We start from the raw sequence: 57185 nt of genomic DNA, 5'->3' as shown, positions 1-57185 counted from the left end.
GGGCCTGGCTGGGGTGCAGGCCCGCTGCCGGGGCCTTCCTGCCGGGCCGCAGCGGCCGCGCCCTGCGGCTGCGTGCGGCGCCGCGCCACCCACAGGTACAGGCCGCTGCCCAGCACGATGATGGTGGCGATGTCGAGCACGGCCCAGAGGATCTGCATGGGCATGCCCGCGTAGTCGCCAAAGTGCAGCGGCTGCGACACCAGCAGGGCCGTCAGGTACCACGGTAGCTCCGGCGCGGCGGTGACCTTGGCGGTGCGCGCGTCGACCAGCACGGGCTCCAGCAAGCGCGAGGTGAGCGGCGCATCACCGCGCAGGAAGAAGGTGTTGTGGTGCGGGCTGGAGAAGGCCGTGCCCGGGAACGCAATGAACGACAGCCGCGTGCCCGGCGCCTGGGCCAGCGCTGCGTCCAGTGACTGCTGCAGGGAGCCGCGCTCGGCGACGGGCGTCAGCGGCTGGCCTTGGTAGGGCGCCAGCAGCGCGGTCAGCTCGTCGTGCTGCCAGTACTTGACGATCAGGTCGGCCCAGGTGTTGACCACCCCCGTGGCGCCGACCACGCAGGCCCACACCAGCGTCACGATGCCCAGCAGGTTGTGCAGGTCCAGCCATTTCACGCGCGTGGAGCGGTCGCGGCGCACCTCGCCGAACTGCAGCTTGCGCATGAAGGGCGCGTAGAGCACCACGCCGCTGATGATGGCGACCACCAGCAGCAGGCCCATGAACCCGAGGAACAGCTTGCCCGGCAGGCCCGCGAACAGGTCTACGTGGAGCTTGAGCATGACCCACATGAAGCCCTGGTCGAAGCGCGGCTGGGCCAGCACTTCGGCCGTGCGCGCGTCCACGGCGACGGAGCGGAAGTCGTCCGTGGGAGCCGGCGTGGGCGTGAGCGTCACAAACCACAGGTCGGTGCTGTCATCGGGCTGCGAGGCGTACTGCACCACGCGGTCCGGGTGCTGCGCCTGGGCCACCGCCAGGATGCGGTCCAGGCTGGCGCGGGGCGTGTCCGCCGGCATGGCGGGGGCCTCCACCTCGGTGCCGAGCAGGTGCCCGATCTCGTGGTGAAAGATCAGCGGCAGGCCGGTCAGGCACAGCAGCAGCATGAAGACCGTGCAGACGAGGCTGCTCCACTTGTGCAGCCAGGTCCAGGTCTTGAGGGTGTTGGGTGTCAGCATGGCGTTGGTGCGTCCGTAGGGGGTCAGAAATCCACGCTGGCGCTCAGCGTGAAGGTGCGCGGTGCGCCTACCACCAGATAGCCTGATCCGGGGTAGCCGCCCGCAGAGGCCCAGTAGTTGCGGTTGGTGGCGTTGTCCACGCGGGCGCGCAGTGTCAGCAGCCGGCCGCCGACCTCGGTCAGATAGCGCACGCCCAGGTCCAGGCGCGTCCAGGCGGGCAGGCGCAGGGTGTTGGCATCGTCGGCGTAGCTCGCGCCGGTGTGGACCACGCGCGTGTCCAGGGCGAGGCCCCGCACGCCCGGCACATCCCATTCCACTCCGGCATTGGCCTGCAGGCGCGGTACGCCGATCACGCGGTTGCCATCCAGCGCGGCGGTGCCCGTGGCGCGCTGCTTGGCCTGCAGCCAGGTGGCGCCACCCAGCAGGCGCAGGCCGCGTGCGGCTTCGCCATAGACGTTGAACTCCATACCCTGGTGGCGGTCTTCGCCGGCGGCGGTGAAGACGTTGTCGGCATTCACCAGCGCGCGCGGGCGCGTGGTGCTGAAGAGCGCCACCGAGCCGCCGATGCGGCCGGCGTCGTACTTGACGCCGATTTCCTTCTGTTTGGAAACGTAGGGCGCGAGCTGCTGCCCGTGGTTGACGACCGGAACGCCGTTGGCCGTGGCCGGGGCCGTTTCGCCCTGGCTCAGGCTCTCGATGTAGTTGGCGTACAGCGACAGGCGGGAGCTGGCCTTGAACACCACCCCGGCCGCGGGGCTGATGCGGCTCTTGTCGTAGCTGCCCAGCGGTGCCGAGGTTCCGTAGGCGTAGTCCTGGACCTTGATGCTCTGGTGGCGCGCGCCCACGGTGAGCAGCAGCGTGTCGTCCATGAAGGCCAGCGTATCGCCCAGGGCAAAGCTGGCCAGGCGCGTGCGCCCCGTGAGGTTGGGGTGTGCCAGGTCGCCGCCATGCAGCGCGCCGGCGCTGAATGCGGGAGCGGCATAAGGGGTGTAGCCATACAGGTTGGCGGGCAGCGTGTTGCCGTAATCCATCACATAGGCGTTGTCCTTCTCGAAGTCGAAATACGAGGCGGAAGCCACCCATTCGTGTCCCACGCTGCCGGTGCGCAGCTTGCCGCGCACGCCCAGCTCGCCCGTGTTCACGCGGTCTTTGCGTGTGTTGTCGAAGCGGTAGACGCTGCCCGCGCCGGTGTCGGAGTTGGTTACCCTCAGGTTCGCCAGCGAATTGGCCTCCTTGCTGCGGCGCATGCCCCAGGCACCCCAGGCGGTGATGTCGGGAGTGAGGTCGACTTCGCCGCGCAGCGTACCGAAGAGGTCGCGCTCGTTGGAATACGACCAGGGCTGGGAGAAGTTGGCCTGGGCATCGGGCGCGGCGGGGATGCTGGTGGCCAGGGGGCCTAGTGTCACGTTGCTGCGCGTACCCTTGAGCTTGTTGTCCTGCCAGCCGATGTCCCCCGACAGGCGTACGTTACGGCTGCGCCAGTCCAGCCCCACCGAAAGCAGGCCCAGGCGGCTTTCCTCGTGATCAATGGCGGTATCGCCATCGCGCAGCGCGGCATTCACGCGGATGCCGGTGCTGCCCTCGGGGCCGAAGCGGCGCGCCAGGTCGAGCGCAGCGTGTCCGTAACCTCCCGACCCGGTGCCCAGCGTCACGCGGGACAAGGGCTCGTTCGGCGCGCGCTTGGGCAGCAGGTTGATGGAGCCCCCCGCGCCGCCCCCAAAGGGCGCCGCCCCCGTGAGGAAGGTGGCTGCGCCCCGCAGGACCTCGACGCGCTCGAACAGTTCGGTGGCGATGTACTGGCGCGGCAGCAGGCTGTACAGGCCGTTGTAGGCCACGTCGTCGGAGCCGACCACGAAGCCGCGAATGAAATACGCCTCCTGGAAGTTGCCGAAGCCCCGCGCCATGCGCACGCCAGAGTCGTTTTGCAGCACTTCGCCCACGCTGCGGGCCTGCTTGTCCTGGATGAGTTCGTTGGTGTACGCGGTGATGCTGAAGGGCGTCTCCTGCGGGTCGCGCGTCCCCAGGATGCCGACGCGCCCGCCGCGCGCCACCTGGCCGCCCGCATAGGCCGGCGACAGGCCCTGGGCCGACGCGTCGGCGCTGGCGTTGACCTCAACGGTGGGGAGTTCAGGCGCGGATGGCGTGCCCTGCGCATGCGCCATGGACTGCAGCGCGACAAAGATGGCCAGGGCTAGAGGGGTGGGGCGGTTCATGGTTGTGGTGGGTGGGAGGAAACAGAGTCAAGGGCGGCGGAGGGCTTGGCGCGCGGGACCAGCGCGCACCAGGTCATCACGGCAACGGGCAGGCCAAGCGCGAACCATGACCATCGGTCGCCCCAGTGGTCGGACACCAGTGCGCTCAGCAAGCCGCTGGCGGTGAGCACGCCCAGCACGCAAGGCCAGAGCCAGAGGGAGGGCCGCGATGGCGTGGGAGGCCGCGGGGTGGACGGGGAAAGGCGGGTGTCGTTCATGGTTGGGCCGGTCAACAGCGGTGGGCGTTAAGGGCGTGCAGAAGCTGTGCGCTGACAGTAAAAGGCATAAGAACGAGAGTGATTGGCGTTTATGTTTATTGACGCACCGCTGCCTCGTTCAACGCCCTAGACAGAGTGCGCCGGGTACCGCCGCGCAAGCGCAGCGCGGCCAGCGCCCGGGGGACGGCCGCCCCCGGGACCTCCCCACCAGAGAGCACGCTTGCACAGGCGCGGAGTATAGCTCTATGTTGAGAATGGTTCTTATTAATTTGCAATGCGCGTCGAACGCCGGCGTTACCATCCGACCATGCCCCTGCATACCGACGCCTCGCCCTTGCCGCTGGATGCGCAGGGCATCCTGGAACTGGCTGCGCGCTCCATGTTCCAGCTCTTTTCCACCATGAGCCAGGGCATGTTCCTCGTGGACCTGAGCGGGCGCATCGTGTGGGTCAACGAGGGCTACCGCCGCTTCCTGCCCGACCTGGGCGTGCATTCGGTCCATGACTTCGTGGGCCGCATGGTGGAGGAGGTGATTCCCAACACCCAGATGCGCCAGGTGCTGGAGACGGGCCAGCCCGTCCTGGTGGACCTGCTGACCAACAAGGCCGGCACGTTCGTGGTCAGCCGCATTCCCCTGCATGGGGATGATGGGCGCGTGATCGGCGCCATTGGCATCGTGTTGTTCGACCATCCGGAAACCACGCTGCAGCCGCTGATTGCCAAGTTTGCACAACTCCAGCGCGAGCTGGACGATGCGCGGCGCGAGCTGGCCGCGCAGCGCAGCCGGCTGCCCGTGGCTGGCCCGGGGGTGCGCCGTGCCAAGCACACGTTCGCCAGCTTCGTGGGTGCCAGCCCCGCAGCCACCGAGGTGAAGCGCCAGGCGCGCCGCGCGGCCCAGTCCCAGAGTCCGGTGTTGCTGTTGGGCGAAACCGGCACGGGCAAGGAGCTGCTGGCCCATGCCATCCACGCGGCTTCCACGCGGGCACAAGGTCCCTTCGTGAGCGTCAATATCGCCGCCGTGCCCGACACATTGCTGGAGGCAGAGTTCTTCGGTGTAGCCCCCGGTGCCTACACCGGTGCCAGCGTGCGGGGCCGGGAGGGCAAATTCAAGCTGGCCGACGGGGGCACGTTGTTCCTCGACGAGATCGGTGACATGCCCTCCAATCTGCAGGCCAAGCTGCTGCGCGCCCTGCAGGAAGGTGAAATCGAGCCCCTGGGTTCCAATCAGCTCGTACCGTTCGACGTGCGCGTGGTAGCCGCCACTTCGCGCGACTTGGCCGCGCTGGTGCGCGACGGCCTGTTCCGCGAAGACCTCTTCTATCGCCTGCATGTGCTGCCCATCCGCGTGCCACCGCTGCGGGAGCGGCGTGCCGACATCCCGGCCCTGGTGGAGGCCCTGGCCGACGACCTGGCTCTGCGCAATGGCATCGCCCCGCCCGAGCTGCTGCCCGATGCACTGGCCCTGCTGGGCGCGCAGGCATGGCGCGGAAACATCCGCGAACTGCGCAACGTACTGGAGCAGGCTGCCATGCGCAGCGAAACGCTGACCGTCGATGCGGAGCAATTGCGTCAGGTGCTGCGCGAAAGCGGCGTCGAACCCGCAGCGCCCACACCCGATGCGGGCGGGGTTTCTAGCGGCGACGATGGCGCGGCGCTGCTGCGCCCATTGGCCGTGCAGGTGGCAGAGCTGGAGCGCCGCGCCATAGCTGCAGCGCTGTCATTGCATGGAGGCAACAAGCTCGCCACGGCGCGGCACCTGGGCATCTCCCGTGCCACGCTCTACGAACGGATGGGGCAGCCCTTGGCTAACCCTGATAAATAAATAGACAAATGCCTGAAATTAAGGCATTCAATTTGTCTGTAAATTAGTCAAAAAAACCGCAGCGGCTGGAAATTCGCAGAAAATGTCGCCGAAGTGACGTCTGGTGATCTGTCCGGCGACCATGTCGGGCCACTTGCGCCCTGGCATGGTGCGTGCAATGTGTTTGTCATACTCAAAAGAGGAGACACGCATGCACCATCGCAGCCTCGCGGCGCGGGCCGGCGGCCTGGCCGCAGCCCTGGCGGCCGCTCTGACCGCGCCGTTGGCACTGGCTCAGTCCGAGATTCGCATCGCCCATGTCTATAGCAAGACCGGGCCGCTCGAAGCCTATGGCAAGCAGACGCAGGCAGGGTTGATGATGGGGCTGGATTACGCCACTGGTGGGACCATGGCGGTGGCGGGCAAGAAGCTCGTGGTGATCGAGAAGGATGACCAGGGCAAGCCAGACCTGGGCAAGAGCCAGCTGGCAACGGCGTATTCCGACGATAAGGCGGACCTGGCGGTGGGCCCCAGCGCCTCGGGTGTGGCGTTGGCCATGCTGCCGGTGGCGGAGGAATACAAGAAGATCCTGCTGGTCGAGCCCGCGGTGGCGGACTCGATCACCGGTGACAAGTGGAACAAGTACATCTTCCGCACGGGCCGCAATTCCAGCCAGGACGCGATCGGCAACGCCGTCGCCATCGACAAGCCCGGCACCCTCATCGCCACCCTGGCGCAGGACAACGCCTTTGGCCGCGACGGTGTCAACGCCTTCAAGGATGCCATCAAGACAGCCAAGCTGGTGCATGAGGAATACCTGCCCGCGGCCACCACCGACTTCACCGCGGGCGCGCAGCGCCTGATAGACCGGCTCAAAGACCAGCCGGGCAAGAAGGTGATCTGGGTGCTGTGGGCCGGGGCTGGCAACCCGTTCAAGATCAACGACATGGATCTCAAGCGCTACGGCATCGAGATTGCCACGGGCGGCAACATCCTGCCCGCGATGGCGGCGTTCAAGGGCATGCCGGGCATGGAAGGCGCCACGTATTACTACTTCGGCATCCCGAAGAACCCGGTGAACGAGGCATTGGTGTCCATGCACTACAAGCAGTTCAAGACGCCGCCAGACTTCTTCACGGCCGGTGGTTTCTCGGCCGCCATGGCGATCGTGACGGCGCTGAAGAAAACCGGCGGCGACACGAAGACCAATACGCTCATCAAGGCGATGGAGGGCATGAGCTTCGATACACCGAAGGGCACCATGACCTTCCGCAAGGAAGACCACCAAGCCATGCAGAGCATGTACCACTTCCGCATCAAGAACGACCCGGCGTTTGCGTGGGGCGTACCCGAGCTGGTGCGCGAGATCAATCCGCAAGAGATGCAGGTACCGATCCGCAATAAGCGCTGATCGCCCCCCGTGCAAGGCGCGCCGGCGAAGCCTCGCCCGGCCGCCCACACGTCGTTTGTATTCCTCGATGAACCCCGGGCCACACGGGGCGGACTTGCGCACACCGCGCCCCTTTGACAGGAGACCAAAGCATGCCATTCCATCGTTTTCTGCTCGCTGCTGCGTTGGCATCCGCCGGCATGGCGCAGGCGGCGGCGCCGCTGGGCCAGTACAACATCGACACGGGCAAGATCAGCGTTTCAGGGCTGTCCTCAGGCGGCTTCATGGCCAACCAGCTTGGCAATGCGTACTCGTCCACCTTCATGGGCGTGGGCGTCTTTGCCGCGGGGCCGTACATGTGCGCGGGCCACAACAACTACACGGCCTGCATGTACAACGCCAGCATCAGCGCCAGCCAGCAGAGCGCGATGCAGGGCAGCATCGACAGCTACAGCGCCAACGGCACCATCGATGGCAAGTCCGGCATTGCCGCTCAGAAGATCTACATCTTCACGGGCACCAGCGACTACACCGTGGGGCCCAACCTGACCGATGCGCTGCAGACCCAGTACCTCAACAATGGGGTGCCTGCGGGCAACATCACGTACGTCAAGCGCAGCGGGACCGCGCATGTGCTGCCCACCGACTTTGACAGCACGAGCAACAACGCTTGCAGCAGCAGCACCTCGCCCTTCATCAGCAACTGCGGTTATGACGGCGCGGGAGCGGTGCTCTCACATTTCTATGGCGCGCTGAATGCGCGCAACAACGCCCCTGCGGCAGCCAACTACATCGAGTTCGATCAAAGCGCCTATACCGCCGGCAACCCGGGCATGGCCGCCAACGCCTGGCTGTACGTGCCCGCAAGCTGCGCCAGCGGCGCGCAGTGCAAGCTGCACGTCGTGCTGCACGGCTGCCAGCAGAGCACCGACAAGATCGGCGACAAGTTCGTTAAGAACACCGGCTATAGCCGCTGGGCCGATACCAACCAGATCATCCTGCTGTTCCCGCAGACCCGGATCGACAACACCAGCCGCAGCACCGCCAAGAGCGGGTCGCTGGCCAACCCCAACGCCTGCTGGGACTGGATCGGCTGGTACGGCGGCAATTTCGCGCACAAGAGCGGCGCGCAGATGGCCGCGATCAAGGCCATGGTGGATCGCATCGCTTCCGGTGCAGGTTCGGGCGACGGCGGCGGCACCACGCCACCTAACGATCCGGTCCTGCCGGCGCCCACCGGCCTCAGCCTGTCGGGCGCCACCGCCACAAGCATGAACCTGGCCTGGAATGCCGTGGCTGGCGCCAGCGGCTACAACGTCTACCGCAACGGCAACAAAGCCAACGCCCTTACCGTCTACGCCACCAGCTATACCGACTCGGCGCTGACCGCTTCCACCACCTACAGCTGGGCGGTGCGTGCGGTGGACGCCAACGGCGCAGAGGGTGATGCGTCGAACGCCGTGAGCGGCACCACGCTCGCGCCCACGCAGTCCCCTGGGACCTGCACCACAGCCAGCAACTATGCGCACACACAAGCGGGGCGCGCCTACCAGCAGGGCGGCTACACCTACGCTAATGGCTCCGGCCAGAGCATGGGGCTGTGGAACGTGTTCGTGACCACCACGCTCAAGCAGACGGCCACCAATTACTACGTGATCGGCACCTGCCCCTGACGCGCACCGACCGCGGCATCGGCACACAAGTACGCACCCATGAGCGCCTTGGCCACCCAGGACCTGACCATCCGCTTCGGCGGGCATGTGGCGGTGAACGCCGTGACCTGTGCCTTCGCGCAGGGCACGCTCACGGCCATCGTGGGGCCCAATGGCGCGGGCAAGACCACGTACTTCAACCTGATCTCGGGCCAGCTCAAGGCGACGGCAGGTCGCGTGTCGCTCCATGGCCAGGACCTCACGGGCCTGCCGCCTTCTGCGCGCACGCGCGCCGGCCTGGGCAGGGCGTTCCAGCTCACCAATCTGTTTCCGCACCTGTCGGTGCTGGAGAACGTGCGCCTGGCCGTGCAGGCCGCGCAGCCGGGGCGGCACCGGCGCGGCCTCAACCTGTGGAGCATCTGGAGCGACCACGCCGCACTCACCGCCCGTGCGCAGGGCATCCTGCATGCCGTGGCCTTGGCCGACCGCCAGGACATGCCGGTCGCCAGCCTGCCGCATGGGGACCAGCGCAAGCTGGAGGTGGCGCTGCTCATGGCGCTGGACCCGCAGGTCTACATGTTCGACGAGCCCACGGCTGGCATGGGCCATGACGAGGCCCCCGTGATCCTGGACCTGATACGCGCGCTCAAGAAAGACAAGACCAAGACCATCCTGCTGGTCGAGCACAAGATGGACGTGGTGCGCGAGCTGGCCGACCGCATCATCGTGCTGCACAACGGCGTGCTCGTCGCGGACGGCGAGCCCGCCGCAGTGATCGCGTCGCCGATCGTGCAGCAGGCCTACCTGGGCACGGCGGCGTCGGCTGCGGAGGCTGAGGCATGAGCGCACCGCTGCTGAAGCTGTCCGGCGTGCACACGCACATCGGGGCATATCACATCCTGCATGGCGTTGATTTGGCCGTGCCCCGCGGGCAGCTCACGCTGCTGCTGGGGCGCAACGGCGCGGGCAAGACGACGACCCTGCGCACCATCATGGGTCTGTGGCGCGCCAGTGCCGGGACCATCACCTTCGGCGGCCAGGGCATCGCGGCCTGGGAGACGCCGCGCATTGCCCAGCAGGGCATTGCCTACGTACCCGAGAACATGGGCATCTTTGCCGACCTGACGGTGAAGGAAAACCTGCTGCTGGCCGCGCGTGGCGCGCGCACCGCGGCGCAGATGGACAGCGCGCGGCTGGAGTGGATCTTCCGGCTCTTTCCCGCCGTGGAAAAGTTCTGGAATCACCCCGCGGGCAAGCTCAGCGGCGGGCAAAAGCAGATGGTGGCCGTGGCACGCGCCATCGTGGAGCCGCGCGAGTTGCTCATCGTGGATGAACCCAGCAAGGGACTGGCGCCCGCCATAGTCAACAACATGATCGACGCCTTCGCCCAGCTCAAGGCCAGCGGCACCACCATCTTGCTGGTGGAGCAGAACCTGCACTTCGCCCAGCGCCTGGGCGACCAGGTGGCGGTGATGGACAACGGTGTAGTGGTGCATGCCGGCCCCATGGCTGCACTGGCCGAGGACGAGGCGTTGCAGCAGTCGCTGCTGGGGCTGTCGCTATGAACAGGTTTGAACAAAATCGGCCTGTAGCGCCCATGCAGCAATCGCGAGTAGCTATTAAAAGTGAAGCTACCGGGCGGGGCGCAATAGCCATCGACTGGACACCCCTGGCGCTGGTACCGCTGCTGGCGATCGCGGTGCTGCCCTTCATCGGATCGGCCAGCACCTGGCTCACCCTCACGGTTGCGGGGCTGGCCATGGGCATGATCATCTTCATCATCGCCTCCGGCCTCACGCTGGTGTTCGGGCTCATGGACGTGCTGAATTTCGGCCATGGCGTGTTCATCGCGCTGGGCGCGTTTGTCGCCACCAGCGTGCTGGGCGCGATGAGCGACTGGACTGGGTCGGCCGCGCTGTGGCGCAACCTGGTGGCCGTGCTGCCCGCCATGGCCGTCGCCATGCTGGTGGCCGGCGCGGTGGGCCTGGCATTCGAGCGCCTGATCGTGCGCCCCGTGTACGGCCAGCATCTCAAGCAGATCCTCATCACCATGGGCGGGATGATCATCGGCGAGGAACTGATCAAGGTCATCTGGGGACCACAGCAGATTCCGCTGCCGTTGCCCGAGGCCATGCGGGGCGCGTGGCTCGTCGGCGAGGCGGCCGTGGAAAAGTACCGCGTGCTGGCCGTTGGCGTGGGGCTGGCGGTGTTCGCGCTGCTGGCGTGGACCCTTGCGCGCACCAAGCTGGGCCTGTTGATCCGCGCCGGCGTGCAGGACCGCGAGATAGTCGAGAGCCTGGGCTACGGCGTGCGGCGGCTGTTCGTGGGCGTGTTCGTGGCTGGCAGCGCGCTGGCGGGGCTGGGCGGCGTGATGTGGGGGCTGTACCAGCAGAACGTGGTGCCGCAGATGGGGGCCCAGGTGAACGTGCTGATCTTCATCGTGATCATCATTGGGGGACTGGGCAGCACGGGTGGTGCGCTGATCGGTGCGTTGCTCGTGGGCCTGATGGCCAACTACACGGGCTTCCTGCTGCCGAAGGTGGCGCTGTTCTCCAACATCGCGCTCATGGTCGCCATCCTGCTGTGGCGGCCGCAGGGCGTGTACCCGGTGGCCAACCGTTGAGGAGCGCGTCGATGCTGAACCGACTCCTGTCCGGCGACTATCCCCGCAGCAAGGTGCTGGCTGTGCTGCTCATGGCCTGCCTGCTGGGGCTCGCCGTGGCGCCGTTCGCCTTTGCGGGCGTGAAGGCGCTCAACGTGGCGGCCAAGGTGCTGGTGTTCGTGGTGCTGGTCGCCAGCTTCGACCTGCTGCTGGGCTACACGGGTATCGTGAGCTTCGCGCACACCATGTTCTTCGGCATCGGCGCCTACGGCATCGCCATCGCCACCAGCCGCCTGGGTGCTACATGGGGCGCGCTGGCCGTGGGGCTGGGGTGCGCGCTGCTGCTGTCATTGCTGCTGGCGCTGGCGATCGGATTGTTCTCGCTGCGCGTGCGCGCCATCTTTTTCGCCATGATCACGCTGGCCGTGGCGGCGGCGTTCCAGACGCTGGCTTCGCAGCTCTCGGACTGGACGGGCGGCGAGGACGGCCTGACCTTCAAGCTGCCCGAGTGGCTGTCGCCCAGCTTCGAGCCCTTCGAGGAGGAGGTGCTGGGGGTGCTGATCGACGGGCGCCTCATCACCTACTACCTGCTGTTCGTCACGGCTGTGGTGCTGGTGCTGGCGCTGTTGCGCATCGTGAACTCGCCCTTTGGCCGTGTGCTGCAGGCCATCCGCGAGAACGAGTTCCGTGCCGAGGCCATCGGCTATCGCGTGGTGGTGTACCGCACGCTCTCCAGCGTGCTGTCCGCGCTGTTCGCCTGTGCGGCGGGTGCCATGCTGGCCCTCTGGCTGCGCTACAACGGGCCGGACACGTCGCTCAGCTTCGAGATCATGATGGACTGCCTGCTCATCGTCGTGATCGGCGGCATGGGCACGATCTATGGTGCCGTGGTCGGCTCCGTGCTCTTCGTGGTGGCGCAAAGCTACCTGCAGGACCTGTTGGGCGTTGCCCATGAGGCTGCCTCTGGTCTTCCCTGGCTGGCCGCACTCCTGTCGCCCGACCGCTGGCTGCTGTGGCTGGGCCTGCTGTTCGTGCTCTCGGTCTATTACTTCCCCACCGGTGTGGTGGGGCGCCTGCGTTCCCTGCGTGCCCCGCCTTGATGGGTGCGCGTTTTTTCTCGTACTGGCATTACCACAACCTTAGGAGACAACATGCGAGTGAATGAACGAGTGACGATGCGTTGGGCGCTGACGGCGCTGGCGGGGGCCACGCTGGTGGCCTGTGGCGGCGGATCGGATCCGTCCAACGATCTGCCCCAAGGCATCAAAGAAATCAGCGCCACGGTGTACCCGGCCACGACCGTAGGCACGGGCGCCACGGCGGCTACCCAGGACCTGCTGACGGGCGGTATTGGCAAAACGGGCCTGGGCGCCGCGGCCGCGCCCGCCTATGCCGACCCGGCCAACCCCACGGCGGCGGAACTGCGCCGCAATGCGCTGTTTTCCAACTACCGCGGCATCCTGGACTACACGGCCAAGGGCGGCTATGGCACGCTGTACGGCCCCAACATCACGGCCGAAGGCCAGGTGACCGCCAGTGAAGGCCTGATCCCAGGCCGTGAATACCTCGCTGTGCAGGACGATGGCTCCGGCCGCAAGCAGACCGTGATCGCCGTGCAGGTGCCCGACAGTTTCAACACCAGCAACCCCTGCATCGTGCTCGGCCCTTCGTCCGGTTCGCGCGGCGTGTACGGTGCCATCGGCACGGCGGGGGAGTGGGGCCTGAAGAAGGGCTGCGCCGTCGCGCTGACGGATGCCGGCAAGGGCGTGGGCCTGCACAACCTGGCCGACGACACGGTCAACAAGGTCGACGGCACGCGCGCCACGCGCACGGCGGCGGGGGCGCTGAGCTTCTTTGCTGCCAATCTGACGGATGCGGTGCGCTCGGCGTACAACGCGGCCTTCCCCAATCGCATTGCCATCAAGCACGCGCACTCGCAGCAAAACCCCGAGAAGGATTGGGGTGCGGACACGTTGGCGGCAGGCCGCTATGCGCTGTATGTGCTGAATGCGCGCTATGGCACGGCAGACAACCCGGTACCGTTCACCAAGGGCAACACGCTGGTGATCGCGGGCTCCGCCTCCAATGGCGGCGCCGCCTCGCTGCGCGCAGCCGAGCAGGACGGCGAGGGCCTGATCGACGGCGTGGTGGCTTCCGAGCCCGTGACCGAAATACCCACCGCCGCCGGCTATGGCATCCAGTTCGACGGCGCGGCGGTCGCTGGCTACGGCAAGACCCTGGCCGAGTACACCACCTGGGGCAACATCTACCAGCCCTGCGCCGCGCTGGCGGCCGACGCGGCCATCAACGAGACATCGATCTACAACTACATCACCCTCACTGCCATGACTGCGCGCGCCACGGCACGCTGCGACGGCCTGGCGGCCAAAGGCCTGGTGAGTGGCGCCACCACGCAGGAGCGTGCGGCCGACGCCCTGGCCAAGCTGCGTGCCTATGGCTGGAACGCCGAGAACAACACCATGCACAACGCCCACTATGCGCTGGGCAACGGACCCATCCTGTCGGCCATGTACACCATGGCCTATGGCCGCTTTGGCGCGGATGCCAACCTGTGCGGGTCCAGCTTTGCCGCTGCCAATGCCACGGGCGACGTGATTGCCGCCGCGCCCACGGCGCTGGCCCAAAGCGCCGCCACCGCGAACGGCACAGCCAATGGGACGCCCGCCACGGTGATCTACAACGACTCGGTGGGAGGCGCCAAGTCCTGGCCCTTCGCCGTGTCGCCCTCTACCGGCGTGGCGGACTTCGGGCTGGACAACGCGCTGTGCCAGTATGCGCTGGTCAGCGGCAAGGACCCCGTGACCGGTGCGGCCCTTACGGCGGCCAGCACGCCGACCAAGGCGCAGAGCGACGCCGTGCGCAGCGGCGTGGCCGAGGTGCTGCACAACGCCAACCTGCGCGGCAAGCCGGCGATCATCGTCGCCGGCCGCAGCGATGCGCTGGTGCCGGTCAACAACAACGCGCGTGCCTACGCGGCGCTCAATCGTGCTGTGGAGGGCGCGTCGAGCAAGCTGCGCTACGTGGAAGTCATGAACGGTCAGCACTTCGATGCGTTCCTGCCCTTCTCAGGTTTCGACACGCGCTTCGTGCCGCTGCATCCGTACTTCAACCAGGCCATGGACGTGATGTGGGCGCACCTGAAGAACGGCGGCCCGCTGCCCGCAAACCAGGTCGTGCGCACCACGCCGCGCGGCGGTACCGCGGGAGCGGCGCCGGCCATTACCGCAGCCAATGTCCCGCCGTTCGCCATGAGCCCCGCCCCCGCCGACCAGATTGGCTTTGTGGGCACATCCATCAGCGTGCCGCGTTGAGGCTGCGCGGCTGAAGAGGCCCCGCCTGTGCCCCGGCATCCGGGGCAGGGCCGGGGCCCCTGCGTGGGGACTGCGTTTGGTGCTTCGAAAGGAAGGGACGGGCATGCGCAAGCTGAGGTGTTGGGTTGGCGGGTTGCTGCTGTCTTTGGCGGCTCTCGCGTCATCGGCCGCAGAGGTGGTGATCGGGCAGGTGGCGCCGCTGTCGGGCGTGCTCGCGTCCACGGGCGAGCAGATGGTGCTGGGCGGCAAGGTGTACTTTGACGCCGTCAACGCGCAGGGGGGTGTGCATGGCGCCAAGATCCGCCTGCAGGTGGAGGACGATGGCTACAAGGTGGACGACACCGTGCGCCTGACGCGTGCCATGCTCGACCGCCCTGAAGTCGTTGCCCTGTTCGGCTTTGCCGGCACGGCCAACATTGCGCAGTTGCTGGCCGACAAGGTGCTGGAGCAGGGCGGTGCGGCCCTGGTGGCGCCGTACACGGGCGGCGAGGTGCTGCGCACACCCTTCAACCCCTGGATCTTCCATGTGCGCGCGGGCTATGCCGATGAAGCCGAGCACATGGTGCAGCAGCTCGCCACGCTGGGCATCACGCGCATTGCCGTCATGTACCAAGACGATGGTTTCGGCAAGGCGGGGCTGGCCGGAGTGGAGGCGGCGCTGGAGCGGCGCCAGCTCAAGCTGGTAGCCGCGGCCGGCTATGAGCGCAACACCGACAACGTGGACTCCGCGGTGCAGACCATCCGCGCCATGGATGCGCAAGCCGTGATCATGATCGCCGTCAACAAGCCGGCTGCCGCATTCACCAAGCGCTACCGCGAGCAGGGCGGCGGCGCGCGGCTGTTCAACATCTCCGTGGTGGACCCCGCCGAAATCGTGAAGCTGGCGGGGCTGAAGAACGCGCACGGCCTGGCCATCAGCCAGGTGGTGCCGTACCCCTATCGGCCTCAATTGCCCGTGGTGCGCGAGTATCAGCAGTTGCTCAAGAAATACGCGCCAGAGGCCGAGATCAACTACACCAGCTTCGAGACCTTCCTGGGCGCGAAGGTCCTTGTCGAGGCCCTGCGCCGTGCCGGCCCGCAGCCTACCAGGGCACGCGTGCTGCGTGCACTGGAGTCGCTGCAGGGGTTCGATCTGGGTGGCGTCACGCTGAACTACGGGCCGAACAACCGTGTCGGCTCGCGCTTCGTCGAGGTCACGGTGATCGGGGGCAACGGCCGGCTCATGAAGTGAGGCGCGCCCGCGGCGATCACACTCTCCCCTGCACAAAGGCTGCACCATGTCCTTCGTCTCACGCTACGTGCGCTGCGCCGGCTATGAAATCCACCTGACCGACTGGGGCGCGCCCGGCGCGCCGGTGGTGGTGGCCTGGCATGGCCTCGCACGCACCGGACGCGACATGGACGAGCTGGCCGCACACCTGGCGGCCCATGGCTGGCGCGTGTTGTGCCCCGACACCCTGGGTCGCGGCCTGAGCCAGTGGAGCCGTGATCCGCAGCGCGAATACACGCTGGCTTTCTATGCACGCGTTGTGGAGGAGCTGCTGGACCAGCTGGGTGTGCAACAGGTGCAGTGGGTGGGTACGTCGATGGGCGGCGCCATCGGCACCGTGTGCGCCGCCGGCCTGCTGGCGCCGCGCCTGCACGGGCGCATCACGCACCTGGTGCTCAACGACAATGCCCCGCAGCTGGCAGGCCCCGCGCTGGAGCGCATCAAGGCCTATGCGGGCCAGCCGCCCCAGTTCGATACCGTGATGGAGTTGGAGGCCTTCTTTCGCCGCACCTACGCGCCGTTCGGCTGGCTCAGCGATGCGCAGTGGCTGCGCCTCACCGAGACCTCGCTGCGCCGCCTGCCCGATGGGCGCGTGACCCCGCACTACGACCCGGCCATGGTGCAGCAGTTCACGCGGCATGAGAACGACTATCTCGTCTGGCCGCACTACGACCGGCTCGACATTCCCGTGCTGTGCCTGCGCGGGGCCGAGTCCGATCTGGTGCTGCCCGCGGTGGTGCAGGAGATGCAGCGCCGGGGCCCGGGTGCACGCGGCCTGCTGGAGGTGGTCGAGGTGCCGGGCTGCGGCCACGCGCCCGCGCTCAACGTGCCGCAGCAACTGGCCTGGGTGCAGCGCTTTTTGCAGGGCCTGCCCGCGCAGGGGTGAAGCGGCGCACGGCTTGCGCGGTGTGCCTGCATTGTCGCCATCCACGCAACGCAGTTTCCTTATTTCAGGTCTCACTCGGCGCAGCCGTTCCAGCTAGCATGTGAGGCTTGCATTGCCTGGGCGTCAGCGGCGACGCCGGCACGGCATGAAGGGAACCGCGACATGGGCTTTCTGGTGGATCTGATTCGCGAATACGGCCTGGGCGTCGTGTTCCTGAACGTGCTGATCGAGCAGCTGGGCGCGCCCATTCCCGCCTACCCGGTGCTGGTGGTCACGGGGGCGGTGGCGGGCGACGACTGGCAGCATGGCGCACGCATCGTGCTGTTGGCCGTGGCGGCCGCGCTCATGGCCGACCTGCTGTGGTACCAGGCCGGCAAGTCCTACGGCCATCGTGTGCTGGGGCGCATCTGCCGCATTTCGCTGTCGCCCGATGCCTGCATCCGCCAGACGGAATCGCTCTACGGCCGCTGGGGCCCCAAGTCGCTGCTGATTGCCAAGTTCGTTCCAGGCTTTGCGTCGATCGCCAGTGCGCTTGCGGGTGTGGTGGGCACGCCGCGGTCGGTCTTCGTGCTGTACGACACGCTGGGTGCGTTGATCTGGGTGGGCTCGGCAGTGTTGCTGGGATCGCTGTTCAGCACCACGGTCGAGGACCTGCTGGCCGTGCTCACAGCGCTGGGCCAGGGGGGATTGGTATTGCTGGCGGTGGGGCTGGGCGTGTTCATTCTGCGCAAGTGGTGGCAGCGCCAGCGCACGGTGCGCTCGCTGAAGATGCCTCGCGTGTCGGTGCAGGAGTTGCGCGGCATGCAGGCCCAGGGGGTCAGGCCTACAGCGCGGGCCATATTCCTGGCGCCCAGGCGTGGGAGCTGCGCCCCCGGGACGCGGCAGCACCCCACGCCCATCTATTGCCGCAGGACGCGCATCCGCACGGCGTGGTCATCTATTGCGACTGCCCGGCAGAGATATCGGCCGCCCGGCTGGCGCGCCAGCTACAGCGCGCAGGCTTTTCCAACGTGCGCCCGCTGCTGGGCGGGCTGCAGGCCTGGCAGGACGCCGGGTTCGAGGTCGCCAAGCCGTCTGCCGATACGCCCTGATACCGCTCGCCGCGCCAAGCAACAAGGCCTCCGTGTGGAGGCCTTGTTGCGTTGTGCCCGGAGAAGGACGTCAGTCCGGCATGGAGCAGTGCCCGCCCGAGGCGGCCTTGCCCGAGCCGGCCGCGATCAGCGGCGCCTCGAAGCGCAGGTCCACCGGGGCGGAGTTGCTGTAGTCCCAGGCCAGGAAGGCGGCGAGCACGGCCCAGAAGGCCAGGCGCAGTGTGGTGTGTCGTGTCATGGCGTTGCGCTCCTCGTGTTCAGAAGCCGAAATGGCGGCGGATGCGCAGGCCGAAGATCGTTCCTGCGAAGGCCAGCGGCACCCAGATCCAGCCGTGGATGCTGCCCGTGGAGATGCCCGACAGCATGGCGCCGACGTTGCAGCCGAAGGCCAGGCGCGAGCTGTACCCCAGCAGCAGGCCCGCGACCAGGGCCACGGCCCATTGCGTGCCCGTCAGCGCCTTGGCCGTGACCGGCTTGCCGGCCGACACCCACAGAGCGCCCCCGAGGATGCCGATGTTGGTGATGCTGGTCACGTCCAGCAGCACGGTCTCCTGCAGACGGGCGGCATTGCCGGGCTGGCTCCAGAACCAGTTGCCCGCCAGGTCCGCGGCGCCGCTGGCCTGGGCGAGTTTTGCCGCCCACAGACCAAAGCCGTAAACCACACCCCAGGGCTGGCCGGCGATCACCAGGTTCAGCGTGGCCAGCAGCGCCAGCAGCACGGCGCCCACGATCCACCTGCGCACCAGCAGCGGCTGGGGCTGCGTTCCTTGCGGTCTCTGGGCACGGCGCGCATACCAGCGCACCCCCACCGCGACCACGGCCAGCACCGCCAGCGTGATCAACAGTGCCTGTTGCCAACCGAAGCGATTGACCAAACCGACGGGCTGCGCGCGGCCGAGGTCCAGCCAGAAGCCCAGGTGCATCGAGCCCAGGAAACTGCCGAGCGCGAACAGCGGCAGGATCGCCGCGTTCATCGGAATGCCCAGGCCCGCCTTGTACAGCGTGCCGCTGCCGCAGCCGTCGGCAATCTGCATGCACAGCCCGAATACGAAGGCGCCGACCAGCAGGCTCACGCTGGGTGGGCCCAGGGCGGCCGTCAGTTCAGGAAAGTGGCCCAGCAGCGGCATGGCCATGGCTGCGGCCAGCGCCAGCAGCAGCAGCTGGCCCATGACGCCGCTGGCGTCCTTGTCCTCGATGAGCATGCGCCAGCCCGTGGTGAAGCCAAAGCGCTGGCCGGCCAGCACCGCGCCCAGGCCCAGACCCACGGCGAACAGGACCGCTTGCCGCACGGACACGGCCCACAGCAGCCAGCCCAAGAAAATGGCCAGCAGGGTCGCAAGAGGGAGTCGTTTCATGGAAGAGGGCTAGAGATTCAAAAAAGTGAGCTGCTAGCGCTTGCCTGGCAAGCGCTAGAGGCCGATTTGACTATGAAGCTGTCAGGTGCCCAGCGCAGTGGGCTGGCTTACTTGAGCTTGCGTTCCCACCACTGCTTGGCGTCGTAGGCCAGTGCCTCGGCGCGGGTGGGCTGGTTCGCCATCAGCGGCGGATCCTGGGACTGGGTCCAGTCCACCATGGAGCCGGCATACAGCTTCACGCCGGGCAGGCCCGCCACTTCGGACAGGCCGAACCAGTCGGTGGCCGCCCAGTGGCCGGTATTGCAGAACGCGACCATGTCCTGGCCCTGTTCGCGCTTGACCTTGGCGGCGATCTGCCGGGCCGTCGCCGCATCCACGAAGGTGGAGGTGCCGGGAACGAACCACTGGTTGAAGTCCAGCTGCTGTGCGCCCGGCAGGGTGCCTGACACCTTGGCCGCCGGCGCACGCACCTTGCCCTGGTAGAAGGCATCGGGGCGCGAATCCACCAGTGCGGCGTTGCTCAGGCGAATGTGCTGGCCCACGTCCTCGCGCGTGGCCAGCAGGCGGGTGTCGAGCGTGGGCGTGTACTGGCTGGCCGCGACCTGTGGCACCTCGGCCGTCAACGGAAGCTGGGCTTGGCCCCAGGCCTTCATGCCGCCATTGAGGATGGAGAGTTCCTTGAGGCCCAGCAGCTTCAGCGTCCAGTACACGCGCGCCGCAGCGCCGAAATCCGTCGGGTCCGCGCCCGTGGAGACCACCACGGCATGCGTGGTGGGCGTGAGCCCCAGCGACTGCACCAGCGCGGTGAGCCGGGGCAGGTCGGGTAGTTCACCCGGGTTGCTGGCGGGGCCGCGCCACTTGCCGTAGGGGGCATTCACCGCACCCGGAATGTGCTGGGCGCCGTAGCTGGCGGGGTCGCGGATGTCGATCACGCGCGGCGGCGTGGCCTGCGTTGTCTGGGCCTTCAGTTCGGCGGGCGTCAGCAGTGGCTGGGCTGCCCACGCCGCAGGGGCCACATGGGCGGCCGTGGCGAATACCGCGAGGGCGAGCAGTTTTTTCATGGCGATCTCGAAAACAGTCGTTCAGGGAAGGGCGTCATTGTCCCGCGCCCTTGAGCCTCATCAACGACAGAATCGGATTGTTCTTATAGCCAATATGGATAAGCCAGGCCCGGCCCACCGCGGCGCCGGGCGGCTTTCAGAGGCCGCTGCCGAGCCTGCGCGGCACGCGCCGCCGCCCCAGCGCCATGGCCTGCCACGCGCGGCGGTAGGCCAGCAGCGTGCTTTCGGCGCGCGCCCGCACGCTGCCTTCCCACGGCTCGCCGGGGGTGAGGCCCGCGTGCGTACCAGTGAGCAGCGCAATGCCCTCGCTGACGTGCTGCGCCGTATAGACGTGAAAGCGCCCCGCCGCGACCGCATCTACCACGGCGGGCGAGAGCATCAGGTGGCGCTGGTTGCGTGCCGGAATTAGCACGCCCTGCGTGCCGGTCAGGCCCGCGTGCGCGCACACGCGGAACCAGCCCTCGATCTTCTCGTTCAGCCCGCCCACGGGCAGCACCTCACCGTGCTGGTTGAGCGCGCCGGTAACCGCGATGTCCTGGCGCAGCGGCAGGCCCGACAGCGACGACAGCAGGGCATACAGCTCGGCGCAGGAGGCCGAGTCGCCCTCAATGCCGCTGTACTCCTGCTCCAGCACGATGGACGCGTTGAGCGCCAGCGGCGCCAGGTGTCCGAACAGCGCGCTGAAATAACTGTGCAGGATGAGCACGCCCTTGTCGTGGATCGGGCCGGACAGCTCGACCTCGCGCTCGATGTTGACCAGGCCTTCTTGGCCCGCATGCGTGCGCGCGGTGATGCGCACCGGAAAGCCGAAGCGGTAGTCGCCCAGGTCGATCTGCGTGAGCGCATTCAACTGGCCGACGCGCGTGCCGTCCAGCGTGATGAGCAACTCGCCCTCGGCAATCGATTCGTGCAATGCCTCCTCGGGGGCGTTGTGGCGCTGGCGCTTGGCGATCAGTGCGGCTTCCACGTCGGCCGCATCGGTCTGCGCCGCGCCGCGTGCCCGCGCCTGGGCCGCGCTTTCGAGCAGCAGGGCTTCCAGCAGGGAAAAGCGCGCGCTCTGGCGCGACTGGTCGTCGGCCTCGCGGTGGGTGAATTCCAGCAGGCGGGCCACGGCCGCGGCGCTGCAGTGCGGCAGGCCGCGGCGGGCGCACGCGCGCGCGATGAACACGGCGCTGGCGTAATGCGTCTGGGCGCTGGCGGTGAAGCGCTCGGCAAAATCCACCTTCACGCGAAAGCGCTGCGCCAGGTCTTCGTCGCCCTCCTGCAGCACGTAATACTCGACGGCGGTGCCGATCAGCACGAGCTTGACCTCCACATCCACCCCCTCGGGCTGCAGCGCCACTGTCGGCCCACCACCGCCATGGCTGGCGGCGGTGTCCTCGACCGCCAGGCGGCTGCAGCGCAGGAAGCGGCGCAGCCGTTCCCACAGCGGCGTATCGCCCAGCAGGTCGCGCAGGAACAGCATCAGGTAGCCGCCGTGCGCACGCAGCAGGCCGCCGGCGTGGATGCTGGAGAAATCGGCATACGGCGCGTCTTCCCCGGATTCGTACTGGATGTGGCCGAACAGGTTGCGCAGCTGCGGGTTGTCTTCGACCACCACTGGCGCGCCTTTCAGGGAAGCGTTGTCCACCGCCAGGTTCACCTGGCACAGCGCCAGCAGGTTGGCCAGTTGGTCGCGGCGTTCCTCTTCCTGCGGATCGTCGGGCTGCTCGCCTTCGTGAGGCACGAAGAGCTCAAGGTCGTCGAGCACCTCGCGCTGCACCTGGTCGAGCCAGCGTCCCAGCTTGACCGCGTCCTTGATCTGCTTGCGCAGGCCCTGGCGGATGTCGTCCAGACCGTGCGTCACCAGCGGGCCGGCGCTCTGGCGCAGAAGCTGCGCCAGCGCATCGTCGCGCGCGCGCTCCAGCGGGCGGGTCTGTTCCAGGAAGCGCACGATCTCGGCGCGCAGTTCCTGCTCGGCCAGCTCGATGGCGGCGCGCTCGGGTGCGCCGAGCGCTGCGCCATCGGCCTCCGTCAGCGGCTCGCCGCCCGGGCCCAGCAGGGTGAACACCATCTGCCCTTGTTCACGCGACAGGCGAAACCGCCGTGCACGCGCGAAGTCGGCCAACTGGCTGAAGGCGCGCGCCTCGTCGCTCTGGTAGCGCTTGTGGATGCGCTCGCGCTCGTTCTTCACGTCCGGCGCAGCCAGGCGCTTGGGGATCTCCGCCTCCAGCTGGCGGCTCCAGCTCGCCATCTGGTCGCGCAGCTGGCGCCCCTGGCCCGCGGGCAGGCGCAGGGCGCGTGGACGTTCGGGTGCGTCAAAGTCGTGCAGAAAGCACAAGTCCGGCGGCACGGGCCGGCTGGCGGCCGCTTCGTCCATGGCCTGGCGCATCAGCGACGCACGGCCGCTGCCGACCTCACCCAGCACGAACAGGTGGTAGTCCGGCTGTTGCATGGTCAGCCCGAACCGGGCCGCATCGAACGCGCGCTGCTGGCCGATCCACGGCAGGGGCTCGGCCACCAGCGCGCGCGTGTCGTCAAAGCCCAGGCTCTCGGGGCGGATGCTCAGGCGCAGCTGGCCGGGTGCGAGTGCCGTGCAGGGCGCGCTCATGGCTGGCTCCAGCCCGCCAGGTGCTGTTGTGCGATGCGGCTCAAGGCAGTGATCCAGGCGGGGTTGTCGTTCAGGCAGGGGATGTAGCGGAAGTCCTGGCCGCCTGCGTGCAGGAAGGCCTCGCGTGCCTCCTGGTTGATCTCCTCCAGCGTTTCCAGGCAGTCGCTGGTGAAGCCTGGGCACATCACGTCCACACGGCGTGTGCCGCCCTGTGCCAGTGCCACCAGCGAGGGTTCGGTGTAGGGCTCCAGCCAGCGGGCCTTGCCGAAGCGCGACTGGAAGGTCAGCAGGTACCGGTCTTCGCCCAGCCCCAGCGCCTGCGCGAGCAGCCGGGCCGTGGTGCGGCATTGCTCCGCGTAGGGGTCACCCAATCGCACATTGCGTTCGGGAATGCCGTGAAAGCTCATCACCAGCTTGTCCGCCGGGCCGCCCTCGCGCTGCCAGTGCGCGCGCACCGACTGGGCCAGCGCGGCAATGTAGTCCGGGTGGTCGTGGTAGTCGTTCACGAAGCGCAGCTCGGGAAAGCAACGCGAGCGGCGCACCCACGCGGCCACGTCGTCGAACACGCTGGCGGTGGTCGTGGCCGAGTACTGCGGGTACAGCGGCAGCACCAGCACGCGGCGCACGCCGGCGTCTTGCAGCACCTGCAGCTGCGCACCAATGGCCGGCTGACCGTAGCGCATGGCGGGCAGTACACGCACCGGCTGGCCGGCCTCGCCCAGCCAGCCGCGCAGCATCACCGCTTGCTTGGCCGTCCATACGGCGAGCGGGGAGCCTTCTTCCGTCCAGATGCTGGCGTACTTGGCGGCCGACTTGGCCGGCCGCGTGCGCAGGATGATCCCGTACAGCAGAGGCAGCCACAGCGCCCGCGGAATTTCCACCACCCGCGGGTCGCCCAGGAACTGCGCCAGATAGCGGCGCAGCGCTGGTGCGGTGGGGGCGTCTGGCGTGCCCAGGTTGCTCAGCAGAATGGCGGTGCTTTCGCGTGCTGCGGCGGTCGGGATCGAAGAGGCTGAGGCCGTCTGTGCGGCATGGTGAGAAGGCGAGGCGGGCATGCGGTGATTGTGGCAAATGCCGGGCGGTATGCTCAGGCCATGCTCGATATTTCCCGCATCCGCGCCATCACTCTTGACCTGGATGACACCCTATGGCCTATCTGGCCCACCATTGCGCGGGCTGAGAAGGTGCTGATCGAGTGGCTGCTCACGGTGGCGCCCGGCGCCTCGGCGCTGCTGGCGTCGCCCGATACGTCCCGCATGCTCCGTGCGCAGGTGGCGTCCGCCCATGCGCACCTATCGCACGACCTGACGGTGCTGCGCCGCGAGACCATCCGCGCGGCGTTGCGCCAGGCGGGCGAGGACGAGTCGCTCACGGACCAGGGGTTCGACGTGTTCTTTGCCGAGCGCCAGCGCGTGGAGCTGTTCGACGACGCGATCGCGGCGCTGGAATTCCTCTCGGCGCGCCACCCGGTGGTGGCGCTGTCCAATGGCAATGCGGACCTGCAGGCCATCGGCATCGGACGGTACTTTCGCGCCAGCATCAGCGCCCGCGAGTTCGGTATTGCCAAGCCCGACCCCCGCATCTTCCACGAGGCGGCGCGGGTGCTGGACCTGCCGCCCGCGGCCGTGCTGCACATAGGCGACGACGCCACGCTGGATGCGCATGGCGCGCTAGGCGCCGGCATGCAGGCGGCCTGGCTCAATCGGGGCGATGCAGTCTGGCCGCACCCGGTGGCGCCTCCTGCCACCGTGCGCGACCTGGCCGCGCTGTGCCGTCTGCTGGGGTAGGCGTGGTCCGTGTCAGCGATGGGCGCGGCGTGCGCGCCAGCGCCGCAAAGCCGCCTTTTCCAGTTCGGCCAGCGTGAAGACGGCCAGCCCGGCCAGCAGGACGCGCGACCATTCCTGCACAGACAGGTCCGTGGAGCCGAACACGGCCTGCATCCAGGGCAGGTGCACGAAGCCCAGCTGCAACAGCGCACAGAGGGCGATGGTCAGCGGCACCTTGGGATTGCCCAGCAGTCCCTCGCGTGACAGCACGCTGCGCTCGATGTGCCGGCTGTTGAGCAGGTAGAACATCTCCATCACCACCACCGCGCTGACAGCCATGGTGCGCGCGGTTTCGATCGCAGCGCCGTTGGACAGCTCCCACAGGAACAGCCCGAGCGAAGCCGCCGCCATGCAAACCGCCACCATGAGCACACGCCATGCGAACAGGCCGGACAGCAGCTTTTCCTGCGGAGGCCGGGGAGGGCGGCGCATGACGTCGTCCTCCGCAGGCTCGAATGCCAGCGCCACGCCCAGCGTGCTGGACGTGACCAGATTGATCCACAGCACCTGCGCCGCGGTGAGCGGCAGCAGCAGGCCGAATGCGATGGCGGCAAACACGATCAGCGCCTCGCCCCCATTGGTGGGCAGCATGAACAAGATGAATTTGCGCACGTTGTCGTAGATGCCCCGGCCCTCGCGCACCGCATGGCCCAGCGTGGCGAAGTTGTCGTCGGTCAGCACCATGGCGGCCGCGTCCTTGGCGGCCTCGGTACCGTTCCTGCCCATCGCGACTCCCACGTCGGCGCGCTTGAGTGCGGGCGCGTCGTTCACGCCGTCGCCCGTCATGGCCACGACTTCACCGCGGGACTGCAGGGCTTGCACCAGGCGCAGCTTGTGTTCGGGACTGGCACGGGCGAACACGTCCACGCTGGCCACCACGTCGCGCAAGGCGGCGTCGTCCAGCAGTTCGATCTCGGCGCCCGTGAGTGCGGGGCGGCCCAGGCCGATGCCCAGCTGCGCGCCAATCGCACGTGCGGTTTCGCCGTGGTCGCCGGTGATCATCTTCACGCGTACGCCCGCGGCCTGGCATTCGGCCACCGCGGCCACGGCCTCGGGGCGCGGCGGGTCCATGCTGCCCAGCAGCCCGAGCAGCGTGAAGCCGCCCTCCATGTCGGCGAACTGCAGCGCGTGCTGCTGCGCCGGCACGCGCTTGATGGCGATCGCCAGCACGCGCAGCGCCCGCGCCGCGCAGTCGTTGGCCGCGCGGCGCCAGTAGTCGTGCTGCAGCGGGGCATCGGTGCCCGCGCCATCGGCGGGCCACTGGCGCTGTGCGTTGCACATGTCCAGCACACGCTCGGGGGCTCCTTTCACCAGGATCACCGCATGCCCCGCGTGGTCGTGGTGCAGTGTGGCCATGAAGCGGTGCTCGGACTCGAACGGTATGGCGTCGATGCGCGGCTGGCGCGCATGCAGCGCCGTGGCGTCCAGCCCCGCCTTGAGCGCCAGGGTGACGAGCGCGCCCTCCGTCGGGTCGCCCGTCAGGCTCCAGCCCTGGGGTCCGTCGTGCAGCGTGGCGTCGTTGCACAGCAGCGCCACCTGGGCCACGGACTGCAGGGCAGGGTGTTCTTGCGCAGTGATGGGCACGCCACCGATGAGGAAGCCCCCCTGCGGCGCATAGCCGCTGCCGGTCACCTCTATGACATGGTCGGCGGTCACCACGCGCTGCACGGTCATCTCGTTGCAAGTGAGGGTGCCGGTCTTGTCGGAGCAAATCACCGTGACAGCCCCCAGCGTTTCCACCGCCGGCAGGTGGCGGATGATGGCGTTGTGCTGCGCCATGCGCCGCACGCCCATGGCCAGGGTGATGGTCATGATGGCGGGCAGCCCCTCGGGGATGGCCGAGGCCGCCAGCGCCACGGCCATCATGAACATGTCCGCGGGTGCCTGAGCGCGCCAGAGCACCCCGATGGCGAACGTGGCGAGCACGAACAGCCCGATGGCCAGCGCCAGCCAGCGGCTGAACTGCGCGATCTGCCGCAGCAGCGGCGTGGTGCTCGCCTGCACCTGGGCCAATAGCGTGCTGATGCGCCCCAGTTCACTGTTCGTGCCCGTGGCCACCACGGTGCCCAAAGCGGTGCCCGCGGCCACCAGCGTGCCGGAGTAAAGCATGCTGCGGCGGTCGCCCAAAGCGGCGTCGGCTGCCACGGCGGCTTCGTCCTTGTCGCAGGGCACGGACTCGCCCGTCAGCACGGCCTCGTCGGCGCGCAGGCTGCGGGCCGTGAGGATGCGCAAGTCCGCGGGCACCTTGTCGCCGGACGCGAGGATGACGATGTCGCCCGGCACGAGCTGGTCGGCGGCCACCAGTTGGCGCTCTCCCCCGCGCAGCACCGTGGCCTGGTGCGAGAGCATGTGGCGTATCGCGTCCAGCGCCGACTCGGCCTTGCCCTCCTGCAAGAAACCGATGATGGCGTTGACGATCACGGCCCCCAATAGCACCCCGGTGTCGATCCAGTGCGCCAGTGCCGCGGTGACCGTCGCGGCAGCGAGCATCACGTAGATCAGCACGTTGTGGAATTGCTGCAGCAGGCGCAGCCAGGCCGGTCGGCGCGGCGGCGCGGGCAGGCGGTTGGGGCCGAAGCGTGCCAGGCGCCGCGCCACCTCGGCATGCGCCAGGCCGTGGCGGTCGTCGGTTTGCAGCCGTTGCAGCGCTTCGCCAGCGGACAGCGCATGCCACGGGGTGTCGCGGGCATCGGTGGATGGAGGCAGGTGCATGCAGGGCGGGCGCCGGGCGACGCGACTGGTCGAGTGAACCCAGTCTAGGTCCGCAGGCGCGGACCGTGCCAATGTCCCAGTGCCAGGCCGGGGAAAGTGGCCGCTATTGGCCTTCGTTTGCTATGTAAACAATAGCTTACTGCGCTTGCCGGTTGGTCGTTTGATGCTGTTTTTGATATGCATCACGCGGCCAGTAAATGGTCGCCGCAGGTAAGCAGGGGCCAGTGTTTCGCATGTGGCAGGGGAAGTCATATCCCCTCTGCCGAGGCGGCGGCGCCCGTCATCCATCGGGCAGTGGAGCGCTGCAGGGGATGCCCTGCACCGCCGGCCCTGCCGTGCAACGATCTCAGGCGGAGATGCGTCTTGCCAGGAAGTCGCGGATGGCGAACAGCGTTGCGTCCGGTGCTTCGGTCATCTGGTGGTGGCCCACCGGCAGATGGACGATCTGCACGTCCTTGCCCGCGGATCGCGCGGCCTGGATCAACCCCTGCGCGGCCTTGGGCGCGGTCATCTGGTCTTGCGTGCCCAAGGCAAACAGCACGGGGCACTGCACCGCTGCGATGGCCTGCTCGCCATGGGAGTAGCTGTCGCAGGCGACGAAGCCGCGGTGAAACACATTGACCTGCGGGTTGCTGCGCAGCACCTTGCGGCCCAGCGCCATGCCCGCGCCGTACACCCAGAAGCCCGCGCCTGAGGGGGGCGCGAGGGTGCTGCGCGAGAACACGTTGACCATGCGCAGCGCCTGCTCGGGGTTGGTCTGCGATGCCTCGATGAGCGCGGGCGACACCTTCATCGGATAGGCCGTACCCACCAGCACCAGATGGCTCACGCGCCCGCCCAGGCGTGCGGCGGCCTCCAGCGCGATCAACGAGCCCCAGCTATGGCCCACCAGCGCGGCGCGCTGGATGGACAGTGCGTCGAGCAGGGCGCCCACGAAGTCGGCCGCCTGCTCCACGCTCGCAGGGGCATCGCCCGCGCTTTTGCTGTGGCCGGGCAGGTCGACGGCCAGCACGTTCCAGCCATGGTTGGCCATGTAGCGGCTTTGCAGCGCCCAGACGCTGTGGTCGTTGAGCACGCCGTGGATGAACACCACGGTGGGCTTGGCGGCATCGAAGGGCTTGCCGCCGGTGTAGCAGTAGGTCTGTGCGCTGTTGACTTGCACGTACATCACGCACCTGCCTTTCCCGCTTGCTTCTCCGCAGCCTTGAGTGCCCGCTTGAGGTCGTCGATCAGGTCGTCGGCATCTTCCAGTCCGATCGACAGGCGGATCGTGCCCTGGCTGATGCCGCCCGCGGCGAGCGCTTCGTCGCTCATGCGGAAGTGCGTGGTGGAGGCGGGGTGGATCACCAAGCTGCGGCAGTCACCCACATTGGCCAGGTGGCTGAAGAGCTTGAGCGTCTCGATGAACGTCTTGCCCTGCTCGCGGTTGCCCTTGAGGTCGAAGCTGAACACCGAGCCCGCGCCGCGCGGCAGCAGGCGCTGCGCGAGCTGGTGGCTGTGGTGGGACTCGAGCAGCGGGTGGCCCACGCGCTCGACGAACGGGTGGCTGGCCAGGAACTGCACCACCTTCTCGGTATTGCGCATGTGGCGTTCCATGCGCAGCGGCAGGGTCTCAATGCCCTGCAGGATCAGCCAGGCGGTGTGCGGGCTCATGCAGGCGCCGAAGTCGCGCAGGCCCTCGCGGCGCGCGCGCAGCAGGAAGGCGCCCACGGTGCTCTCCTCGGTGAACACCATGTTGTGAAAGCCGTCGTAGGGCTGGGTCAACTCGGGGAAGCGGCCGGAGCCTTCCCAGTCGAAGCTGCCGCCATCGACCACGACGCCGCCGATCACCGTGCCATGGCCTGAGAGGAACTTGGTGGCCGAGTGGTACACCAGGTCCGCGCCATGCTCGAAGGGCTTGATGAGCCACGGCGAGGTGAGGGTGGAGTCCACCAGCAGGGGCACGCCAGCTTCATGCGCAATGTCCGCGACCGTGGGGATGTCCAGCACCTCCAGCCCGGGGTTGCCTACGGTTTCGCCAAAGAACAGCTTGGTGTTGGGGCGGATGGCGGCGCGCCAGCCGTCGATGTCGCCGGGCTTCACGAAGGTGGTGTCAATGCCGAAGCGGCGCAGCGTGTAGTGCAGCAGGTTCTGGCTGCCGCCGTACAGCGCCGTGCTGGCCACGATATGGCTGCCTGCGCCCATCAATGTGGCAATCGCCAGGTGCAGCGCGGCCTGCCCGCTGGCCACGGCAATCGCCCCCACGCCGCCCTCCAGCGCTGCCACGCGCTGCTCCAGCACCGCGTTGGTGGGGTTGCTCAGGCGGCTGTACACATGGCCCGGGCGCTCCAGGTTGAACAGGGCCGCCGCATGGTCGCTCGACTCGAAGACGAACGAGGTGCTCAGGTGGATCGGCACGGCGCGCGCACCTGTGGCGGGGTCCGGCTGCGCGCCGGCGTGCAGGGCCAGCGTGTCGAAGCCGGGGTCGGAATATCCGGGCATTCATGTCTCCAAAGTGGTGAATTTGTGCGCCATTGTGGGCTATATTTATTCGCTATCGGGCTGCATGCAGCGCCTGCAGAACCCTTCGGAGACTCCCCATGAAAGTCAGCGACATCCTGCGCCTCAAAGGCAACACCCTCTACACCGTGCATCCCGACGAGCCGCTGGCCCGCGCCGTGGATGCCATGGCCGATAAGGACATCGGCTCGCTGGTCGTGATGGAACATGGCGACCTGGTGGGCATGCTCACCTTCCGCGAGGTGATCCAGGCGCTGACGAAAAATGGTGGCGGCGTGGGCACCATGCTGGTGCGTACCGCCATGGACGACGCGCCGCTGACCTGCACGCTGGAGACCGACATGGACGAGGTGCGCCGCATGATGCTGGGCCGCCACGCGCGCTACATGCCCGTGATGGACAAGCGCATGCTGATGGGCGTGGTCAGCTTCTACGACGTGGCCAAGGCCGTGGTGGACAGCCAGAATTTCGAGAACAAGCTGCTCAAGGCCTACATCCGCGACTGGCCGCAGGAAGAATCGCGGCCGGCCAACTGATTTGGTGATCAAAATAGCTGCCAGCGCTTGTCAATCAAGCGCTGGCAGCTATTTTTTTGGTAGTAACAGTGGCTCGGGGATAATCGCACTCCTATGAGCGGCAACACACTCGGTACCCTTTTTTGCGTCACCAACTTTGGTGAATCCCATGGCCCCGCCATCGGCTGCGTGATCGACGGCTGCCCGCCCGGCATGGAACTGTCCGAGGCCGACATTCAGGCCGACCTGGACCGCCGCCGCCCCGGCACCAGCCGCCATGTGACGCAGCGCAACGAGCCGGATGCGGTGGAAATCCTCTCGGGCGTGTATGAGGGCAAGACCACCGGCACGCCCATCGCGCTGCTGATCCGCAACACCGACCAGCGCAGCAAGGACTACGGCAACATCGCGCAGAGCTTCCGCCCGGGTCATGCCGACTATGCCTACTGGCACAAGTACGGCCTGCGCGACCCGCGCGGAGGCGGACGCTCGTCTGCGCGCCTCACGGCACCCACCGTGGCTGCCGGCGCGGTGGCCAAGAAATGGCTGGCCGAGAAATACGGCACCCGCTTTCGTGCCTGCATGACCCAGCTGGGCGAACTGCCCATCCCGTTCGAGAATTGGGAGCATGTGCCGCACAACCCCTTCTTCGCACCGGTGGCCGACGTGCAGGCCTACGAGGACTACATGGACGCGCTGCGCAAGTCCGGCGACTCCTGCGGCGCGCGCATTCGTGTGCAGGCCACCAGCGTGCCCGTGGGGCTGGGCGAGCCGCTGTACGACAAGCTGGACGCCGACATCGCCCATGTGATGATGGGCCTGAACGCGGTGAAGGGTGTGGAGATTGGGGCCGGCTTTGCCAGCGTGGCCCAGCGCGGTACCACGCATGGCGATTCGCTCACGCCCACGGGCTTCGCCAGCAACAACGCGGGTGGCGTGCTGGGCGGCATCAGCACGGGGCAGGACATCGAGGTTTCGCTGGCCATCAAGCCCACCAGTTCCATCATCAGCCCGCGCGAGTCCATCGACATCCACGGCCAGAGTACCGAGGTGATCACGAAGGGGCGCCACGACCCCTGCGTGGGCATCCGCGCCGCGCCGATCGCCGAGGCGTTGCTCGCATTGGTCATCATGGACCATGCGCTGCGCCACCGTGCGCAATGCGGCGACGTGGTGCAGGCCGTGGCTCCGATTCCGGCAGTCCGCCTGGGGTGATGGTCAAAAACGGCTGCAGCGCCCGCCCAGTGGGCGCTGCCAGCTATCAATAGAAGAGCGACTGAAGCGTGGCGGCTTACTTGCGGACTTCGTCCACCAGCGCGCGGAACTCGTCGATGTCCTCGAAGCTGCGGTACACGCTGGCGTAGCGCACATACGCTACTTTGTCGAGCTTCTTCAACTCGCGCATGACCAACTCGCCGATGCGGCTGGACAGGATCTCGCGCTGCCCCAGGTTGAGCAGCTTTTCCTCGATGCGCTCGATGGCCGAGTCGATCTGCACTGTGCTCACCGGTCGCTTGCGCAGCGCCAGCTTGAACGATCCCAGCAGTTTCTCGCGGTCGTATTCGACGCGGCGGCCGTCCTTCTTGACGACCGTGGGGAAGTTGACTTCCGGTCGTTCGTAGGTCGTGAAGCGCTTGTCGCAGGCGCCGCACTGGCGCCTGCGGCGGATGAAGTCCCCGTCCTCGGAGACGCGGGTTTCGACGACCTGCGTCTCCTGATGGCTGCAAAAGGGGCACTTCATCGCAGCGGTCGATCAGCGATAGACCGGGAAGCGGCTGGTCAGCGCGTGCACCTTGGCGCGCACGGCTTCCAGGTTCGCCTCGTCATGCGGGTTGTCCAGCACGTCGGCCACCAGGTTGGCCGTGAGGCGCGTTTCCTCTTCCTTGAAACCCCGTGTCGTGATGGCGGGCGTGCCCACGCGAATGCCGCTGGTGACCATCGGCTTTTCGGGATCGTTGGGGATCGCGTTCTTGTTGATCGTGATATGGGCCTTGCCCAGGGCTGCCTCGGCCTCCTTGCCGGTGATGCCCTTGGCGCGAAGGTCCACCAGCATCACGTGGCTTTCGGTGCGACCGCTCACGATGCGCAGTCCGCGCTGGATCAGCGTTTCCGCAAACACCTTGGCGTTCTTGGTCACCTGCTGCTGATACTGCTTGAACTCGGGCGACAGGGCTTCCTTGAAGGCCACGGCCTTGGCGGCGATGACGTGCTCCAGCGGGCCGCCCTGCAGGCCGGGGAAGATGGCGCTGTTGATGGCCTTCTCGTGCTCCGCCTTCATCAGAATGATGCCGCCGCGCGGGCCGCGCAGGCTCTTGTGCGTGGTGGAGGTCACCACGTCCGCAAACGGCACCGGGTTGGGGTACTCGCCCGCGACGACCAGGCCGGCATAGTGGGCAATGTCCACCCAGAAGATGGCGCCGACTTCCTTGGCGATCTTCGCGAAGCGCTCGAAGTCGATGCGCAGGGCGTAGGCGGAGGCGCCGGCGATGATCAGCTTGGGCTTGTGCTCGCGGGCCTTGGCTTCCAGCGCGTCGTAGTCGATCTCTTCCTTGTCGTTCAGTCCGTAGGAGACTACGTTGAACCACTTGCCGCTCATGTTCAGCGGCATGCCGTGCGTGAGGTGGCCGCCCTCGGCCAGGCTCATGCCCAGAATGGTGTCGCCGGGCTTCAGGAAGGCCATCAGCACAGCCTGGTTGGCCTGCGAACCCGAGTTGGGCTGCACATTGGCCGCTTCAGCGCCGAAGAGTTGCTTGATGCGGTCGATGGCCAACTGCTCGATCACGTCCACGTTCTCGCAGCCGCCGTAGTAGCGCTTGCCAGGGTAGCCTTCGGCGTACTTGTTGGTGAGCTGCGAGCCCTGAGCGGCCATCACGGCGGGCGAGGCGTAGTTCTCGCTGGCGATCAGCTCGATGTGCTCTTCCTGGCGGCGGTCTTCGGCCTGGATGGCGGCCCACACCTCGGGATCGGTTTGTTCGACAAGAATATTGCGTTGGTACATGGCAGTCCGATGAACTAAGTGTCCCTTGGCAATCAAGGGCTGCCCAGGCGAACGACGGATCGCTGCGGGGCTTGTGCCTGCCGCGCGGCACGCTCCCCAGTGGTTTGCAGAAAAACGCTGTTTCCTGCCGGTGTCCACGTCAGCGGCGGTGTCCCGGAAGACCTCCGCGCCTATCGCCAGTTGCGTGCCCTGCTAGTGTAGCTGAGCACGCCCTTCATCAATGCCAGAGTAGGCTCTTCAGAGGCCGCTCAGCAGGGCCACCTTCTCGCCAGTGGCAGGGGTTGCAGGTGCGGCTTCCGGTGTGGCAGGAGCCTTGGTGGACAGGAGAGGTGGATTCACTGGGCCGGCGGGAGAAACGCCCGTGCGACCATTGGCGACCTGGCGCAGCCGGAAATGCTCCGCCAGTACCTTGGCGGCGTAGCCCCCGTCGTCGGGCAGGTTGGCTGCGCCGACGTAGTAACGCAGTCCGCCTTCCAGTGAGCCGGCGCGCGCGATGCACTCCTGCAGCACCTTCACGCCCACGCGCAGGTTGGCCACGGGATCGAATGCCGCCAGGTGCCCACCAAAGCCTTCGTACTTGTCGGTATGCACGCGCGTCATCACCTGCATCAAGCCTTGCGCACCTACCGGGCTTTGTGCAAACGGGTTGAAGCTCGATTCCACGGCCATGACGGCCAGGATCAAGGTGGGATCCAGCTTGGTCCGCGCGCCGATTTCATACGCCTCGGTGACCAGTGCCGCCAGCGGTTCGGGCGCCACGCGGTACTTCTTGCTGAGCCAGTAGGCCACGGCAGCCTGTTCCCGCGGCAACTCCTTGGGGTTGAGCGCTACTGCCCGCTCGCTTGCGGCGGGCTCCATAGGGAAGCCCACTACGGCTTCCTGGCGGGCCTGCAGCCAGCCCATGAGTTCTTCTTCCCCTGCCTGGCGCAGGTCCGGGCGTGCCGTAAGTGTGATCACGCCAAAGACGACGCCCAGCCCGAGCAGGGCGAAGCCGCTGTGTGTCACTTCCAGAAAACCGTTGATCACATCGCCCACAAACGTGCGGACGCCGGCAATCACATTTCCTGACGCTGTCATAGCTTTCCTTTCTAAGTCGGCTCCTGAGCGAAGAGCACTGTCGTGGTTGCTCAGGAGTCCGGTCCTGCCAGACGGAGGGGTCTGGGTGGGTATGCCGTTCAGTCCGTTTAGGCGCGTTAGGCCCAGGGGAATCTGTTGACTGTCGTAGCCGAAATCTGTAGCGGCTAGGGTTTTTACTAGGCCTTGGTTGAGGGCTGGCGGATTCTAGGAGGTCTCCAAATTCAAGGTCAACACTAACATTTGAATTGTTTAGAACAAAAAGTTCTGTTCAATCTGTGGGAAAGCACAGATTTTTCACGCATGTCCTTTTAAGAAGGGTCTGTGCGCTAGCAATTCGACTGCTTAATGAAACAGTCAATTGCATGAAATTTTTCATTGCTAAAAGCTGTTGGAAGGCGCGCTCGGATTTGCTATCTTTGAGGCGCCTGAACGACTCAGGCATCCGCCAAACGGGGCGATCAGCGCGATGAATGGCAGGCAGTGCCGCGTCACATGAGATCTCCTCCAAGGCAACCCCTGGAGGCAATCCCTTGCCTCCTGCGCTTGAGACGATCCTCTCCCAAGCGCAAAAAGATGGCGAAAGACCGTTGTGTCAGCCGTCAAGCCCGGTGTGCGAAGAAGTTCGACACCGGGCTTTCTTTTTTTGCGTTTTTTTACCTGCCTGCGTCAGCGCGGGGACGGTCCCATTGCGTTGGTAGCTCAACAGAATAGGTGCCGCGTGCTGCAAGTCATCAAGAACAACCCCTGGATTCGTCGATTTGCATGGTTGGTGCTGTGCTGGGGCGGCGCGTGGCTGCTCGGTTGGCTGGTGGTCCCTCCGCTGGCGCAGTCGCAGATTGAAAGGCATGCGAGTGAAGCGCTGGGGCGCAAGCTGACGGTCGAACGGGTGGAGTTTTTGCCCTGGACTTTGGAGGCCACTTTGCACGGCGTAGCCCTGGCGTCAAAGGATGGCAGTTCAGAGCAGGTACGGGTGGGCCGCATCTATATAGACGCTGAATTGCAATCCCTTTGGCGGGGCGCTCCAGTGATCGATGCGCTGCAGGTAGACGACCCGGTAGTTCGTGTCACGCAATTGGCCCCAGGGGTTTATGACGTGGACGACTTGCTCGCGCTCATGGCGGCGAAGCCGCAGGGCGAGAAATCAGCCACGGAGCCGGCACATTTCGCGCTCTTCAATATCGCATTGAAGGGTGGTGTCGTCGAATTCGATGACCGTACGGTGGAGGTGGTGCACACGTTGCGCCGCGTGGAACTGGACGTTCCTTTCCTGAGCAGTTTTTCTGCGGACCGCGAGGTCAAGGTGACGCCGCGCCTGGCGTTTGAGCTCAACGGCAGCACCTTTGATACCTCAGCGATGGCCACTCCCTTCATGGACGCCAGGCAAGCCGAGGTTCGCCTGCATATTGAGAATTTCGACCTGGCCCCCTTCGGTCGCTACCTGCCGCCCAGCGTGCCGGTGCGGCTCAAGGCGGGGCGATTGGACGCGGATGTTCAACTAGGGTTCGAGCAACGGGAGACCCCTCGACTGCTGATTTCCGGGGATGTGCAACTGAGCGGGGTACATGCCACCGATGCGCAGGAGCAGCCTTTGCTGCAATTCGAGGAAATGCGTGCCGTATTCAAGGAGACGGAGCCCCTGCGGCGCAGGATCAACATTGATCTGCTGGAATGGCGCGGCGCGCGTGCACATGTACGCCGAAACGAGGCGGGTGAAGTAAAGCTTGCGGGATTGCCACGGGCCGACAGCGACGAGCACCCAGCGCCACAGACAAAGGAGTCTGCGGAGCCCTGGCGTGTCCATATCGCCAGGGTGGGTTTGCGGGATGGCTTCATCCAATGGACCGATGCCAGCCTGCCGCGGGGGACCGCCGCGTGGGAGGTGGAAGACTTGCAGGTAGAAGCGTCGTCCATTGCCTTGCCGCTGGAACAGCCCATGCAACTGCGTGCGAGTGCTTCCCTCAGGCAGTCTGCGGCCGCCGGCAGCAGCGAATCCGCGCGATTGGCTGTACTGGGCCAGGTGAGCGCCTCGCAGGCGCAGGCCGCCCTTTCCATCAAGGGCCTGCCGCTGTCCATCGCTGCGCCCTATCTGGCGGGCGTGCTGCAACCCCGCGTGGAAGGTTCCGTGGATGCGGACCTGGGAATAGCACGGCATGGCGATGTCGTGCTGGCGAAGGTGGCTGCGTTGTCCGTGGATAAGTTGGCGCTGCGTTGCGCCTCCAAGGAACAATGCGTTCCACTGCAGAGCGCAGGAATCAAGGACGCGCCTGCGGATTCACTGGCCGCGTGGAGCCGGCTGGAAGCGGGCAATGCCTGGATACGCTGGCCCCAGCGCGCCGTATTGGTAGAGCAGATTTCGTTGCAGAGGCCGCGCCTGCTGCTGTCGCGCACTCGCACGGGGGAATGGATGTTTGAACAGTGGGGCGTGTCGCCCCCGGGGGTGACGGGGCCCAACGCGGACGCTCCAAAGGCTGCGGGTCTTCCCTGGTCCATGGGGCTGGCTTCCCTGAAGATCGATGGCGCAGCAGTGGCTTTGCGCGACGCGGTAGCGCAGAGCGCCGTAGCGCTGAATGTGTTCGACCTGCAACTGCACGCGCGGGATTTTGCTTATGCGGACGGGCGGGTCACTCCCACGTCATTGCGCCTGGAAGGCCGGGTGGGTGCAGGGAGGACCGAACCAGGCCGGTTGCGCTACGAGGGCTCGGTGGCGATGGCGCCCGTTCTGACGGCGCAGGGCAAGGTACGCGCCCAACACCTGCCGTTGCACGCGCTGGAGCCCTATGTAGGGCAGCAGCTTAATGTCGACGTCCTCCGCGCCGATGGTGGCTTCGACGGAGACGTGCGCTATGTCCAAGGGAATGCCGGCGCCACTGTTTCGGTCAAGGGGGATGTGTCGCTGGACGAGGTGCGCGTGCGCGCCAAGGCTGGCTTGGACATGCCCGAGGAGACGAAGGCCGGCGAGCGGAGCGTAGGTGCGCGGGGCGAGGATCTGCTGCGCTGGAGATCCCTGGCGTTGCGCGGGGTGGCGATGAATTTGCAGCCAGACCAGCCTGTGTCTCTGGATGTGAAGGAAACGGCACTCAGCGATTTCTTCGCACGGATCATCGTGCAGGAAGACGGCCGCATCAATTTGCAGGATATTCGCAAGGCTTCGGCAGCGGAAGACGCGGTTGCGGCATCGAACGCTGCAGCCGCCGCTCCGGCAGCGGCCCCTTCGGGTCCGCAGATCCGCTTTGGTCCCGTGGCGCTGACCAATGGGTCGGTGCGCTTCACGGATTACTTCATCAAACCCAACTACTCTGCCGACCTGAGTGCACTCACGGGCCGGTTGAGCGCATTTTCCTCGGTGTCGCCGGAGGCGGGGGCAGCGCCGCAGATGGCCGACCTGGAATTGCGCGGTCGCGCCCAGGGGACGGCGTCACTGGAAGTCACCGGCCGCATCAACCCGCTGGTCAAGCCCCTGGCGCTGGATATTCAGGGGCGCATGCGTGACCTTGAGCTGCCCCCGTTGTCGCCTTACAGCATCAAGTACGCGGGTCATGGGATCGAGAAGGGCAAGCTCAGCATGGACGTGGCGTACAAGATCTTGCCCGATGGGCAGCTCATCGCTACCAACAAGCTGGTATTGAACCAACTGGCGTTTGGGGAACCCGTGGAGGGCGCGTCCGCCAGTCTGCCCGTGCGGCTGGCGACGGCCCTGCTGGCGGACCGCAATGGGATCATCGACGTGGATCTGCCCATCAGCGGCTCCCTCAACGACCCCGAATTCCGTCTGGGAGCGGTCATCCTGAAGGTCATCGGCAACCTCATCATGAAAGCGATCACCGCCCCCTTTTCCCTGTTGGCTGGCGCTTTCAGCGACGCGGGCGAGCAGGGTGCGGTTCTCTTCGCGCTGGGCAGTCCAGAACTGGATGAGAAGGCCCGACAGCAACTGGACAAAATCGCCAACGAACTGAACAACCGCCCCGCACTGAAGGTCACGGTCGTGGGTTGGGCACAGCCCAACGCCGAGCAGCTGGCATGGAAACGCCAGCGCTTGCGAGACATGGCCGAGGCGCAAAAGCGCAGGGCAGCCATCCGTGCGGGTGAACCTGCGGACAGCATCGCACCGCTCACTGACGAGGAATACCCCGCGCTGCTGAAGGAGTTGTATCGCCGGTCCGACATCCGCAAACCGCGCAACTTCGTCGGCTTGGCGAAGGACGTACCCGTTGCAGAGATGGAGGCCCTGCTGATGCACAACCTGACAATTCCGGACAACGCCATGGCGGATCTAGCCCTGGCGCGAGGGGTGGCCGTGCGGGACTACCTGGCGCAACAGCAAGTCCCGCTTGAACGTTTGTTCGTAGGCGCAAGCAAGCTGCAGCCGGGCGGGGAGGGCGATGCGCGATGGCAGCCGAAGGCAGAGCTTTCTTTGAATGCCCAGTGAGGGGTGCGCGGGATTTTGTAACCTCACAGGGTGTGGCTACCGGTACAGTACCGTTCGAATGCGAGTGCGGTTCCCGCGCCATCCCGTCTATCCCTCAGATTCCTGATCTGGCGCAGCGGGAAGGCGGTGTAAAACCGGGCGAAAATAGCCGCTTGTCCGTGAGCGATGCCCACCTACTGCTTGCGCTGTTGGCGCAAGGTGGCTCGCTTGCACCTTGATAAATCCATGTTCCCTTTTTCTTCACGTAGCAAAATGTCCGACGCATCTGACGCGACCCCGGTCCCTGCCAAAACCAGCGAGCCGCATCCCCTTGATGCGTTGACGGGCGGCGCTTTCTCTGCGGCCACGTCGGGTGAACGCTCGGCACGCATCCGTGAATGGTTGTCCACCCAGCCTGGCGTGGAAAAGCTCCAGGAAGTATTCAAGGAATTGAGTGCGCGGGACAAAGGCGCCGCGCGCGCAGTGCGTGAGCGACTGGACGAGATTCGGCGCGCGGAGGGCCAGGAGGCGATCGCCGCCGAATGGGCAGCCAAGGCCGAAGCGCTGCTCGCAGCCGCCAAGCTCAACATTGCCGACGCGCTCGCCTGGCAGCGCGATGCGGCCAAGGCCGGCGCACCGCTGTCCCGCGAACCTCTGTCGGTGCTCAAACAACGCCTGAACGAGCGCGTAAAAACCATCGAAGATCTGCAGCATCGTGTTCAGGTGCAGCGCGAAGCCGCCGTTCTGCTCGCGCAGCGCATCGAAGTGCTCTCCACCAAACCGTGGAAGGATGCGCAGTCTGCGCTGGAACTGCTGAACGCCGATGTCGGCCGCTGGCAGGAGCAGGCCCAGGCACTTGCCGACGACAGTGCCTGGCCCAGCGTAGAGGCGCGCTTTCCCGCGTTGCTCGATGCTTCGCGCACCCAGCTGCTGGTGGTGTGGGAAGCGTTTCAGTCGGCATTAGCGCAGGCTGTCCTTGCGGCAGAAGACCCCTCGGCTCCCCTGCCGCCCGTGCCCGTGTGGTCCGACGAACTGCGCCAGGCGCGCGGGCTACCCCTAGAAGCGGGAGCCGCCGCCAAGACGCCTGCCCCCCGCCCATCCAAGCCGCAGGCGACTCCTGAAATGCGCGAGAAGGCCCTGCAGGCCGTTCAGGAGGCGCTGGCCAAGCTGGAGCAGGAAACCGCACAGGGCCATGGCAAGGCCAGCGCTGGCGCCGCGACTGCGCTGCGCGCCGTGCTTAAGGTGCACGGCAAGTTGATCGATGCCGAACTGGAGCAGAAAGTGCACGCCGCCCTCGTGGCTGCGGGCGAGTTGGAGGGCTGGCAGCGCTGGAGCGCCGACCAGGTGCGCGAGGATCTCGTGGCCCGGGCCGAGGCCCTGCTGCGCAGGCCGGAAGGACAGTCCCTCGGCGGGCGCAAGATGCAGGAAACGCTGCGCCAGCTGCGCGAGCAGTGGAAGCAGGCCGACCAGGGGGCGCCGGCCAACCACGCCCTGTGGAAGAAATTCGACGATGCGTGCAATGCCGCGCACAAGGTGGTCGAGGGCTGGCTGGAGAAGGTGCGTGCCGAAGGTGCCGAACACCGTGCGCAGCGGTTGGCGCTGATCGAAGAGGTGAATGCCTGGGCCCAATCACAAGCCGCTGCCGCTGCGCAGGACTGGAAGTCCTTCAGTCGTGCATTGCACCAGTTTGCCGAGCGTTGGCGCACCGGTGGCCATGTGAGCGAAAAGATGTTCGCTGAACTGCAGCCCCTGTGGAAGCAGGCACTGGCGGCTGCCAGCGCTCCGCTGGAGGCTGCGCAGAAGGCCAGCCTGGAGCGCCGCCACGCCATGATCGAGGAGGCAGGCGCCCTGGGTGCGGCCCCAGGTCTGCGCATCGATGCCATCAAGGCCTTGCAGCAGCGTTGGCAGGCCGAGGCGCAGGCGGTGCCGCTGGATCGCAAGCATGAGCAGAAGCTCTGGGACGCGTTCCGCAAGCCCATCGACGAGGCGTTCAACCGCAAGTCGGCCGAACGTGAGCGCAGTGCCTCCGAGTTGAGCGCGCGCGACCGGGCCGTGCTGGAGGCATCCAAGGCGCTGGAGGCCGCCAATGCGTCGGGCGATGCGCAGAAGATCCGCAGTGCCATGGCCGCGCTGGAGCGCGCGCTGAAGGAGCCAGCCGGCGAATCGGGGGGGGGCGAGAATTTAGATAAAAAAGCCGATCAAACCCTTGATGGTCAAGCGCAAGCAGCTACTGATTCGGTAGCAGATCAAAACGACGCGCCGACTTCCAAACCCGTGCCTGCGGCGCGCCCGGTGGTGGCCGTGCGCGGCGATGACCGGCCGGGGGCGCGCAAGGCGGTGCCCGCGCAGCCCACGGTCACCGGCCGTGGTGGCGACCGGCGTGACGGCCGCGGCCCACGGGACAGCGGTATGCAGGGGCGGGGGCGGGAGCGCGATGGTGCTGCTGCTGCGCGAGGTCCGCGTCTGGGTGATGCGGCTTTCCGCGCGCAACGCGACGCCATGGAGCATGCGCAGGGCGCGCTGCGCAAGCTGGCGGCACAGGCCCATGGCGAAGCGCTCACGCAACTGTTGTCGGCCTGGAAGAGCCGTGACGCTGCGCAATTGCCCAGCGTCCAGGAACTGGGCGGCAAGGTGCCCCCCACGGCGCGCACCGCCTGGTCTCAGGCGATTGCGGCACCTGCGGCCGGGGGTGCCCCGGAAGCATTGCTGCGGCTGGAGATCGCAGCGGAGGTCCCGACGCCCGCAGACCAACTGGCCGCACGGCGTGCTCTGCAGCTGCAGTTGCTCACGCGTCGCAACGATCCGTCGCCGGCGCAAACCTGGACGCAGGATGTGGCGCGCGTGCTGGAAGGCGCCAGCGACGAGGCAGGCGCGCGCCGCCTGCAGAGCGCATTGAAGGTCCTGCTCGGCAAATAGTCGGCGGTGTCGTCGCCCAGGGCGGGCATCCGTGTCGTTCCGGAGAAGGACGCTACGGATGCCGGCGCATCAACTCGTCCGGGTGCGCGGAACGGCAAGCCCCAAGGCAAATACGGAGTTCGGCACATCCCCTGACGGTAGCTGGGTTTTCGCTGCCCGTCGGCCTGTGGTGCTGGCGGGCGGGGCCACTACCACGGCTGCAGAATGGTCGGCATGGCAGGCGCTGGCTTCCCGTTGGGTCAGCAGGTCCGCCACCGTAATGGACTGCAGGTATTCCATGACACGCGAGTGGAAGTTGGCCCACAGCTCGGCCGTCATCTCGCCTGGTGCCGATGCGATGCCGGTGTCCGTGCCCTTGTCATCGGCGCCGCCCATGTATTTTTCGGAGGCGATGACGATATCGGCCACAGAGAGTTCCTGTGGCGGCCGTGTCAGTGTGTACCCCCCGCCGGGCCCGCGAATGCTGTGGACCAGGCCGGCGCGGCGCAGTGCGCTGAAGATGTCTTCGAGATACGAAAGGGAGATGCCTTGGCGGGCGCTGATGGAGGGAAGCGCGATGGGCCGGCCGTGGGAGCGCAAGGCCAGATCGGTGACCGCAGTGACGGCGAGTTTGCCTCGGGTGGTCAAACGCATGGTGCTGTTCCTGAGGGTAGGAAAAGGGCCTGAAGCCATCGGTCCGATGGTCAGGAAGGAAAAGAGGAAGGGGGTTGCACGCCGGAGTTGCGCGGCGCACCTGTCTCTCGTGTTCGCAGAACGCGTCCAGGCGGGCGCAACCTTTTAGGCGCGCGTAGTCAGGGACCTGGGAGGTTTAGGCTGCTTTTTCAGCACAGGGGAGAGGGCGGCTCTCTCCCATTGCGCGGGGCAACTGAACAAGCCATGGAGGGGCTTGCCGCGAAAGGCGCGTATGTTCTGATCGTCCGGGAGATCCTGCTGCGCGTCCATCAGGCCATGCTCGCCTTCGGATAAGGCGTCGTTTGCCACGGAAGGGTCAGCGGCTATTGCCATTGCGGCCTCGCCTGCTGGTGCCAGCTGCACGGAGGCGACCGCTGGCCGCAGGTGTTCCACGGGTGGCACCTTGCCAAATGCGGAGACACCCACGCTCAGCAGGAAGTGGAGGGTGAAAACCGCAATCAACCATCTCGGCATGGTGGACAAATTATACGGGCGGGTCCTTAACGCCCTTCGGCAATACATGAGGACAGTGGTCTGACTCATTGGCCTTTGGCTACACGCGCGTGTGTCGTTGCCGGTGCAGCAGGGGGGACGGGATCCCTTGAGCCTCAAGATGATGCGCCATACTGCGGCCCAGGTTGCGCACTAACGCCAGCTGTTGGTTCGCCCGCTTGTCCATTGCCATGAATGTCGTGCCTTCCGATTGTCCCCCTTTCACCTTCCACAGAGGCACCGCGCCACTGCTGGTTTCCATGCCCCATGTAGGCACCCATGTGCCAGACGCCATCGCAAGGCGCCTCAACCCCGAGGCGCGGAGCGTTCCGGACACCGATTGGCATCTGGAACGGCTCTACGGTTTTGCGAAGTCGATGGGAGCTTCAGTACTGGTCGCCACGCACTCGCGCTATGTGATTGACCTCAATCGCCCTCCTGATGGCTCCAGCCTCTACCCAGGCCAGAGCGTCACTGCGCTGTGCCCTGTGGACGCCTTTGACAGCACGCCGTTGTATAGCGGCAGGCCCGTGCCGGACGCAGTCGAGGTCGCCGCGCGGCGCGAGGCATTGTGGGAGCCCTACCATGCCCAGTTGCGGGAAGAGTTGAACCGTATGCGCGCCACCCATGGCGTGGCGGTGTTGTGGGATGCGCACTCGATTCGGTCGGTCCTTCCGCGCTTCTTCGACGGCACATTGCCAGACCTGAACCTGGGTACCGCCGGAGGCACGAGCTGCGATGCAGCGCTGGCGCAGGAGCTGTTTGCCATTGCCGAAACGGCGCCCGACCACACGGCCGTGCTCAACGGACGGTTCAAGGGGGGCTACATCACGCGCCGTTACGGCGAGCCTGCGCGCAACATCCACGCGGTCCAACTGGAGATGACACAGTGCAGCTATATGCAGGAGGCACCGCCGTTCAACTACCTGCCGGAGCGCGCCGGGCGCATTCAGCCCACGCTGCAACGTATGGTGGAGGCAGCACTCCGGTTCGCGCAGCAACGGTCATTGCGCTGACGCGCTAAGATGCGCGCATGCAGGTTTCCAGTCCCTCTCTCGTAGCGCAAGATCCGGCCGAGGCGCCGTGGGGATGGTCCAGACAATTCCGCATGCCGGTCTTCAAGCCGGGCACCCGGGTGAGGCGAGCCGGAAGTTGGGAAACTGTCAGCCATGTAGCACTGCGACGCCAGGATCTGGCTGTGTACCTGGTGGGGCGCGCTGAACCCGTGGACCCCCTGGATCTGGAACTCGAGCCCACCTTGTTTACCACTGCTCGGGTGCCAGAGAGGCACTGAACAGCGGGTATCAACGCACCAATAGGTGAACTAGATGCCGCAGCGGTGCGCCATAGCTTCACCCAGCCGCACGGGCCGCGCTGCTTCCCATCCCGGCATGAACTGAACTGCGCCGCGGGGAAACAGCAGCACGACCGTGGAGCCCAGCAGAAAACGCCCCATTTCATCACCCTGACGAAGCACGACTTCTCGGTCCCCATAATCCCAGCGGCGCGGTTGGCCGGTACGCGGTGGATTGACCTGGCCGTGCCATACCGTGGCCATGCTGCCGACAATGGTGGCGCCTACCAGCACGAGCGCCATGGGGCCCAGGGGCGTTTCGAACAGGCAGACCACACGTTCGTTGCGCGCAAACAGTCCGGGCACACCGCGTGCGGTGGTCGGGTTCACTGAAAACAATGCCCCAGGCACATGGTCCATACGCACCAGTCGTCCATCGCACGGCATGTGAATGCGGTGGTAGTCGCGTGGACTGAGATAGATGGTGGCGAAGCTGCCATCCTGGAACTGCGCGGCCATTTCGGCGTCGCCGCCAAGCAGAGCCGCGGTGGAGTAGAGGTGGCCCTTGGCTTGGAAGATCTGGTCCTGCTCGATAGGACCGATCTGGCTGACCGCTCCATCCACAGGGCATACCACCGCAGCATCGGCAAGCGGGCGCAGTCCAGGGCGCAACGCACGTGTGAAGAAGTCGTTGAAGGTTGCGTAGCTCGCAATGTCCGGATTGGCCGCCTCGCTCATGTCCACGCCGTAGCGCGCCACAAACCGGCGGATCACCGCGGTGGTCAATTGGCCCGCACGCGCAGACGCCATACGTCCGGCAAAGGAGGTCAGGGCTTGTTTGGGTAACAAGTACTGAGGCAGTACGGCGATACGATCAGACACGTGGCGGTAATCCTGGTGATGGAGTCGGATGATTCTAAGGGGAGGGTGGATTGCGCCCCAGCCGTACGTCCCGTGCGGTTGTGGACTGCCTGTGATAGTGCAAAAAACCACATGCCCTGCAAGTTCAGGGCTTGCCCGGATAATGCGCGGCTTCCTCGAGCAACGGCCGCCGCGCCGATTCTCTGCGCGGCTTGGCGCCTTCTCCCATTCATGTCTGCACCCCCATTCCCTCGCACAGACGCTGCGGTAGAGCCGCCGCCGTCAGTCTTACGGCGCGTCGCTGGCTGGCTGCGCCTTTTCTGGCCGGCACCCGCTGGCGTCAATCAGCGCGAACGCTTGCGCATGGTGTCGGGTATCACGCTTTGCGTGGCCGTGGTGGCGCTGTTTGCGCATTGGTTCGGGGCTGGCCTGCGGGTCCCGTGGATGGTGGCCTCGCTGGGCTCCAGTGCGGTGCTCATCATTGCGATGCCGTCCAGCCCCCTCGCCCAGCCGTGGCCAGTGCTGGCGGGCAGCGTGCTGTCGTACATGGTAGGCGTTGCCTGCGCCACGCTGGTTCCCCACGTCGCTCTCGCCTGCGGCGCAGCCGTGGGACTTGCCGTGGCGGTCATGCTGGCATTGCGCTGCCTGCACCCCCCCGGCGGGGCGATGGCCTTGTTCGCTGTGCTCAATCCGCAGGACGGCGCGGCTTTTGCGGTATTTCCGGTGCTGCTCAATATGCTGGCGCTGGTGTTGATGGGGATGGCCTTCAATCACTTGACCGGGCGCAGCTATCCGCATGCACAAAGAGCGCGGGGGGCCGCGCATAAGGAATCTGGCGCTTTCATCTCGGCCGACTTGGATGCCGCCTTATCGCACTACAACCAAGTGCTGGATGTCAGTCGCGCCGACCTGGAGGGGCTTTTGCACTTGGCTGGCAAAGCCGCCTTCCAGCGCACGCTTGGCGAGCTGCGATGCGGCGAGATCATGTCATCACCGGTGCATGCGGTGGTTGCCGAGACTCCCCTCAAGGATGCCTGGGCGCTCATGCGCAAGCACGCCGTCAAGGCGTTGCCGGTAGTGGACGGGGCGCGCAGGGTGGTCGGCATCGTCACGGTGGCAGACTTCATGCGCCTGGCCAATCTGGACATGCATGAAGGCATGGGCCAGCGTCTACGCTCGCTCATCATGGGGCGGCCCAAACGTCCCGAGCAAGTACAAGGCCTGATGTCGTCTCCCGTGCAGCAGGTGCTGTCTGAACAGCATGTGATGGATCTGGTGCCTCTGTTCTCCGAGGCGGGGCACCACCACATTCCGGTGGTGAACGATGCGCAGGAACTGGTTGGCATCATCACGCAGACGGACCTTGTGAAGACCTTGGCTGCCGCGGTTGCCCGGCCATAGGCCCGGCTTCGACATCGCAGTACAATTCCGCCGCTTATGCACAGCGCTTCGCCTGTCCATTGAAGCCGTTTCCCCGGCCTTACGGCCTCCTGCGCCTTTGGTGCAGCAACTCACCTGCCTGCATTGCACCTTGCTTCGAGCCCCTCAAGGGCCGATGCGGCCCTTGGGTTAGTGGACGCATCGGCTTTTTCCAGGCGCCGCCATAGATAATTGTTATCAAGAGACTGACCACACACATGGCCAAAGAAGAACTGATTGAAATGCAGGGTAGCGTGACCGAAGTCCTGCCGGATTCGCGCTTTCGCGTGACGCTGGACAACGGCCACCAACTCATCGCCTATACCGGCGGCAAGATGCGCAAGCACCATATCCGCATCCTGGCCGGCGACAAGGTGTCGCTGGAGATGTCGCCCTACGACCTGACCAAGGGCCGTATCACTTTCCGCCACCTTGCAGGGCGCGGCCCTGGGCCGGGCACCGGCTCGTCATCTGGCAATCGCTGAGTGTGACAAATACCGCCGATTTTTGGCGGTGAACAGGATCTGGCAGGTTAGAATGCCAGCTGTCGGAGCGTAGCGCAGCCTGGTAGCGCATCTGCTTTGGGAGCAGAGGGTCGCGAGTTCGAATCCCGCCGCTCCGACCAATTGAATCAAGGGGTTAGGTCTATTGACCTAACCCTTTTTGTCTTTGATTTTGCGGGCTGTCATGTTCGCTGGCCAACGGTGACAGACAATTCCCGCTGGGCTCCCCCGGCACCGTCTTACATCAGTGCCGTTCCTGTCTTCCTAGGATGAATTTTTCATCGCAGGAGCAGAAGCATGTCTGAAGAAGCAGTATTTGGTACGGCGCCTCTTCCCGAAAGGCTGGCGGCAGACCAGAAACAACGCGCACGCGACCGTGGACATTTCAACAACTACGGCATGCGGGAGGACTCCACGGACGAGCCTATCGTGGATGGTGAAAATGCGGCGGATGGCGGCCAGGCGCGACGCTTTGGAGCGGGTGGCGATGAGTCCACCTATGCAAACCGGGCCGGCCGATTCCAGGAGGCAGAGCAGTCCAGCGCCGGGGAGCCTGCTATGAATTTGGTGAACGAGCCAACGTCAGCAAAGAAACCTTAATGCGGCGGCGTCGCCGTGATACGCACCCCATAATTTAGCACCTCCCTCTGGTTGCTGGGTTGTTCTGATCGAGCGAGTACTGGGGAGGGTGATCATTGAAGGCTGGCTTGAAGCGCCAGCTTTTTTCCCGGACTTGTGGGACGCGTTTTGCTGACGATTGCTCAAAAAACTGCTGAGACACGCTATGACCGACTGGACGCATTGCGCGGGTTCGCCATGGTATGGATGACGGCCTTCCATTTCTGCTTCGACCTCAGCCATTTTGGCTACTGGCCCCAGGACTTCCTGGTAGATCCCTTGTGGACTGTGCAGCGAACCCTCATCGTCAGTCTGTTCCTGGGATGTGCGGGGCTGGGACAAGCGGTGGCTTGGCAACGTCAGGTTGGTTGGGCGCGTTTCGCCCGGCGCTGGAGCCAGATCACGGCCTGTGCATTGCTGGTAACGGTTGGCTCTTTTCTGATGTTCCCGCGCAGCTTCATTTACTTTGGTGTGCTGCATGGCATGGCAGTGATGCTCGTCATCACGCGGCTGACGGTGGGATGGGGCAGGTGGCTGTGGTTGGCCGGGCTGCTGGCACTGGTGTCGCCTTGGGTCGCAGGCTGGGCGCTGCAGGGGCCTCTTTCAGAATGGGCGCCGCTATTCAATGGACGGGGCCTTAACTGGTTGGGCTGGATTTCGCGAAAGCCCTTTACCGAGGACTATGTGCCGCTCTTTCCGTGGCTGGGCGTCATGTGGTGGGGGATGGCGGCGGGGCAGTGGCTCGTTGTGCGCTCGGACGGCTGGCTGTCCAGCCCGTTGCCGCGTGTGGTAGCGCCCCTGGCTGGTTTGGGACGCTATAGCCTCAGCTATTACATGCTGCACCAGCCCGTCCTGATCGGAGGACTGTTGCTGGCAGGCTGGCTGGCGGGGCGGGCATAAAAAAAAACGCGGCCCGAAGGCCGCGTTGCCGTGCGCGAGGCGCCTGTAGTGGTTACTCCACCTTGGCCTTGGCGCGCAGGTCTTCCTGGAACTTCGCCAGTTTCTGCTGCTGCAGTTGCTGGGCGATCTGGGGCTTGACCTCTTCCAGCTTCGGCAGCTGGGCTTCGCGCACATCGTCTAGGCGGATGACGTGCCAGCCGAACTGGCTCTTCACGGGGGTCTGGGTCATCTTGCCTTTCTCCAGCTTCACCAGCGCTTCCGTGAACTCAGCCACGTAGCTGCTCGGGCTGGCCCAGTCTAGGTCGCCACCGCGGGCGCCGGATCCGGGGTCCTTGGATTGCTTCTTCGCAATGTCCTCGAACTTGCCACCCTTCTTGATGGAAGCAATGATGGCCTTGGCCTCGTCTTCCTTTTCGACCAGGATGTGGCTGGCCTTATATTCTTTGCCAGCGTTGGCGGCCACGAACTTGTCGTACTCGGCCTGGATCTCGGCATCGGTCACGGCATTGTTCTTCTGGAAATCCACGAACAGTTCACGGATCAGAATGGTCTGGCGTGCCAACTCCATCTGGGCCTTGTAATCGGCAGAGCCTTCCAGGCCGCGCTTTTGCGCTTCCTGCATGAAGATCTCGCGGGCGATCACTTCTTCCTTGATCTGGTTTTCCAGTTCGGGCGTGACCGGGCGGCCCGAGCGCTCCACCTGCTGCTTCAGGACTTCGGCACGTTCCTTGGGAACCGCCTTGCCATTGACGATGGCGAGGTTTTGCGCGGCAACGGGCAATGCCATCGTGCCCAGCACGGCTGCGGCCACGAGGCCGGACAAGAGCTTTTTCTTCATTGAGAATCCACTGATTGGGAAATAGGCTGCAGCCGACTGGCTGCAACGCCCTTGGAGCGGGGTTGTTTCAGAGAGTTTCAATGGCAATGGCGTGGGCGCCTTGGTCAATGAAAATCTGCAGCGCATCATACACAAGGCGATGCTGTGCAACCTTGCGCTTGCCTGTAAATAACGGTGACGCGATGCGCACGCGGAAATGGGTGCCAAACCCGGTTCCATTGGCGCCGGCATGGCCTTCGTGCTGCCAGCTTTCGTCCACCACTTCCAGATGGGTGGGCGATAGTGCGGCGCGCAGGCGTTCGGCCATGGCCTCTGCCGTGATAGCGATGGAGGGCGTGGTGTTCATGGTTGCAGGTCCTTGGGCGCGGCATCGCCCTCATCCTTGACGTGGCGGCTCAGGTACAGCGCCTGGGCAATGACGAAAGCGAACATCAGGCCGATGCCTCCGAACAGTTTGAAGTTCACCCAGGTGTCGGTGTCGAAGTGGTAGGCCACCCACAGATTGAGCACACCCATGGTGGCGAAAAAGCCCGTCCAGCCCCAGTTCAGGTTGCGCCACACGGGCGCGGGCAGATCGATCTGAGCGCCCATGAGTGACTGGATGAAGTTTTTGCGGAACATCAACTGGCCGACGAGCAAGGTGCCGCCCATGAGCCAGTAGAGCACGGTGGGCTTCCATTTGATGAAGGTTTCGCTGTGTGCCAGCAGGGTGGCGCCGCCGAACAGCACGATGACGCCCAGGCTCAGCCATTGCAGGGGTTCGACCTTGCCGTGCTTGAGGCGGATGTAGCCGATCTGCACGACGGTGGCGGCAATCGCCACGGCCGTGGCCACGTAGATGCCCCAGACCTTGAATGCGGCGAAGAACAGGATGATCGGAAAGAAGTCGATGAGCAGTTTCATGGCGCCGGGGGTTCAAAATCGAGCGAGGCGGAGTTCATGCAATAGCGCAGACCCGAAGGAGCCGGGCCGTCGGGGAAGACATGGCCCAGGTGGGCCCCGCATTGTGCACACACGGTCTCGGTGCGCACCATGCCGTGGCTGCGGTCCTCGATCTCCCGAATGGCACCGGGCACGGCAAGCGAGAAGCTGGGCCAGCCGCAGCCCGCGTCGAACTTGGTGTCGGAGTCGAACAGCTTGGCGCCGCAGCAGACGCAGTGGTAACTGCCGTCGGCCCAGTGGCCTTCGTACTTGCCGCTGAAGGGCCGCTCGGTGGCCGCGTGACGCGTGACCTGGTAAGCCGCGGGCTCGGCGCCCTTGGCCTGCAGCAGCGCCTGCCATTCGTCTTCGGTTTTCTGGATGGGGTAGGTCATGAGGAACAGCTGATGGAGATGGAGGACGCCCAGTCGGGCGGAAAGCCGGCGTAGGCCTCGTGCCCCGGGTGGTCGTCGAAGGGGCGCGCCAGCAACCTTTGCAATATTTGGAGTTCGGAGAAGTCCCCGAGTTTCGCGGCGCGAATCGCCTGTTCGCCCAGGTGGTTGCGCAGCACGAAGCGTGGATTGGTTTTATGCATCAAATCGGCTGCTATCGCCCATCCATCAAGCGCTAATAGCTCCTTATATTGTAGCAACCAGGCGTCCAGAGCTGCACGGTCCAGGAACAGATCGCGCACGGGTTCGAAATCCTCCGTGGCTACTGCACCGGACAGCCGACGCCAGAAGATGGGGTAGTCCACGCGGTCGGCGGCCAGCAGCCGCAACAGGCCATCGACCAAAGCGGCGTCGCCTTCGCGCGCCTGCTGCAGGCCGAGCTTGGCGCGTATGCGCGCCAGGAACTGCCGGCCAAAGCTGCCTTCGTACGACTGCAGCGCGGCGCGCGCTGTGTCCACCTCGCCGATCAGCGGCAGCAGCGCCTGGGCCAGACACAACAGGTTCCAGTACGCCACGCTGGGCTGGCGGTCGAAGGCGTAGCGGCCGCGTACGTCGCTGTGATTGCAGATGTGTCCGGGGTCGAAAGCATCCAGGAACTGGAAAGGCCCGTAGTCCATCGTGAGGCCCAGGATGCTCATGTTGTCGGTGTTCATGACGCCATGGCAAAAACCCACGGCCTGCCATTGCGCCAGCAGTGCAGCGGTGCGCTCGCTCACGGCATGCAGCAGTGCGGCATAGGCGTTGCCTTCCCATTCCTGCGAGCGGCGGCAGTTGGGGTAGTAGCGGTCGATCACGTAGTCGGCCAGGGCGCGCAGCTCGGCTTCCTGGCCGCGCGCCGCGAAGTGCTCGAAGTGGCCGAAACGGATGAAGCTGGGAGCCACGCGCGTGACCACGGCGGCGGTTTCCACCTCCTCGCGCTGCACGGGCGCGGGCGAACCGGTCACGCACAGCGCGCGCGTGGTCGGTATGCCCAGCGCATGCATGGCTTCGCTGCACAGGAATTCGCGGATCGACGATCGCAGCACGGCGCGGCCGTCGCCCATGCGCGAATAGGGCGTGCGCCCGCTACCCTTGAGCTGCACCTCTTGGCCCGTGGCGGTTTCGCCCAGCAGGATGGCACGGCCATCGCCCAACTGGCCGGCCCACACGCCGAACTGGTGGCCGCTGTACACGCTGGCCAGCGGCTGGCTGCCGGGCAGCAGGGTGTTGCCTGTGAAGGCCTGCAGTGCGTCGTCGCGCTGCTGCCAGGCTTCGGGCAGGCCCAGCAAGGCGCCTACCTCGGCGCAGGTGCCCACCCAGTGAGGCTGGGGCAGGGGAGTGGGGCGCAGCGGCGTGAAGAAGGCCGAGCCCAGCGCGGCGAAGCCCGGCTGCCAGGCGGGCACCAGTGGCGCGACCGGGGTAGCGTCAGGGGTGGAGGCAAACGTCATGCGGGGATTGTCCCCCGGGCCCCTATGCCCCGCCCTGGGCCAAGGCCTTGTGCGCGGGGGCCGGCGCGAACGTGGGATTTCTCCGGATGGCTCCGTGGCTGGAAAGCCCCATGTTCCCCGCTACGATGGTGCAGTCTTCGTACACCCACAATTCATTACCAAAGGAGCATCCATGCTGGGCCTGATGCAGAGCCAACCTCTCTTGATTTCCTCGTTGATCTCGTTCGCTGAGCGTCACCATGGCGACGGGGAAATCGTCTCGCGCCGCGTGGAGGGGGACATCCATCGCTACACCTATCGCGACCTGGCCCGGCGTTCGCGCCAACTGGCCAATGCCCTGGATGGGCTGGGCCTGCAGTTCAGCGACCGCGTGGCCTCGCTCGCCTGGAATGGCTACCGCCACATGGAGATGTACTTCGGCGTGAGCGGCTCGGGCCGCGTGCTACACACCATCAACCCGCGCCTGCACCCTGACCAGATCGCCTGGATCGTGAACCATGCCGAGGACCAGGTGCTGTGCTTCGACATGACCTTCCTGCCGCTGGTGCAGGCCGTGCATGCCAAGTGCCCCACGGTCAAGAAATGGGTGGCGCTGTGCGACAGCGACAAGCTGCCTGCGGACTCGGGCATCCCAGGCCTCACCAGCTATGAAGACTGGATCGGCGGCGCGTCGGCCGAATACCAGTGGCCCACGTTCGACGAGAACTCCGCCTCCAGCATGTGCTACACCAGCGGCACCACGGGCAACCCCAAGGCGGCGCTGTACAGCCACCGCTCCACCACGCTGCATGCCTATGCCGCTGCGCTGCCCGATGTGATGAACCTCTCGGCGCGCGACGCAGTGCTGCCCGTGGTGCCGATGTTCCACGTCAACGCCTGGGGTATCCCGTACTCGGCGGCCCTCACGGGCTGCAAGGTGGTATTCCCCGGCCCGGCGCTGGACGGCAAGTCGGTCCATGACCTCATCGAGGCCGAGGGCGTGACCTTTGCCGCGGGCGTGCCCACCGTGTGGCAGATGCTGCTCAACCATGTGAAGTCCGCGGGCCTGAAGTTCAGCACCCTGCGCCGCACAGTCATCGGCGGGTCGGCCTGCCCGCCCGCCATGATCACGGCCTTCCAGGACGAGTACGGCGTGTCCGTGCTGCACGCCTGGGGCATGACCGAGATGAGCCCGCTGGGCACGCTGTGCACGCTCAAGAACAAGCACCTGCAGATGGGCAAGGACGAGCAGATGCACATCCTGCAAAAGCAGGGCCGTGCCATCTATGGTGTGGACATGAAGATCGTCGGGGCTGACGGAAAGGAGCAGCCCTGGGACGGCAAGACCTATGGCGATCTGCTGGTGCGCGGCCCCTGGATCCTGGACACCTACTACAAGGGTGAGAGCCCGCTCATAAGGGATGAGCAGGGGCGTGGCTGGTTTCCCACGGGGGATGTGGCCACCATCGACCCGGACGGCTTCATGCAGATCACCGACCGCAGCAAGGACGTGATCAAGTCCGGCGGCGAGTGGATCAGCTCCATCGACATCGAGAACATCGCCATGGCGCACCCTGCCGTGGCGATGGCTGCCTGCATCGGCATGCCGCACCCCAAGTGGGATGAACGCCCGATCGTCGTGGTGGCCCTGCGTCCGGGTGCCCAGGTCACGCGCGAGGAACTGCTCAAGTTCTACGAGGGCAAGACCGCCAAGTGGCAGATCCCCGATGACGTGGTGTTCGTCGATGCGATCCCGCTGGGCGCCACCGGCAAGATGCTCAAGACCCGCCTGCGCGAGCAATTGGCGGGCTACCAGTTGCCCGGCCTGTGAGCGCGCCCCGGCCGGTGCGCAAGGGACTGTTCCTGCGCGCCGGTCACATGGGTGATAGCTGCTAGGGGCAATCCCTGAACGGCGCCTCGTTGCATCCCTTGTACGCTGCGGCGTATTCATTCTCACAAGGAGACGAGGCATGAAGTTCGCTATCAAAATGGTAGCTGCTAGCGCAATCTTTGCATGTGCTGGCGGCGCATTCGCCCAAAAAGGGGAAACCGTCAAGATCGCCTGGCTCGATCCGCTGTCGGGCCTCATGGCCGCAGTGGGCACCAACCAGCTCAAGAGCTTCCAGTTCATCTCCGAGGAGTTCAACAAGAAGAACGCGTCGGGCGTGAAGTTCGAGATCATCGGCATCGACAACAAGCTCAGCCCGCAGGAGACCACCAGCGCACTGCGCTCCGCCATGGACCAGGGTGCGCGCTACGTGGTGCAGGGCAATGGTTCGGGCCCGGCGCTGGCCATCATCGACGCACTGGAAAAGCACAACGCGCGCAACCCGGGCAAGGAAGTCGTCTACCTGAACTACGCGGCGGTGGACCCTGACCTCACCAACAGCAAGTGCAGCTACTGGCACTTCCGCCTGGATGCCGACACCTCCATGAAGATGGAGGCCATGACCACCTTCATCAAGGACCATCCTGAGGTCCAGAAGGTGTACCTGATCAACCAGAACTATTCGCACGGACATCAGGTCTCCAAGTACGCCAAGGAGAACCTCAAGCGCAAGCGCCCTGACGTGCAGATCGTGGGCGACGACCTGCACCCGCTGGCGCAGGTGCGCGACTTCGCGCCCTACATCGCCAAGATCAAGCAGTCGGGTGCGGACACGGTGATCACGGGCAACTGGGGCTCCGACCTCGCGCTGCTCATCAAGGCCGCCAACGATGCAGGCCTGAACAACGTGAACTTCTACACCTATTACGGCGGCGTGACAGGCAGCCCCACGGCCATGGGCGCAGGCGCCGCGGGCCGGGTGTACATGGTGTCGTACAACCACTTGAACCTGCCGGGCGAGATCGGTCGCATCATGGGCGACTACAAGAAGAAGTTCAACGACGACATGTACACCGGCGCCGTGTACCACGCCTTCTCCATGCTGGATTCCGCCTTCGTGAAGGCCAAGTCCACCGACCCCGTGAAGGTGGCTGCTGCGATGGAAGGCATGAAGTTCAACAGCTTCAACGGCGAAGTGGAGATGCGCAAGTCCGACCACCAGTTGCAGCAGGGCCTGTTCGTGACCCGCTGGGAAAAGGCGGGCGACAAGTATCCCCGCGATGCCGAGAACACCGGCTACACCTTCGTACCGGTGAAGTACTACGAGCCCTATGTGGCCAGCACGCCCACGTCGTGCCAGATGAAGCGGCCTTCCTGATGTAGTTCCTGGTGGGACGACCTTTGGGGCCCGAGTCTCCTCGGGCCTTTTTTTCACCTGCTGCGCGGTCTTGCGATGAATCTTGAGTTTTTCGTGATCTCCCTGCTCAACGGCGTCAGCTACGGTCTGCTGCTGTTCATGCTGAGTTCGGGACTGACGCTGATCTTCAGCATGATGGGCGTGCTCAACTTCGCGCACACCAGTTTCTACATGCTGGGCGCGTACTTTGCGTACACCTTGTCGGGTGCCATCGGCTTCTGGCCCGCGCTGGTGGTGGCACCGCTGCTGGTGGGGGCGTTGGGCGCGGTCTTCGAGCGCTATGCGCTGCGCCGCGTGCACAAGTTCGGCCATGTGCCCGAGCTGCTGGTCACCTTTGGCCTGTCGTACCTGATCCTGGAGGTGGTGCAGCTGGTGTGGGGGCGCTCCACCGTGCCCTATGGCCTGCCTGCCCAACTGCAGGGGCCGCTCTTCACCCTGTACGGCACGCAGTTTCCCAAGTCGCGTTCCTTCGTCATGCTGGTGGCGGTGCTGATGCTGCTGTCGGTCTGGCTGCTGCTCACGCGCACCCGCATCGGTTTGGTGATCCAGGCGGCGCTCAAGCATCCGCACATGGTGGAGGCCCTGGGCCACAACGTGCCGCGCGTGTTCATGCTGGTGTTTGGCGGCGGCTGCGCGCTGGCGGGGCTGGCCGGCGTGATCGGCGGCAACACCTACGTGACCGAGCCGGCCATGGCGGCCTCGGTGGGCTCCATCATCTTCGTGGTGGTGGTGGTCGGGGGCATGGGGTCGCTGGCGGGGGCGTTCCTGGCGTCACTCATCATCGGACTGGTGCAGACCTTTGCGGTGGCGCTGGACTATTCGCTGGTGCATGCCTTCGCCCGGCTGGGCGTGCAGGTCACCGAACAGACCTTTGGCTATCCGCTATTCAAGCTCACCATCTCGCAGGTGGCGCCGATCCTGCCGTACCTGTTCCTCGTTCTGATCCTGATCTTCCGGCCCAAGGGCCTGCTGGGCACGCGGGAGGATTGAAAGGCCATGCACACCACTTCCTCTGCACCTTCGACCGCGGCCGCCGGGGGCGCCGTGCGGTACTACCGCTTCAAACCCTTGAATGTGGGGCGCATCGTCATCTGGAGCCTGTTTGCCCTGGCGCTCGTCGTGGCGCCCCAGCTGTTCACCAGCAGCCTGGCGCTGACGATGCTGTCGCAGATCGGCTACGCGATCATCATCTGCCTGTCGTACAACATCCTCCTGGGGCAGGGCGGCATGCTGAGCTTCGGCCACGCCGTGTACACCGGCCTGGGCTCGTTCCTGGCGGTGCACGCCATCAACATGGCCAGCGAAGGGCGACTACCCATCCCGCTGGTGCTGATGCCGCTGGTGGGAGGGCTAGCGGGCATGTTCTTCGCCGTGCTGCTGGGCTATGTCACCACCAAGAAGTCCGGCACCACCTTCGCGATGATCACACTGGGCATCGGCGAACTCGTGGCCTCCATGGCGCTGATGTTCCCCGAGTTCTTCGGGGGCGAAGGCGGCATCACCACGGACCGCGTGTACGGCCAGCCGGTACTGGGCATCACGTTCGGCCCGGCGATCCAGGTGTACTACCTGATCTCCGCGTATTGTTTCGTGTGCACGGCCGCCATGTTCGCCTTCACGGGCACGCCGCTGGGGCGCATCCTCAACGCCGTGCGCGACAACCCCGAGCGTGTGGAGTTCATCGGCTACAACACGCAGCGCGTGCGCTACTTCGCCTTCATCATCGCTGGGTTCTTTGCGGGCATCGGCGGGGCGCTGGCGGCCATCAACTTCGAGATCGTCACGGCCGCTGACAGCGTGAGCGTGGTGCGCTCGGGCAGCTACCTGCTGTTCACCTTCCTGGGCGGGGCCACGTTCTTCTTCGGCCCCATCATCGGCGCCGTGCTGCTGGTGCTGGCGTCGGTGCTGCTGTCCGAGCTGTCCAAGGCCTGGCTGCTGTACCTGGGCCTG

At 65.9% G+C, this 57185-nt stretch carries 45 protein-coding genes, 1 tRNA gene, 1 pseudogene and 1 riboswitch (2 of these 48 only partly in view); of the genes and pseudogenes, 26 read left to right on the top strand and 21 right to left on the bottom strand.

Going from position 1 to position 57185, the window contains the following annotated elements:
- The 3 genes in view from DTPSY_RS10380 to DTPSY_RS18100 are tightly spaced (at most 23 nt apart) and all read right to left on the bottom strand, a layout consistent with a single transcriptional unit that may run on beyond the window.
- Nucleotides 1–1169 carry the 5' portion of a PepSY-associated TM helix domain-containing protein gene (locus tag DTPSY_RS10380; RefSeq protein WP_015913552.1) on the bottom strand. Its footprint begins 25 nt before the window's first position, so only the first 1169 of its 1194 coding nucleotides appear in the window; the start codon lies at nt 1167–1169; its stop codon lies off the left edge, out of view.
- Nucleotides 1170–1192: 23 nt separating this feature from the next.
- Nucleotides 1193–3382, bottom strand: coding sequence for a TonB-dependent receptor (locus DTPSY_RS10375; protein WP_015913551.1), 2190 nt, complete (start codon nt 3380–3382; stop codon nt 1193–1195).
- Nucleotides 3379–3639 (bottom strand): hypothetical protein, encoded by a 261-nt coding sequence (locus tag DTPSY_RS18100; protein WP_094766846.1) that lies wholly within the window; start codon nt 3637–3639, stop codon nt 3379–3381. Before DTPSY_RS18100 ends, DTPSY_RS10375 begins: the two co-directional genes overlap by 4 nt.
- Nucleotides 3640–3946: 307 nt before the next feature.
- Here DTPSY_RS18100 and DTPSY_RS10370 point away from each other — a divergent pair, with 307 nt between their 5' ends.
- The 11 genes and pseudogenes from DTPSY_RS10370 (at nt 3947) to DTPSY_RS10320 (ending at nt 17663) form a co-directional block, all read left to right on the top strand.
- Nucleotides 3947–5461 (top strand): sigma-54 interaction domain-containing protein, encoded by a 1515-nt coding sequence (locus DTPSY_RS10370; RefSeq protein ID WP_015913550.1) that lies wholly within the window; start codon nt 3947–3949, stop codon nt 5459–5461.
- Between the two features lie 190 nt (nt 5462–5651).
- Nucleotides 5652–6851: a substrate-binding domain-containing protein gene (locus DTPSY_RS10365; RefSeq protein WP_015913549.1), complete on the top strand. Its 1200-nt coding sequence runs from the start codon at nt 5652–5654 to the stop codon at nt 6849–6851.
- A gap of 131 nt (nt 6852–6982) precedes the next feature.
- Nucleotides 6983–8503, top strand: a complete 1521-nt coding sequence (locus tag DTPSY_RS10360) for an extracellular catalytic domain type 2 short-chain-length polyhydroxyalkanoate depolymerase (RefSeq protein WP_015913548.1) — start codon at nt 6983–6985, stop codon at nt 8501–8503.
- A gap of 39 nt (nt 8504–8542) precedes the next feature.
- Nucleotides 8543–9325, top strand: a complete 783-nt coding sequence (locus DTPSY_RS10355) for an ABC transporter ATP-binding protein (RefSeq protein WP_015913547.1) — start codon at nt 8543–8545, stop codon at nt 9323–9325.
- Complete coding sequence (locus DTPSY_RS10350) at nt 9322–10047, top strand: ABC transporter ATP-binding protein (protein WP_015913546.1); 726 nt, start codon at nt 9322–9324, stop codon at nt 10045–10047. Before DTPSY_RS10355 ends, DTPSY_RS10350 begins: the two co-directional genes overlap by 4 nt.
- A 32-nt stretch (nt 10048–10079) precedes the next feature.
- A complete protein-coding gene (locus tag DTPSY_RS10345) occupies nt 10080–11105 on the top strand; it encodes a branched-chain amino acid ABC transporter permease (RefSeq protein WP_049760604.1) in 1026 nt (341 codons plus the stop codon).
- A gap of 11 nt (nt 11106–11116) precedes the next feature.
- Entirely contained in the window at nt 11117–12184 is a 1068-nt protein-coding gene (locus DTPSY_RS10340) for a branched-chain amino acid ABC transporter permease (protein WP_015913544.1), read from the top strand.
- 51 nt (nt 12185–12235) lie between these two features.
- Nucleotides 12236–14416: a 3-hydroxybutyrate oligomer hydrolase family protein gene (locus tag DTPSY_RS10335; RefSeq protein WP_015913543.1), complete on the top strand. Its 2181-nt coding sequence runs from the start codon at nt 12236–12238 to the stop codon at nt 14414–14416.
- A 103-nt stretch (nt 14417–14519) separates the two neighbouring features.
- Nucleotides 14520–15647, top strand: coding sequence for an ABC transporter substrate-binding protein (locus DTPSY_RS10330; protein ID WP_015913542.1), 1128 nt, complete (start codon nt 14520–14522; stop codon nt 15645–15647).
- A gap of 46 nt (nt 15648–15693) precedes the next feature.
- Nucleotides 15694–16572, top strand: coding sequence for an alpha/beta fold hydrolase (locus DTPSY_RS10325; RefSeq protein WP_015913541.1), 879 nt, complete (start codon nt 15694–15696; stop codon nt 16570–16572).
- A gap of 162 nt (nt 16573–16734) precedes the next feature.
- Nucleotides 16735–17663 (top strand): annotated as a pseudogene (locus DTPSY_RS10320) (VTT domain-containing protein).
- Between the two features lie 70 nt (nt 17664–17733).
- On the opposite strand, the gene DTPSY_RS18555 reads toward DTPSY_RS10320, so the two are convergent.
- The 5 genes from DTPSY_RS18555 to hemH all read right to left on the bottom strand — a co-directional run bounded on the left by DTPSY_RS18555 (nt 17734) and on the right by hemH (nt 23724).
- Complete coding sequence (locus DTPSY_RS18555; RefSeq protein WP_011804920.1) at nt 17734–17901, bottom strand: hypothetical protein; 168 nt, start codon at nt 17899–17901, stop codon at nt 17734–17736.
- A gap of 19 nt (nt 17902–17920) precedes the next feature.
- Nucleotides 17921–19018, bottom strand: a complete 1098-nt coding sequence (locus DTPSY_RS10315; RefSeq protein WP_015913540.1) for a YeeE/YedE thiosulfate transporter family protein — start codon at nt 19016–19018, stop codon at nt 17921–17923.
- A 107-nt stretch (nt 19019–19125) separates the two neighbouring features.
- Nucleotides 19126–20079 (bottom strand): sulfurtransferase, encoded by a 954-nt coding sequence (locus tag DTPSY_RS10310; RefSeq protein WP_015913539.1) that lies wholly within the window; start codon nt 20077–20079, stop codon nt 19126–19128.
- A 136-nt stretch (nt 20080–20215) separates the two neighbouring features.
- Nucleotides 20216–22669 (bottom strand): Lon protease family protein, encoded by a 2454-nt coding sequence (locus DTPSY_RS10305; RefSeq protein ID WP_015913538.1) that lies wholly within the window; start codon nt 22667–22669, stop codon nt 20216–20218.
- Entirely contained in the window at nt 22666–23724 is a 1059-nt protein-coding gene (hemH, locus tag DTPSY_RS10300; RefSeq protein WP_015913537.1) for a ferrochelatase, read from the bottom strand. The genes DTPSY_RS10305 and hemH overlap by 4 nt, the downstream gene beginning before the upstream one ends.
- A 39-nt stretch (nt 23725–23763) precedes the next feature.
- Between hemH and DTPSY_RS10295 the strand changes: the two genes are divergently transcribed.
- On the top strand, nt 23764–24456 hold the full coding sequence (locus DTPSY_RS10295) for an HAD family hydrolase (protein ID WP_015913536.1): 693 nt from the start codon (nt 23764–23766) through the stop codon (nt 24454–24456).
- 12 nt (nt 24457–24468) lie between these two features.
- Here the strand turns inward: DTPSY_RS10295 and DTPSY_RS10290 are convergent, their stop codons facing one another.
- The 3 genes from DTPSY_RS10290 to DTPSY_RS10280 form a co-directional block, all read right to left on the bottom strand.
- Nucleotides 24469–27207, bottom strand: a complete 2739-nt coding sequence (locus DTPSY_RS10290) for a cation-transporting P-type ATPase (RefSeq protein WP_015913535.1) — start codon at nt 27205–27207, stop codon at nt 24469–24471.
- Nucleotides 27208–27553: 346 nt separating this feature from the next.
- Complete coding sequence (locus tag DTPSY_RS10285) at nt 27554–28375, bottom strand: alpha/beta fold hydrolase (RefSeq protein WP_015913534.1); 822 nt, start codon at nt 28373–28375, stop codon at nt 27554–27556.
- Nucleotides 28375–29688 (bottom strand): O-acetylhomoserine aminocarboxypropyltransferase, encoded by a 1314-nt coding sequence (locus DTPSY_RS10280; RefSeq protein ID WP_015913533.1) that lies wholly within the window; start codon nt 29686–29688, stop codon nt 28375–28377. Before DTPSY_RS10280 ends, DTPSY_RS10285 begins: the two co-directional genes overlap by 1 nt.
- Before the next feature lie 98 nt (nt 29689–29786).
- Here DTPSY_RS10280 and DTPSY_RS10275 point away from each other — a divergent pair, with 98 nt between their 5' ends.
- Nucleotides 29787–30242: a CBS domain-containing protein gene (locus tag DTPSY_RS10275; RefSeq protein ID WP_011804928.1), complete on the top strand. Its 456-nt coding sequence runs from the start codon at nt 29787–29789 to the stop codon at nt 30240–30242.
- 93 nt (nt 30243–30335) lie between these two features.
- On the top strand, nt 30336–31436 hold the full coding sequence (gene aroC, locus DTPSY_RS10270; RefSeq protein WP_015913532.1) for a chorismate synthase: 1101 nt from the start codon (nt 30336–30338) through the stop codon (nt 31434–31436).
- A gap of 76 nt (nt 31437–31512) precedes the next feature.
- On the opposite strand, the gene nrdR is transcribed toward aroC, so the two are convergent.
- From nrdR to DTPSY_RS10255, 3 genes are all read right to left on the bottom strand, one after another.
- Nucleotides 31513–31962, bottom strand: a complete 450-nt coding sequence (nrdR, locus tag DTPSY_RS10265; protein WP_011804930.1) for a transcriptional regulator NrdR — start codon at nt 31960–31962, stop codon at nt 31513–31515.
- 12 nt (nt 31963–31974) lie between these two features.
- The gene (glyA, locus tag DTPSY_RS10260) at nt 31975–33219 is read right to left on the bottom strand and encodes a serine hydroxymethyltransferase (protein ID WP_011804931.1); all 1245 of its coding nucleotides are present in this window, start codon (nt 33217–33219) and stop codon (nt 31975–31977) included.
- 34 nt (nt 33220–33253) lie between these two features.
- A riboswitch (ZMP/ZTP riboswitch) is annotated at nt 33254–33413 on the bottom strand.
- Between the two features lie 43 nt (nt 33414–33456).
- Nucleotides 33457–34296, bottom strand: a complete 840-nt coding sequence (locus DTPSY_RS10255) for a lytic transglycosylase domain-containing protein (RefSeq protein WP_015913531.1) — start codon at nt 34294–34296, stop codon at nt 33457–33459.
- Nucleotides 34297–35014: 718 nt separating this feature from the next.
- Between DTPSY_RS10255 and DTPSY_RS10250 the strand changes: the two genes are divergently transcribed.
- Together DTPSY_RS10250 and DTPSY_RS10245 are read left to right on the top strand one after the other, a co-directional pair.
- Nucleotides 35015–38722 (top strand): DUF748 domain-containing protein, encoded by a 3708-nt coding sequence (locus DTPSY_RS10250; protein WP_015913530.1) that lies wholly within the window; start codon nt 35015–35017, stop codon nt 38720–38722.
- Between the two features lie 252 nt (nt 38723–38974).
- Complete coding sequence (locus tag DTPSY_RS10245; RefSeq protein WP_041838855.1) at nt 38975–41617, top strand: DUF349 domain-containing protein; 2643 nt, start codon at nt 38975–38977, stop codon at nt 41615–41617.
- Between the two features lie 69 nt (nt 41618–41686).
- Here the strand turns inward: DTPSY_RS10245 and DTPSY_RS10240 are convergent, their stop codons facing one another.
- A complete protein-coding gene (locus DTPSY_RS10240) occupies nt 41687–42250 on the bottom strand; it encodes an Rrf2 family transcriptional regulator (RefSeq protein WP_015913528.1) in 564 nt (187 codons plus the stop codon).
- Between the two features lie 722 nt (nt 42251–42972).
- Here DTPSY_RS10240 and hutG point away from each other — a divergent pair.
- Complete coding sequence (gene hutG / locus DTPSY_RS10235; RefSeq protein ID WP_015913526.1) at nt 42973–43797, top strand: N-formylglutamate deformylase; 825 nt, start codon at nt 42973–42975, stop codon at nt 43795–43797.
- Nucleotides 43798–44105: 308 nt separating this feature from the next.
- On the opposite strand, the gene asd is transcribed toward hutG, so the two are convergent.
- Complete coding sequence (gene asd, locus DTPSY_RS10230) at nt 44106–44957, bottom strand: archaetidylserine decarboxylase (RefSeq protein WP_015913524.1); 852 nt, start codon at nt 44955–44957, stop codon at nt 44106–44108.
- Nucleotides 44958–45167: 210 nt separating this feature from the next.
- On the opposite strand from asd, the gene DTPSY_RS10225 reads away from it, so the two are divergent.
- The 5 genes from DTPSY_RS10225 (at nt 45168) to DTPSY_RS10205 (ending at nt 48376) form a co-directional block, all read left to right on the top strand.
- Nucleotides 45168–46337, top strand: coding sequence for an HPP family protein (locus DTPSY_RS10225; protein ID WP_015913523.1), 1170 nt, complete (start codon nt 45168–45170; stop codon nt 46335–46337).
- 236 nt (nt 46338–46573) lie between these two features.
- Nucleotides 46574–46840 (top strand): translation initiation factor IF-1, encoded by a 267-nt coding sequence (gene infA / locus DTPSY_RS10220; protein ID WP_011804941.1) that lies wholly within the window; start codon nt 46574–46576, stop codon nt 46838–46840.
- Nucleotides 46841–46903: 63 nt separating this feature from the next.
- Nucleotides 46904–46980 (top strand) — tRNA-Pro (locus DTPSY_RS10215).
- A gap of 175 nt (nt 46981–47155) precedes the next feature.
- A complete protein-coding gene (locus DTPSY_RS10210; protein WP_015913522.1) occupies nt 47156–47458 on the top strand; it encodes a hypothetical protein in 303 nt (100 codons plus the stop codon).
- Nucleotides 47459–47605: 147 nt separating this feature from the next.
- A complete protein-coding gene (locus DTPSY_RS10205) occupies nt 47606–48376 on the top strand; it encodes a heparan-alpha-glucosaminide N-acetyltransferase (RefSeq protein WP_015913521.1) in 771 nt (256 codons plus the stop codon).
- 52 nt (nt 48377–48428) lie between these two features.
- Here the strand turns inward: DTPSY_RS10205 and DTPSY_RS10200 are convergent, their stop codons facing one another.
- The 5 genes from DTPSY_RS10200 to DTPSY_RS10180 all read right to left on the bottom strand — a co-directional run bounded on the left by DTPSY_RS10200 (nt 48429) and on the right by DTPSY_RS10180 (nt 52011).
- Complete coding sequence (locus DTPSY_RS10200; protein ID WP_015913520.1) at nt 48429–49214, bottom strand: foldase protein PrsA; 786 nt, start codon at nt 49212–49214, stop codon at nt 48429–48431.
- 67 nt (nt 49215–49281) lie between these two features.
- Nucleotides 49282–49560, bottom strand: coding sequence for a BolA family protein (locus tag DTPSY_RS10195; RefSeq protein ID WP_011804945.1), 279 nt, complete (start codon nt 49558–49560; stop codon nt 49282–49284).
- Nucleotides 49557–50117, bottom strand: a complete 561-nt coding sequence (locus tag DTPSY_RS10190) for a septation protein A (protein ID WP_015913519.1) — start codon at nt 50115–50117, stop codon at nt 49557–49559. Before DTPSY_RS10190 ends, DTPSY_RS10195 begins: the two co-directional genes overlap by 4 nt.
- Nucleotides 50114–50527 carry a peptide-methionine (R)-S-oxide reductase MsrB gene (gene msrB / locus DTPSY_RS10185; RefSeq protein WP_011804947.1) on the bottom strand — a complete coding sequence of 138 codons (414 nt, stop codon included), beginning with the start codon at nt 50525–50527 and terminating at the stop codon, nt 50114–50116. The genes DTPSY_RS10190 and msrB overlap by 4 nt, the downstream gene beginning before the upstream one ends.
- Nucleotides 50524–52011 (bottom strand): protein adenylyltransferase SelO, encoded by a 1488-nt coding sequence (locus DTPSY_RS10180; protein ID WP_015913518.1) that lies wholly within the window; start codon nt 52009–52011, stop codon nt 50524–50526. Before DTPSY_RS10180 ends, msrB begins: the two co-directional genes overlap by 4 nt.
- Before the next feature lie 172 nt (nt 52012–52183).
- Between DTPSY_RS10180 and DTPSY_RS10175 the strand changes: the two genes are divergently transcribed.
- The 4 genes from DTPSY_RS10175 to DTPSY_RS10160 form a co-directional block, all read left to right on the top strand.
- Nucleotides 52184–53821, top strand: coding sequence for a 3-(methylthio)propionyl-CoA ligase (locus tag DTPSY_RS10175; RefSeq protein WP_015913517.1), 1638 nt, complete (start codon nt 52184–52186; stop codon nt 53819–53821).
- A 139-nt stretch (nt 53822–53960) separates the two neighbouring features.
- On the top strand, nt 53961–55196 hold the full coding sequence (locus DTPSY_RS10170; RefSeq protein ID WP_015913516.1) for a branched-chain amino acid ABC transporter substrate-binding protein: 1236 nt from the start codon (nt 53961–53963) through the stop codon (nt 55194–55196).
- Between the two features lie 75 nt (nt 55197–55271).
- Nucleotides 55272–56225: a branched-chain amino acid ABC transporter permease gene (locus DTPSY_RS10165; protein WP_011804951.1), complete on the top strand. Its 954-nt coding sequence runs from the start codon at nt 55272–55274 to the stop codon at nt 56223–56225.
- A gap of 6 nt (nt 56226–56231) precedes the next feature.
- On the top strand, nt 56232–57185 hold the 5' portion of the coding sequence (locus tag DTPSY_RS10160; RefSeq protein ID WP_015913515.1) for a branched-chain amino acid ABC transporter permease. Its footprint extends 384 nt past the window's final position; the window shows 954 of its 1338 coding nt (coding positions 1–954); its start codon is at nt 56232–56234; its stop codon lies beyond the right edge, outside the window.

Origin of the sequence: [Acidovorax] ebreus TPSY (assembly GCF_000022305.1) — a bacterium.
GTDB lineage: Bacteria > Pseudomonadota > Gammaproteobacteria > Burkholderiales > Burkholderiaceae_C > Diaphorobacter > Diaphorobacter nitroreducens.
The sequence above is the reverse complement of the archived record's forward strand: the minus strand, read 5'-3'. Positions and strand labels throughout refer to the sequence as shown.

Bases quoted from the DNA above. Each gene is read 5' to 3' on its own strand.
- DTPSY_RS10375 (WP_015913551.1), bottom strand. From the start codon at position 3,382: ATGAACCGCCCCACCCCTCTAGCCCTGGCCATCTTTGTCGCGCTGCAG.
- DTPSY_RS18100 (WP_094766846.1), bottom strand. From the start codon at position 3,639: ATGAACGACACCCGCCTTTCCCCGTCCACCCCGCGGCCTCCCACGCCA.
- DTPSY_RS10370 (WP_015913550.1), top strand. From the start codon at position 3,947: ATGCCCCTGCATACCGACGCCTCGCCCTTGCCGCTGGATGCGCAGGGC.
- DTPSY_RS10365 (WP_015913549.1), top strand. From the start codon at position 5,652: ATGCACCATCGCAGCCTCGCGGCGCGGGCCGGCGGCCTGGCCGCAGCC.
- DTPSY_RS10360 (WP_015913548.1), top strand. From the start codon at position 6,983: ATGCCATTCCATCGTTTTCTGCTCGCTGCTGCGTTGGCATCCGCCGGC.
- DTPSY_RS10355 (WP_015913547.1), top strand. From the start codon at position 8,543: ATGAGCGCCTTGGCCACCCAGGACCTGACCATCCGCTTCGGCGGGCAT.
- DTPSY_RS10350 (WP_015913546.1), top strand. From the start codon at position 9,322: ATGAGCGCACCGCTGCTGAAGCTGTCCGGCGTGCACACGCACATCGGG.
- DTPSY_RS10345 (WP_049760604.1), top strand. From the start codon at position 10,080: ATGCAGCAATCGCGAGTAGCTATTAAAAGTGAAGCTACCGGGCGGGGC.
- DTPSY_RS10340 (WP_015913544.1), top strand. From the start codon at position 11,117: ATGCTGAACCGACTCCTGTCCGGCGACTATCCCCGCAGCAAGGTGCTG.
- DTPSY_RS10335 (WP_015913543.1), top strand. From the start codon at position 12,236: ATGCGAGTGAATGAACGAGTGACGATGCGTTGGGCGCTGACGGCGCTG.
- DTPSY_RS10330 (WP_015913542.1), top strand. From the start codon at position 14,520: ATGCGCAAGCTGAGGTGTTGGGTTGGCGGGTTGCTGCTGTCTTTGGCG.
- DTPSY_RS10325 (WP_015913541.1), top strand. From the start codon at position 15,694: ATGTCCTTCGTCTCACGCTACGTGCGCTGCGCCGGCTATGAAATCCAC.
- DTPSY_RS18555 (WP_011804920.1), bottom strand. From the start codon at position 17,901: ATGACACGACACACCACACTGCGCCTGGCCTTCTGGGCCGTGCTCGCC.
- DTPSY_RS10315 (WP_015913540.1), bottom strand. From the start codon at position 19,018: ATGAAACGACTCCCTCTTGCGACCCTGCTGGCCATTTTCTTGGGCTGG.
- DTPSY_RS10310 (WP_015913539.1), bottom strand. From the start codon at position 20,079: ATGAAAAAACTGCTCGCCCTCGCGGTATTCGCCACGGCCGCCCATGTG.
- DTPSY_RS10305 (WP_015913538.1), bottom strand. From the start codon at position 22,669: ATGAGCGCGCCCTGCACGGCACTCGCACCCGGCCAGCTGCGCCTGAGC.
- hemH (WP_015913537.1), bottom strand. From the start codon at position 23,724: ATGCCCGCCTCGCCTTCTCACCATGCCGCACAGACGGCCTCAGCCTCT.
- DTPSY_RS10295 (WP_015913536.1), top strand. From the start codon at position 23,764: ATGCTCGATATTTCCCGCATCCGCGCCATCACTCTTGACCTGGATGAC.
- DTPSY_RS10290 (WP_015913535.1), bottom strand. From the start codon at position 27,207: ATGCACCTGCCTCCATCCACCGATGCCCGCGACACCCCGTGGCATGCG.
- DTPSY_RS10285 (WP_015913534.1), bottom strand. From the start codon at position 28,375: ATGTACGTGCAAGTCAACAGCGCACAGACCTACTGCTACACCGGCGGC.
- DTPSY_RS10280 (WP_015913533.1), bottom strand. From the start codon at position 29,688: ATGCCCGGATATTCCGACCCCGGCTTCGACACGCTGGCCCTGCACGCC.
- DTPSY_RS10275 (WP_011804928.1), top strand. From the start codon at position 29,787: ATGAAAGTCAGCGACATCCTGCGCCTCAAAGGCAACACCCTCTACACC.
- aroC (WP_015913532.1), top strand. From the start codon at position 30,336: ATGAGCGGCAACACACTCGGTACCCTTTTTTGCGTCACCAACTTTGGT.
- nrdR (WP_011804930.1), bottom strand. From the start codon at position 31,962: ATGAAGTGCCCCTTTTGCAGCCATCAGGAGACGCAGGTCGTCGAAACC.
- glyA (WP_011804931.1), bottom strand. From the start codon at position 33,219: ATGTACCAACGCAATATTCTTGTCGAACAAACCGATCCCGAGGTGTGG.
- DTPSY_RS10255 (WP_015913531.1), bottom strand. From the start codon at position 34,296: ATGACAGCGTCAGGAAATGTGATTGCCGGCGTCCGCACGTTTGTGGGC.
- DTPSY_RS10245 (WP_041838855.1), top strand. From the start codon at position 38,975: ATGTCCGACGCATCTGACGCGACCCCGGTCCCTGCCAAAACCAGCGAG.
- DTPSY_RS10240 (WP_015913528.1), bottom strand. From the start codon at position 42,250: ATGCGTTTGACCACCCGAGGCAAACTCGCCGTCACTGCGGTCACCGAT.
- hutG (WP_015913526.1), top strand. From the start codon at position 42,973: ATGAATGTCGTGCCTTCCGATTGTCCCCCTTTCACCTTCCACAGAGGC.
- DTPSY_RS10225 (WP_015913523.1), top strand. From the start codon at position 45,168: ATGTCTGCACCCCCATTCCCTCGCACAGACGCTGCGGTAGAGCCGCCG.
- infA (WP_011804941.1), top strand. From the start codon at position 46,574: ATGGCCAAAGAAGAACTGATTGAAATGCAGGGTAGCGTGACCGAAGTC.
- DTPSY_RS10210 (WP_015913522.1), top strand. From the start codon at position 47,156: ATGTCTGAAGAAGCAGTATTTGGTACGGCGCCTCTTCCCGAAAGGCTG.
- DTPSY_RS10200 (WP_015913520.1), bottom strand. From the start codon at position 49,214: ATGAAGAAAAAGCTCTTGTCCGGCCTCGTGGCCGCAGCCGTGCTGGGC.
- DTPSY_RS10195 (WP_011804945.1), bottom strand. From the start codon at position 49,560: ATGAACACCACGCCCTCCATCGCTATCACGGCAGAGGCCATGGCCGAA.
- DTPSY_RS10190 (WP_015913519.1), bottom strand. From the start codon at position 50,117: ATGAAACTGCTCATCGACTTCTTTCCGATCATCCTGTTCTTCGCCGCA.
- msrB (WP_011804947.1), bottom strand. From the start codon at position 50,527: ATGACCTACCCCATCCAGAAAACCGAAGACGAATGGCAGGCGCTGCTG.
- DTPSY_RS10180 (WP_015913518.1), bottom strand. From the start codon at position 52,011: ATGACGTTTGCCTCCACCCCTGACGCTACCCCGGTCGCGCCACTGGTG.
- DTPSY_RS10175 (WP_015913517.1), top strand. From the start codon at position 52,184: ATGCTGGGCCTGATGCAGAGCCAACCTCTCTTGATTTCCTCGTTGATC.
- DTPSY_RS10170 (WP_015913516.1), top strand. From the start codon at position 53,961: ATGAAGTTCGCTATCAAAATGGTAGCTGCTAGCGCAATCTTTGCATGT.
- DTPSY_RS10165 (WP_011804951.1), top strand. From the start codon at position 55,272: ATGAATCTTGAGTTTTTCGTGATCTCCCTGCTCAACGGCGTCAGCTAC.